The sequence below is a fragment of the Planococcus sp. TJ-307 genome (assembly GCF_058268435.1).
The window spans coordinates 115,344-173,014 of sequence record NZ_JBZDOJ010000002.1 but is presented as its reverse complement, the minus strand read 5'-3'; the positions used below and the strand labels follow the sequence as shown (position 1 = coordinate 173,014).

At 43.8% G+C, this 57,671-nt stretch carries 64 protein-coding genes and 1 riboswitch (2 of these 65 cut by a window edge); of the genes, 4 read left to right on the top strand and 60 right to left on the bottom strand.

What is annotated here, in order from left to right:
* Together AC4EHK_RS07065 and AC4EHK_RS07060 are read right to left on the bottom strand one after the other, a co-directional pair.
* On the bottom strand, positions 1–597 hold the 5' portion of the coding sequence (locus AC4EHK_RS07065; protein ID WP_490978091.1) for a DEAD/DEAH box helicase. The gene continues 1,674 nt to the left of window position 1, outside the view; 597 of the gene's 2,271 nt are visible here — the first part of the coding sequence; the start codon lies at positions 595–597; the stop codon falls past the left edge of the window.
* On the bottom strand, positions 590–958 hold the full coding sequence (locus AC4EHK_RS07060) for a YppE family protein (protein WP_490978090.1): 369 nt from the start codon (positions 956–958) through the stop codon (positions 590–592). The genes AC4EHK_RS07065 and AC4EHK_RS07060 overlap by 8 nt, the downstream gene beginning before the upstream one ends.
* Positions 959–1,291: 333 nt before the next feature.
* On the opposite strand from AC4EHK_RS07060, the gene recU reads away from it, so the two are divergent.
* A complete protein-coding gene (recU, locus tag AC4EHK_RS07055; protein ID WP_490978089.1) occupies positions 1,292–1,903 on the top strand; it encodes a Holliday junction resolvase RecU in 612 nt (203 codons plus the stop codon).
* A gap of 34 nt (positions 1,904–1,937) precedes the next feature.
* Positions 1,938–4,682 (top strand): PBP1A family penicillin-binding protein, encoded by a 2,745-nt coding sequence (locus AC4EHK_RS07050; protein ID WP_490978088.1) that lies wholly within the window; start codon positions 1,938–1,940, stop codon positions 4,680–4,682.
* Positions 4,683–4,728: 46 nt separating this feature from the next.
* Here the strand turns inward: AC4EHK_RS07050 and AC4EHK_RS07045 are convergent, their stop codons facing one another.
* The 16 genes from AC4EHK_RS07045 to AC4EHK_RS06970 form a co-directional block, all read right to left on the bottom strand.
* Positions 4,729–5,067 (bottom strand): YpoC family protein, encoded by a 339-nt coding sequence (locus AC4EHK_RS07045; RefSeq protein ID WP_490978087.1) that lies wholly within the window; start codon positions 5,065–5,067, stop codon positions 4,729–4,731.
* Positions 5,042–5,722 carry an endonuclease III gene (gene nth, locus AC4EHK_RS07040; protein WP_490978086.1) on the bottom strand — a complete coding sequence of 227 codons (681 nt, stop codon included), beginning with the start codon at positions 5,720–5,722 and terminating at the stop codon, positions 5,042–5,044. The genes AC4EHK_RS07045 and nth overlap by 26 nt, the downstream gene beginning before the upstream one ends.
* Before the next feature lie 12 nt (positions 5,723–5,734).
* A complete protein-coding gene (locus AC4EHK_RS07035; protein WP_490978085.1) occupies positions 5,735–6,436 on the bottom strand; it encodes a DnaD domain-containing protein in 702 nt (233 codons plus the stop codon).
* Between the two features lie 28 nt (positions 6,437–6,464).
* Positions 6,465–7,760 (bottom strand): asparagine--tRNA ligase, encoded by a 1,296-nt coding sequence (gene asnS, locus AC4EHK_RS07030; RefSeq protein WP_490978084.1) that lies wholly within the window; start codon positions 7,758–7,760, stop codon positions 6,465–6,467.
* A 31-nt stretch (positions 7,761–7,791) separates the two neighbouring features.
* Positions 7,792–8,982, bottom strand: coding sequence for a pyridoxal phosphate-dependent aminotransferase (locus AC4EHK_RS07025; protein WP_490978083.1), 1,191 nt, complete (start codon positions 8,980–8,982; stop codon positions 7,792–7,794).
* Positions 8,983–8,997: 15 nt separating this feature from the next.
* Positions 8,998–9,474 (bottom strand): cell wall elongation regulator TseB-like domain-containing protein, encoded by a 477-nt coding sequence (locus AC4EHK_RS07020; protein WP_490978082.1) that lies wholly within the window; start codon positions 9,472–9,474, stop codon positions 8,998–9,000.
* Between the two features lie 8 nt (positions 9,475–9,482).
* On the bottom strand, positions 9,483–9,653 hold the full coding sequence (locus AC4EHK_RS07015) for a YpmA family protein (RefSeq protein ID WP_490978081.1): 171 nt from the start codon (positions 9,651–9,653) through the stop codon (positions 9,483–9,485).
* A 24-nt stretch (positions 9,654–9,677) separates the two neighbouring features.
* Positions 9,678–12,440, bottom strand: a complete 2,763-nt coding sequence (gene dinG, locus AC4EHK_RS07010; protein WP_490978080.1) for an ATP-dependent DNA helicase DinG — start codon at positions 12,438–12,440, stop codon at positions 9,678–9,680.
* Between the two features lie 144 nt (positions 12,441–12,584).
* Complete coding sequence (gene panD / locus AC4EHK_RS07005) at positions 12,585–12,968, bottom strand: aspartate 1-decarboxylase (protein ID WP_142826434.1); 384 nt, start codon at positions 12,966–12,968, stop codon at positions 12,585–12,587.
* A complete protein-coding gene (panC, locus tag AC4EHK_RS07000; protein WP_490978079.1) occupies positions 12,961–13,809 on the bottom strand; it encodes a pantoate--beta-alanine ligase in 849 nt (282 codons plus the stop codon). The genes panD and panC overlap by 8 nt, the downstream gene beginning before the upstream one ends.
* A gap of 284 nt (positions 13,810–14,093) precedes the next feature.
* Positions 14,094–15,077 (bottom strand): biotin--[acetyl-CoA-carboxylase] ligase, encoded by a 984-nt coding sequence (locus AC4EHK_RS06995; RefSeq protein WP_490978078.1) that lies wholly within the window; start codon positions 15,075–15,077, stop codon positions 14,094–14,096.
* Positions 15,055–16,188, bottom strand: a complete 1,134-nt coding sequence (locus tag AC4EHK_RS06990) for a CCA tRNA nucleotidyltransferase (protein ID WP_490978077.1) — start codon at positions 16,186–16,188, stop codon at positions 15,055–15,057. Before AC4EHK_RS06990 ends, AC4EHK_RS06995 begins: the two co-directional genes overlap by 23 nt.
* Positions 16,185–17,327, bottom strand: coding sequence for an N-acetyl-alpha-D-glucosaminyl L-malate synthase BshA (bshA, locus tag AC4EHK_RS06985; RefSeq protein WP_490978076.1), 1,143 nt, complete (start codon positions 17,325–17,327; stop codon positions 16,185–16,187). The genes AC4EHK_RS06990 and bshA overlap by 4 nt, the downstream gene beginning before the upstream one ends.
* Before the next feature lie 11 nt (positions 17,328–17,338).
* Positions 17,339–17,743, bottom strand: coding sequence for a methylglyoxal synthase (mgsA, locus tag AC4EHK_RS06980; RefSeq protein ID WP_142826439.1), 405 nt, complete (start codon positions 17,741–17,743; stop codon positions 17,339–17,341).
* Between the two features lie 12 nt (positions 17,744–17,755).
* Complete coding sequence (gene dapB, locus AC4EHK_RS06975; protein ID WP_490978075.1) at positions 17,756–18,556, bottom strand: 4-hydroxy-tetrahydrodipicolinate reductase; 801 nt, start codon at positions 18,554–18,556, stop codon at positions 17,756–17,758.
* Positions 18,553–18,891: a nucleotide pyrophosphohydrolase gene (locus AC4EHK_RS06970; protein WP_490978074.1), complete on the bottom strand. Its 339-nt coding sequence runs from the start codon at positions 18,889–18,891 to the stop codon at positions 18,553–18,555. Before AC4EHK_RS06970 ends, dapB begins: the two co-directional genes overlap by 4 nt.
* Before the next feature lie 107 nt (positions 18,892–18,998).
* Between AC4EHK_RS06970 and AC4EHK_RS06965 the strand changes: the two genes are divergently transcribed.
* Entirely contained in the window at positions 18,999–19,865 is an 867-nt protein-coding gene (locus tag AC4EHK_RS06965) for a YitT family protein (RefSeq protein WP_490978073.1), read from the top strand.
* A 64-nt stretch (positions 19,866–19,929) separates the two neighbouring features.
* Here AC4EHK_RS06965 and AC4EHK_RS06960 read toward each other — a convergent pair whose 3' ends face one another.
* From AC4EHK_RS06960 to AC4EHK_RS06785, 36 genes are all read right to left on the bottom strand, one after another.
* Positions 19,930–20,613, bottom strand: coding sequence for a zinc metallopeptidase (locus AC4EHK_RS06960; RefSeq protein WP_490978072.1), 684 nt, complete (start codon positions 20,611–20,613; stop codon positions 19,930–19,932).
* 52 nt (positions 20,614–20,665) lie between these two features.
* A complete protein-coding gene (lhaT, locus tag AC4EHK_RS06955) occupies positions 20,666–21,277 on the bottom strand; it encodes a lipoprotein heptaprenylglyceryl N-acetyltransferase LhaT (protein ID WP_490978071.1) in 612 nt (203 codons plus the stop codon).
* A gap of 60 nt (positions 21,278–21,337) precedes the next feature.
* Entirely contained in the window at positions 21,338–22,132 is a 795-nt protein-coding gene (locus AC4EHK_RS06950; protein WP_490978070.1) for a c-type cytochrome, read from the bottom strand.
* A gap of 38 nt (positions 22,133–22,170) precedes the next feature.
* The gene (gene qcrB, locus AC4EHK_RS06945) at positions 22,171–22,845 is read right to left on the bottom strand and encodes a menaquinol-cytochrome c reductase cytochrome b subunit (RefSeq protein ID WP_142826446.1); all 675 of its coding nucleotides are present in this window, start codon (positions 22,843–22,845) and stop codon (positions 22,171–22,173) included.
* A gap of 21 nt (positions 22,846–22,866) precedes the next feature.
* A complete protein-coding gene (locus AC4EHK_RS06940; RefSeq protein WP_490978069.1) occupies positions 22,867–23,370 on the bottom strand; it encodes a Rieske (2Fe-2S) protein in 504 nt (167 codons plus the stop codon).
* 140 nt (positions 23,371–23,510) lie between these two features.
* Complete coding sequence (locus AC4EHK_RS06935; RefSeq protein WP_490978068.1) at positions 23,511–23,963, bottom strand: DUF2487 family protein; 453 nt, start codon at positions 23,961–23,963, stop codon at positions 23,511–23,513.
* A 5-nt stretch (positions 23,964–23,968) separates the two neighbouring features.
* On the bottom strand, positions 23,969–24,532 hold the full coding sequence (locus AC4EHK_RS06930) for a ReoY family proteolytic degradation factor (RefSeq protein ID WP_490978067.1): 564 nt from the start codon (positions 24,530–24,532) through the stop codon (positions 23,969–23,971).
* A gap of 14 nt (positions 24,533–24,546) precedes the next feature.
* The gene (locus AC4EHK_RS06925) at positions 24,547–25,800 is read right to left on the bottom strand and encodes a tetratricopeptide repeat protein (protein WP_490978066.1); all 1,254 of its coding nucleotides are present in this window, start codon (positions 25,798–25,800) and stop codon (positions 24,547–24,549) included.
* Positions 25,801–25,886: 86 nt separating this feature from the next.
* Entirely contained in the window at positions 25,887–27,170 is a 1,284-nt protein-coding gene (aroA, locus tag AC4EHK_RS06920; RefSeq protein ID WP_490978065.1) for a 3-phosphoshikimate 1-carboxyvinyltransferase, read from the bottom strand.
* 16 nt (positions 27,171–27,186) lie between these two features.
* Positions 27,187–28,275, bottom strand: coding sequence for a prephenate dehydrogenase (locus AC4EHK_RS06915; protein WP_490978064.1), 1,089 nt, complete (start codon positions 28,273–28,275; stop codon positions 27,187–27,189).
* Positions 28,272–28,655 carry a chorismate mutase gene (gene aroH, locus AC4EHK_RS06910; protein WP_490978937.1) on the bottom strand — a complete coding sequence of 128 codons (384 nt, stop codon included), beginning with the start codon at positions 28,653–28,655 and terminating at the stop codon, positions 28,272–28,274. Before aroH ends, AC4EHK_RS06915 begins: the two co-directional genes overlap by 4 nt.
* The gene (aroB, locus tag AC4EHK_RS06905) at positions 28,655–29,728 is read right to left on the bottom strand and encodes a 3-dehydroquinate synthase (protein WP_490978063.1); all 1,074 of its coding nucleotides are present in this window, start codon (positions 29,726–29,728) and stop codon (positions 28,655–28,657) included. Before aroB ends, aroH begins: the two co-directional genes overlap by 1 nt.
* A gap of 2 nt (positions 29,729–29,730) precedes the next feature.
* Positions 29,731–30,903 carry a chorismate synthase gene (aroC, locus tag AC4EHK_RS06900; RefSeq protein WP_490978062.1) on the bottom strand — a complete coding sequence of 391 codons (1,173 nt, stop codon included), beginning with the start codon at positions 30,901–30,903 and terminating at the stop codon, positions 29,731–29,733.
* A 187-nt stretch (positions 30,904–31,090) separates the two neighbouring features.
* Positions 31,091–31,537 carry a nucleoside-diphosphate kinase gene (ndk, locus tag AC4EHK_RS06895; protein WP_008431013.1) on the bottom strand — a complete coding sequence of 149 codons (447 nt, stop codon included), beginning with the start codon at positions 31,535–31,537 and terminating at the stop codon, positions 31,091–31,093.
* Positions 31,538–31,622: 85 nt separating this feature from the next.
* Positions 31,623–32,597 carry a heptaprenyl diphosphate synthase component II gene (gene hepT / locus AC4EHK_RS06890; protein WP_490978061.1) on the bottom strand — a complete coding sequence of 325 codons (975 nt, stop codon included), beginning with the start codon at positions 32,595–32,597 and terminating at the stop codon, positions 31,623–31,625.
* A gap of 17 nt (positions 32,598–32,614) precedes the next feature.
* On the bottom strand, positions 32,615–33,319 hold the full coding sequence (locus AC4EHK_RS06885) for a demethylmenaquinone methyltransferase (RefSeq protein ID WP_490978060.1): 705 nt from the start codon (positions 33,317–33,319) through the stop codon (positions 32,615–32,617).
* A 5-nt stretch (positions 33,320–33,324) separates the two neighbouring features.
* Positions 33,325–34,101: a heptaprenyl diphosphate synthase component 1 gene (locus AC4EHK_RS06880; RefSeq protein ID WP_490978059.1), complete on the bottom strand. Its 777-nt coding sequence runs from the start codon at positions 34,099–34,101 to the stop codon at positions 33,325–33,327.
* Positions 34,102–34,178: 77 nt separating this feature from the next.
* The gene (gene mtrB / locus AC4EHK_RS06875; protein ID WP_142826459.1) at positions 34,179–34,400 is read right to left on the bottom strand and encodes a trp RNA-binding attenuation protein MtrB; all 222 of its coding nucleotides are present in this window, start codon (positions 34,398–34,400) and stop codon (positions 34,179–34,181) included.
* A gap of 21 nt (positions 34,401–34,421) precedes the next feature.
* Positions 34,422–35,006 carry a GTP cyclohydrolase I FolE gene (gene folE / locus AC4EHK_RS06870; protein ID WP_490978058.1) on the bottom strand — a complete coding sequence of 195 codons (585 nt, stop codon included), beginning with the start codon at positions 35,004–35,006 and terminating at the stop codon, positions 34,422–34,424.
* Positions 35,007–35,405: 399 nt separating this feature from the next.
* Positions 35,406–35,678 carry an HU family DNA-binding protein gene (locus AC4EHK_RS06865; RefSeq protein ID WP_006829858.1) on the bottom strand — a complete coding sequence of 91 codons (273 nt, stop codon included), beginning with the start codon at positions 35,676–35,678 and terminating at the stop codon, positions 35,406–35,408.
* Between the two features lie 172 nt (positions 35,679–35,850).
* Positions 35,851–36,561: a YphF family lipoprotein gene (locus tag AC4EHK_RS06860; protein WP_490978057.1), complete on the bottom strand. Its 711-nt coding sequence runs from the start codon at positions 36,559–36,561 to the stop codon at positions 35,851–35,853.
* Positions 36,562–36,571: 10 nt separating this feature from the next.
* Entirely contained in the window at positions 36,572–36,775 is a 204-nt protein-coding gene (locus AC4EHK_RS06855) for a DUF2768 domain-containing protein (RefSeq protein WP_490978056.1), read from the bottom strand.
* A gap of 87 nt (positions 36,776–36,862) precedes the next feature.
* Entirely contained in the window at positions 36,863–37,882 is a 1,020-nt protein-coding gene (locus tag AC4EHK_RS06850) for an NAD(P)H-dependent glycerol-3-phosphate dehydrogenase (RefSeq protein WP_490978055.1), read from the bottom strand.
* Between the two features lie 21 nt (positions 37,883–37,903).
* A complete protein-coding gene (gene der, locus AC4EHK_RS06845) occupies positions 37,904–39,214 on the bottom strand; it encodes a ribosome biogenesis GTPase Der (protein ID WP_490978936.1) in 1,311 nt (436 codons plus the stop codon).
* Positions 39,215–39,308: 94 nt separating this feature from the next.
* Positions 39,309–40,343: a type 2 isopentenyl-diphosphate Delta-isomerase gene (gene fni / locus AC4EHK_RS06840; protein WP_490978054.1), complete on the bottom strand. Its 1,035-nt coding sequence runs from the start codon at positions 40,341–40,343 to the stop codon at positions 39,309–39,311.
* Positions 40,344–40,365: 22 nt separating this feature from the next.
* A complete protein-coding gene (gene rpsA / locus AC4EHK_RS06835; protein WP_490978053.1) occupies positions 40,366–41,511 on the bottom strand; it encodes a 30S ribosomal protein S1 in 1,146 nt (381 codons plus the stop codon).
* 68 nt (positions 41,512–41,579) lie between these two features.
* Positions 41,580–42,170: a lysophospholipid acyltransferase family protein gene (locus tag AC4EHK_RS06830; RefSeq protein ID WP_490978052.1), complete on the bottom strand. Its 591-nt coding sequence runs from the start codon at positions 42,168–42,170 to the stop codon at positions 41,580–41,582.
* A 1-nt stretch (position 42,171) separates the two neighbouring features.
* A complete protein-coding gene (cmk, locus tag AC4EHK_RS06825) occupies positions 42,172–42,846 on the bottom strand; it encodes a (d)CMP kinase (protein WP_490978051.1) in 675 nt (224 codons plus the stop codon).
* A gap of 153 nt (positions 42,847–42,999) precedes the next feature.
* Complete coding sequence (prsW, locus tag AC4EHK_RS06820) at positions 43,000–43,689, bottom strand: glutamic-type intramembrane protease PrsW (protein ID WP_490978050.1); 690 nt, start codon at positions 43,687–43,689, stop codon at positions 43,000–43,002.
* Positions 43,690–43,775: 86 nt separating this feature from the next.
* On the bottom strand, positions 43,776–44,744 hold the full coding sequence (locus AC4EHK_RS06815) for an asparaginase (protein WP_490978049.1): 969 nt from the start codon (positions 44,742–44,744) through the stop codon (positions 43,776–43,778).
* Positions 44,745–44,925: 181 nt separating this feature from the next.
* Positions 44,926–45,894 carry a YpdA family putative bacillithiol disulfide reductase gene (locus tag AC4EHK_RS06810; RefSeq protein WP_490978048.1) on the bottom strand — a complete coding sequence of 323 codons (969 nt, stop codon included), beginning with the start codon at positions 45,892–45,894 and terminating at the stop codon, positions 44,926–44,928.
* 66 nt (positions 45,895–45,960) lie between these two features.
* Entirely contained in the window at positions 45,961–46,722 is a 762-nt protein-coding gene (locus AC4EHK_RS06805) for a metallophosphoesterase (protein ID WP_490978047.1), read from the bottom strand.
* A gap of 69 nt (positions 46,723–46,791) precedes the next feature.
* A complete protein-coding gene (locus AC4EHK_RS06800; RefSeq protein WP_490978046.1) occupies positions 46,792–47,421 on the bottom strand; it encodes a CBS domain-containing protein in 630 nt (209 codons plus the stop codon).
* Between the two features lie 68 nt (positions 47,422–47,489).
* Positions 47,490–48,281 carry a LysM peptidoglycan-binding domain-containing protein gene (locus AC4EHK_RS06795; RefSeq protein ID WP_490978045.1) on the bottom strand — a complete coding sequence of 264 codons (792 nt, stop codon included), beginning with the start codon at positions 48,279–48,281 and terminating at the stop codon, positions 47,490–47,492.
* A 79-nt stretch (positions 48,282–48,360) separates the two neighbouring features.
* Positions 48,361–49,788: a RecQ family ATP-dependent DNA helicase gene (locus AC4EHK_RS06790; protein WP_490978044.1), complete on the bottom strand. Its 1,428-nt coding sequence runs from the start codon at positions 49,786–49,788 to the stop codon at positions 48,361–48,363.
* Positions 49,785–50,810, bottom strand: a complete 1,026-nt coding sequence (locus AC4EHK_RS06785; RefSeq protein ID WP_490978043.1) for a YpbB family protein — start codon at positions 50,808–50,810, stop codon at positions 49,785–49,787. The genes AC4EHK_RS06790 and AC4EHK_RS06785 overlap by 4 nt, the downstream gene beginning before the upstream one ends.
* Before the next feature lie 106 nt (positions 50,811–50,916).
* Here AC4EHK_RS06785 and AC4EHK_RS06780 point away from each other — a divergent pair, with 106 nt between their 5' ends.
* The gene (locus AC4EHK_RS06780; protein WP_038704175.1) at positions 50,917–51,168 is read left to right on the top strand and encodes a ferredoxin; all 252 of its coding nucleotides are present in this window, start codon (positions 50,917–50,919) and stop codon (positions 51,166–51,168) included.
* Between the two features lie 319 nt (positions 51,169–51,487).
* Here the strand turns inward: AC4EHK_RS06780 and AC4EHK_RS06775 are convergent, their stop codons facing one another.
* The 6 genes from AC4EHK_RS06775 to ccsB all read right to left on the bottom strand — a co-directional run.
* Positions 51,488–52,069 carry an ECF transporter S component gene (locus AC4EHK_RS06775; RefSeq protein WP_490978042.1) on the bottom strand — a complete coding sequence of 194 codons (582 nt, stop codon included), beginning with the start codon at positions 52,067–52,069 and terminating at the stop codon, positions 51,488–51,490.
* Positions 52,070–52,212: 143 nt separating this feature from the next.
* Positions 52,213–52,346: riboswitch (FMN riboswitch) on the bottom strand.
* Positions 52,347–52,421: 75 nt separating this feature from the next.
* Positions 52,422–53,606 (bottom strand): hypothetical protein, encoded by a 1,185-nt coding sequence (locus AC4EHK_RS06770; protein WP_490978041.1) that lies wholly within the window; start codon positions 53,604–53,606, stop codon positions 52,422–52,424.
* On the bottom strand, positions 53,596–54,129 hold the full coding sequence (gene sigX, locus AC4EHK_RS06765) for an RNA polymerase sigma factor SigX (RefSeq protein ID WP_490978040.1): 534 nt from the start codon (positions 54,127–54,129) through the stop codon (positions 53,596–53,598). Before sigX ends, AC4EHK_RS06770 begins: the two co-directional genes overlap by 11 nt.
* A 46-nt stretch (positions 54,130–54,175) precedes the next feature.
* On the bottom strand, positions 54,176–55,957 hold the full coding sequence (locus tag AC4EHK_RS06760; RefSeq protein WP_490978039.1) for an ATP-binding protein: 1,782 nt from the start codon (positions 55,955–55,957) through the stop codon (positions 54,176–54,178).
* Complete coding sequence (locus AC4EHK_RS06755) at positions 55,950–56,666, bottom strand: response regulator transcription factor (RefSeq protein WP_490978038.1); 717 nt, start codon at positions 56,664–56,666, stop codon at positions 55,950–55,952. Before AC4EHK_RS06755 ends, AC4EHK_RS06760 begins: the two co-directional genes overlap by 8 nt.
* Before the next feature lie 218 nt (positions 56,667–56,884).
* Positions 56,885–57,671: the 3' portion of a c-type cytochrome biogenesis protein CcsB gene (ccsB, locus tag AC4EHK_RS06750; RefSeq protein ID WP_490978037.1), read on the bottom strand. Its footprint extends 398 nt past the window's final position; the window shows 787 of its 1,185 coding nt (coding positions 399–1,185); its start codon lies beyond the right edge, outside the window; it ends in the stop codon at positions 56,885–56,887.

Here is a 57,671-nt window from a genome sequence, read left to right as displayed (position 1 = left end):
GAATATGCCTTTATAAGTATGCAGTTCATCGATTACTATATAATGAAGGTTTTCAAAAAGCGAAACCCATTTTGTGTGATGCGGCAAGATCGCTGAATGCAGCATGTCCGGGTTGGTCATAACGATTTGCCCTGCTTTGCGCACTTTGGTCCGGATTGCCGGAGAAGTGTCCCCGTCATACGTATAAGACAGAATCTCTTCTTCCGTTTTCTCAATCAAATCGTGCAAATCACTTTTTTGATCCTGTGCCAATGCTTTTGTGGGAAACAAGTACAAAGCACGTGCGCCCGGATCGTTTAGTATTTTGTGCAGCACCGGCAAATGATAGCAATAAGATTTGCCGGAAGCTGTCGGCGTAACTGCGGTAAACGAATTGCCGGAGATCGCCAAGTCAAATGCTTCGCGCTGATGCGTATACAATTGTTCAATGCCTTTTTTTCGCAAAGCTGCTTTTAGGCTGTCGTGCATCTCTGGAGGAAATTCGGCGTACCGTGCTGGTTTTTCCTGCCGTGTATGCCAATGGACAATCCGTTCCATCATATCAGGTTCTGTTTTCCATTCATTCATCAATTTAGGCAATTTCTTTCGCTTAATCATTCTCAGCACTCTTTTCATCGATGGCCAGCATAAATGTCTGCAGCGTGTATTGAGCCGCTTGAATGGTTTGAATAAAACGTTTCTTGCTGGTTTCCTTATAAAAACTTTGAACAAAAAACTGCGCCATGCCTTCTGCCGCGGTGTCGATTGTCGGCTTATGGACATACTTCGGCCGCTCTTGCTGAATATAGAAAAGGGATTCCCTTTGCCATTCATTTATTTTGCCGTGCCAGTAGTCAGCATATGGTTTAACATCTTTATAAAAGTCCGGGACCGCGTCCGTTTCACGCATTTCAAAAAAGCGGTCCTGGCATTTTCCGCATTCGTCATATAATGCAGAAGAGAGTTCTCTAACTGTCATTTTGCAACCCCTCCATTGCCATTAGTTTATCATATTCCCGAAAACGGCACGACTTTTATCGAACAGACATTCCTTCCATTTGGAACAAGTAAAGAAATCCGTTATTATTAAAGGATATACAAGTGATGGATTCGTAGACTCGTTTATAGGGAAGTATATATAGAATATGCATTTTGGCTATCTACAAAATTAAACTGACCCAGCGAACCGGAAGCAAATGTTTTTAAAGCAACAATCCAAACCGTCAATTCTCCGACTTAAATTGTTGAAACCTTTCATCATATCAGTCGTCTAAAAGCTTGTGATATGATAGAGTAAGCGAGGTGTGTCACAATGGCAATCAATTATCCTAATGGTAAAAAGTTTGTTCCGTCCAAAGAACAGCCAACCAAAGAACAAACGGCCAAGAAAAAGAAGAAAGACTTTTCCTTTAGCAACCGAGGCAAAACACTTGAGGACGAGTTGAACGAAACCAATGATTACTATTTACAGTTGGGGCTGGCAGTCATCCACAAAAAACCGGTTCCACTTCAAATTGTTAAAGTGGAATACCCTTCCAGAAGTGCTGCGGTTATTCGGGAAGCATATTTTCAGTCTCCTTCAACGACCGATTACAACGGTGTTTGGAACGGAAAGTATATCGACTTTGAGGCAAAAGAAACAGAGAGCAAAACGTCGTTTCCATTAAAAAACATTCATGACCATCAAGTTCATCATATGTCCCAAGTGGTCAAACAAAACGGAGTGGCATTTATGATTATCCGTTTTTCATCCTGGCAACGATATTTTATTATGCCTTATGGAGAACTCGAAGTGTTTTGGAACCGAATGATGACAGGCGGAAGAAAATCAGTTACTTTACAAGAAATTGAAGAAACTTCTTTTGAACTAACACCTGGAGCATTTCCCCGCATTAACTACTTGCCTCTTTTGAACAAGCTTTAAGCAACATCATGTATACGAAAGCGAGGAACAAAACTTGAGCGATAAGCAAATTTCGCGTGAAGAACGCCGAAAAGCAATTGAACGCCAAAAGAAAACGACCAATAAAAAGAAAAAGAAATCTCCCGCAGTGACCTGGATCAAACGCATCGTATTGGCACTGGTGGCTATTGGGATAGCAGGGTTTGTTTTTGGAGCCTCTCTGTTTGCTTACTATGCAAGCAGCGCACCGGAAATTGATGAGGAACTGCTTCGTGATCCAATCAGCCCAACGTTCTATGCTGCAGACGGTGAAACAGAAATACCTTATATCACAGCAGAAAATCGGGAATATGTAAATTACGACGATATTCCGAAAACGATTGAAGATGCTATTTTAGCAACTGAGGATAACCGTTTTTACGATCATTCTGGGATCGACGTTATCCGCTTGGGCGGTGCAGTCATCGCCAACATTACTGGCGGTTTTGGCTCACAAGGTGCCAGCACGATTACTCAGCAAGTGATCAAAAATTCATTTTTGACAAATGACAAAACCTTAAAACGAAAAGCACAAGAAGCTTACTTGGCATTTAAGTTGGAACAAGAATACGAAAAAGAAGAAATATTTGAAATGTATTTCAATAAAATTCTGATGTCTGGCAATATTTATGGATTCGGAACAGCTTCGGAATATTTCTATGGCAAGCCATTAAGCGAGCTGACGCTTTCTGAAACGGCATTGTTGGCAGGAATGCCTCAAAGCCCGAACGGCTATAACCCGTTTAAAAATCCAGAACGTGCAGAAGAACGCCGAAATGTCGTTTTAAGCCTGATGGATCAGCATGAAAAAATCAATACTGAAGAAAAAGAAGCGGCTCAGGCAGTGCCTGTAATCGATTCATTAGTTCCAGAAGGTGAACGCCAACAGCAAACACCAAATGCTGAATACACTGCATTCATGGAAATGGTCGAGGACGAACTTGAGACACTCGAAGGCGATTACTCATTGGATGAAGGCCTGACAATTTACACAACTTTAGAACCTTTTGTCCAAACTAAAGTTAACGAAGCGATGGCTTCTGATTTGTTTTTTGATGACACAGTCCAATCAGCTATGACCGTCGTAGACACGAAAACTGGCGGAATCAGCGCTGTTGGTGCAGCACGTGAATATACTGGCGATGTCCGCCATAACTATGCAACGGCAAAAGATCGCGCTGTTGGATCAACAATCAAACCTTTATTGGACTATGGACCTGCCATCGAATACTTGGATTGGTCTACTGGCCAAACGGTTGTGGATGAGCCGTATTCTTACGAAGACAACGACCAGGAAATCCGTAATGTCGATGGTCAATTTCTCGGAACAATGACCATTCGCGAAGCACTGTATCGCTCACGCAACATCCCTGCAGTTAAAACATTGCAGGAAGTCGGTACAGAAAATGCAGGGGAATTTATGAGCAACGTTGGACTGAATATGGAAAACATTTATGAATCCACTGCTTTAGGAGCTGCTAATTTTTCTACAGTTGAAATGGCAGGTGCTTATGCAGCATTTGGAAACCAAGGGGAATTTAACAAACCACATACGATCAAGAAAATCGTTTTTCGTGACGGTTCAACTGAACAAATCGTAGCACCAGAACCCGTACAAGCAATGAAAGACAGCACTGCGTACATGGTAACAGACATGCTTAGAGATGCTGTCGACTTGAATGTACCTGGTTCTACCGGTAAAGAAGTTGCCATCAATGGGTTGGATATGGCCGGGAAAACCGGTACAACCAATTACTCACTTGCCGATCTTCAGGATTATGGACTAGACTCCACTTCCGCTTTGGATGTGTGGTTTGCAGGTTATACAACCGATTATTCCATTTCCGTTTGGAGCGGTTACCCAAACAGAGGTACTCCAATTGATACAGCATCAAATGAACGTCTACTGTCACAGCGCCTGTTTAAAAATGTCATGTCGGAGATTTCATCTCCAGAAACCGCTCGTTTTGAACAGCCAGAATCAGTAACCGAACAAGTGGTTGAAGTGGGTTCTGAGCCTTTAAAATTGGCTAGTGCATTCACCCCATACGGCATGAGAAGCTCTGAACTGTTTGCCCGCGGAACTGAACCAAATTCAGTTTCACAGCGTTATGTGGTAGAAGATTTAGCCACACCAACCAGATTGCGTGCAAATGTTCAAGGCAATTCAGCTCAGTTGTCTTGGAACTTTAATGATAACGATGTGTCTTTTGAGGTATCGGTAGAAGTCGATGGTTCGAGTTCCGTGCTCACCACATCACCAAGCCAGTCTTATACCTTCAATGGACTTGAAGAAGGAAAAACCTATACATTCCGCGTGGTGGCAGTTAACAGCACTCAGCGAAGCGATCCCGCATCGACCGTGGTAGAACTTGCAGCTGCGCCAGAAGAACCGGTGGAAGAACCGGTTGTTGAAGAACCTGTTGAAGAAGAGCCCGTTGAAGAAGAACCGGTTGTAGAAGAGCCGGTCGAAGAAGAGCCCGTTGAAGAAGAGCCCGTTGAAGAACAACCAGCAGAAGAACAACCAGCAACAGAAGAACCGGTTGTTGAAGAACCTGCTGTAGAAGAGCCCGTTGATGTTCCGGAAGAACCTACTGAAGAAGAAGAAAGTGAAACACCTTCAGCAAATAGCAGTGGGAACCGAAACAATGATGAAGATAACGGCAATGGGAACGATAATGAAAACAGCAATGAAAATGATAATGGCAACCGAAATAACGACAACCAAGATACTGAAAATGACAGTGAAAACAATAATTAAACCTTCAAAAACCCCCGAATGCTTTTGCATTCGGGGGTTTGTCATTTTATTCATTTAAATGCTTGAATTCAATACGCTTTCTTGCAATTGCTTTCTTCAGTTCGGTAAACAACTCATCCAATTGGCGGTAAGCCGCATAACTACCTGGAGAAGCCTTAATAAATGATAAGCGCTCAGAGCCATTCAACGGCTCAAATTTGCTGTTTTGCAACGCGTTGCGGCAATGAGCCAATAAATGAATATACAGTTCAATACCTGTCTGTGTGGCTTCTTTTGAGCGTTTATCCCGCTGACTGTGCAGTTGGGATAACTCTGTGGAGATTTTTTGCCACTCCAAAAAATACGGATCAATCTGTTCTTTAGTTAACTTCTGTAACGATTTCATGTTTGATGAGTCCTTTTTTCTCACGTTTTTGCCCTTCACGGCATCGGTCGAATAATGGACAGATATGGCAGCCCGGATTTTGTGATTTGCAATGATAACGGCCAAAAAAGATAATCTGGTGATGGGTTTTTGACCAGTCATCTGCCGGTGTTTTTTTCATAATGGTTTCTTCCACTTGAAGCGGATTGTCTTTCCAGCGATTCAAACCGAGGCGTTTGGCCACACGTTCAACATGTGTATCTACTGCCAAGGCCGGAATTCCAAAAGCAACGGAAACGACTACATTGGCTGTTTTTCGTCCAACTCCTGGAAGCGTCATTAAGAGATCCCGATCGGCTGGCACGGTACTATTTTGTTCATCGATAAGGATCCGGCTGAGTGCCTGGATGTTTTTTGCTTTGTTGCGGAACAAACCGATTGAGCGGATGTCCTGCTGCAGTTCTTCCAGTGAAACCGACACATAATCCTCAGGCGTATGATATTTCTGGAATAAATCAGCCGTTACCCGGTTCACCAGTTTGTCTGTGCATTGTGCCGACAGGAGTGTCGCGATCAATAAATCAAACGGATTTCGGTGAACCAATTCACAATGGGCATCTGGAAACATAGCATCCATCTCTTCCAAGCAAACAAGCCATTCTTTTTTAGACATCATCTATATCACCTTCTAATTGCGGTCTTCCAGCCAATTGTAAAACTGTACTTTTTTCGCAACGTTCTCTGTCGGCTGAATCCGAATATTTTTCTCTCTGAAAGAACTTGCATGTTTCGTCACTTGTGTAGAGGTTTTTATGTTTTTCTTTTTCCATTCGAATAAGATCCGGTCTACATAGCGCAGGCTGATTTTTTGCGAAATAACCGCTTCTTTCAACGCCATTCGGATTACATCCGGTGTATGGCCATCCTGGTCCATCCACATGGAAATGGTCTCAATTTCCATCGGCGACAGGAATCGCCCAAACTCCTGCTCAAACAATTGGAAGATCTCTCCTTCCAATTCCTTTTGGGTGTTTTCTTTCGTTTCGTGCTGTTCTTTAAATACACAGTCCAGTAACCGATCCCATAAAGGCTGCAGGGAAATGATCTCTGTCAGCACATCATGTTCAGTCGTTTGGTCAATGGCCAAATATCCTTGTTGCATTAATTTTTGCAACATGGTCGTTACGCTTTTTTGCGAAGTCATCATGCGTGCACCAATTTCGTCAGGCGTCGGAAACTGGTTTCCGGTTTGTTGAAATGCCTGAATGTGCATAAGCAGCATGGCTTCTTCGTCTGTAATCTTCAGCTCTTTATAAAACTGAAAAAAAAGCTGGGAAATGTTAACATTCCCCTGCTCGATCCACGTTTGCAGCCGATTAGGTTGTTTCATATCCCAACCACCTTTCCATTCATTTATTTTATGGGTATAACCGGTTTAATAGACGCGGGAACGGAATTGATTCTCTGACGTGTTCAACACCGCTGATCCAAGCAACTGTTCGCTCAAGGCCAAGGCCAAATCCAGAATGCGGAACCGCTCCATATTTGCTGAGATCCAAATACCAGGCATAAGCGTCTTCATCCAAGCCATGTTCTTGAATCCGTTGTTTCATCAAGTCATAATCGTGGATGCGTTCAGATCCGCCAATGATTTCCCCGTAGCCTTCCGGTGCGATCATGTCTGCACACAACACAACATCGTCACGTTCCGGATGCGGCTGCATATAGAATGGCTTGATACCGATTGGGTAATTGGTGATGAAAATTGGCATATCATAGCTTTCTGCCAAAGCCGTTTCATGCGGCGCGCCAAAATCTTCTCCCCATTTGATGTCATCAAAGCCATTTTCATTGAGCCACTTGATGGCGTCATCATAAGAAACGCGCGGGAATGGCGCTTTTATTTTTTCAAGTTTCGATACATCTCTTTCCAGACGTTCCAATTCCAATTTGCAGTTGTTCAAGACGGACTGGACAATATGGGAAACATATTGCTCCTGCACTTCCAGGCTTTCCGCATGCTCCACAAATGCCATTTCGGGTTCAATCATCCAAAATTCGATTAGGTGGCGGCGTGTTTTGGATTTTTCTGCACGGAAAGTTGGACCAAACGAAAATACTTTTCCAAGTGCCATTGCAGCAGCTTCCATATAAAGTTGGCCAGACTGCGACAAATATGCATCTTCTTCAAAATATTTGGTTGCAAATAATTCGGATGTCCCTTCCGGAGATGAGCCCGTCAAAATTGGCGGATCTACTTTCACAAAGCCATTTTCATTAAAGAACTCGTACGTGGCACGAATAATTTCATTGCGGATTTTCATGACAGCGTGCTGTCTGCGTGAACGCAGCCACAAATGACGATTGTCCATCAGGAATTCCGTACCGTGCTCTTTTGGCGTAATGGGGAAATCCTTTGCTTCTTGAATCACTTCAATGCCCGTCACAGCCAGCTCGTAGCCGAATGCAGAACGTTCGTCTTCTTTAACTTCTCCTGTTACATAAAGGGACGTTTCTTGCGTCAACGCTTTAGCTGCTGCGAAGATTTCCTCGCCCACTTCCGCTTTTACAACAACGCCCTGGACAAATCCAGAACCGTCGCGCAGCTGAAGAAATGCAATTTTCCCGCTTGACCGCTTATTCGCGATCCAAGCTCCTAACTTTACTGTTTGTCCGTTATATTTAGCCATTTCGGCAATGGTAATTTTTTTCATCCAGCGATAGCCTCCAAAGAATAGTGTGGTCTTAGTCTTTCCATTTTGATGTTACAAATTGTTCGATTCGCTCTACAGCTTCCGTCAAAGTTTCAAGCGATGTGGCGTAAGACAAACGAATTGTTGAATGTGCGCCAAAACCAGAACCCGGAATAACCGCGACGTTCGCTTCTGTCAATAAAGCCGTCACAAAATCATCAACCGATGCATAGCCGGTTTTCGCTGCCGCTTCTGAAACATCCGGCAACAGGTAAAATGCGCCTTGTGGACGAAGAACCGTAAAGCCTGGAATAGCCTGCAGTTTCGGGAAAATTGCATCTAAGCGGCTTTCAAATGCCTGACGCATCTCTTCTACAGTGTCTTGTGGACCATTATATGCTTCAATTGCTGCATATTGTGAAGTGGTTGTTGGATTGGACGTGGAATGACTCGCCAAATCCGTCATTGCTTTAATCAATTCAGCGTCGCCTGCTGCGTAGCCAATGCGCCAGCCTGTCATCGAATGCGATTTGGAAACGCCATTGATGACAATGGTGCGATTTTTTGCATCGTCAGAAAGAGTTGCAATAGACGTATGTTCAACGTCTCCATAGATCAATTTTTCATAAATTTCATCTGAAACAATCAGGATATCGAACTCGCGGCAAACTTCTGCCAGTGCTTCCAACTCTTTTTTTGAATAAATCATGCCTGTCGGATTGCTTGGAGAATTGATGATGACGGCTTTTGTCCGGTCCGTCACCGCTTCTCTCAATTGCTGAGGAGTGACTTTGTACTCCTGGCTGGCTGTCGCTTCTATGTATACAGGAACGCCTTGCGCCAATTTCACTTGCTCTGGATAGCTGACCCAATAAGGAATTGGGATAATCACTTCATCGCCTTCATTCAGCAATACTTGGAATAGCGTATACAGGACATGTTTTGCACCAATGCCTACCATCACTTCAGACGGCTGGTAGCTCAGCCCTTGGTCTCTCTGTAATTTTTGGATAATGGCTTCTTTTAATGCCGGCAAGCCGCCAGCAGGAGTATATTTGGTTTTTCCTTCTTTCATCGACTGGTAGGCAGCTTCTAGAATGTTCGCAGGTGTATTGTAATCCGGTTCTCCCGCCCCAAGGCCAATAACGTCTACTCCCTGTGCTTTTAATTCATTCGCTTTTGCGGTGATTGCCAACGTTGTAGAAGGTGTTAAGGTTTGTACACGATGTGCTAAGTTAATCAAATTTTTTCCGCCCTTTCACAAATTCAATATGCGTTTCCACCAAGTACCATCGCTCGCAGACAGATAGACATAGTTCAAGCTATCTTCTTCACTCAGAAATGCGATTTCCCATACCGGACCGTCGCTTTCCATCCCCAATTTAGTATGAAGAATGTCTTTCACGTCCATCTCGGCAAGAGCCAGTTCACGCGCCTGTTGTGCAGTGATTTTGTCTTCCAGCGGAGTGGTCTTCATGTCGCCATCGCCTTCTGGCACAAAAACAGCCGTCAGCTCTCCATTGCTGTTTGTTCCAAGAACCGTGACAGAAGCCGATGTATTGGTATACACATAAGCCCGCTCCACTTCTTCGATCAATTGCTCGCTTTTTGCGCGGTCGATTGCTTGTTGTTCTGTTTCTGAATAGGGTTTATTGCCAACGTACAAAACCAGAATGATGATAGCGACTGCCAAGAACGATAAAAATCCGAGTATAAATGTAATCCATTGTCTCATGTCATCACCTATGTTTTATATATGGTAAAAATGGCTTTTTCAGCATCTTCTTTATCGAGTGCCAGACCAAACATTAAATTTTTGTCTTTTAAAGTACGGTTCAAGGCATCCACCACTTTATATAAATCGGTTTGATACGTTAGTTCAACTGTTGAGATGACTTCAATTTTTGATTCCATGTTTGCGCCCATCCTTTCGTTATATCATTGCTTATTATACCAAGCTTCAATATCGGTTACCATCTTTTCTAAAGACACCTTCGACACTTTGACTTTCGGCAACGCGCTTATAAATTCACTGCCGTAAGATTTGGTTTCGATTCTTCGGTCCAGCACGATAAACAATCCTTTGTCGTTTTTTGAACGGATCAGCCTGCCAAACCCCTGCCGTAAACGAAGCACTGCTTCTGGCAACGCATAATGCAGAAATGGATTAACGCCTTCACGCGAAATAATTTCAGAGCGTGCCTTGAAAATCGGTTCGTCCGGTGAAGTGAACGGCAACCGCACAACTACTACCGCTCTGAGGGCATCTCCCGGTACGTCAACGCCTTCCCAGAAACTATTCGTACCAAACAGCACTGATTTTTGGAAACGCTGAAACGATTTCAGCAACTTCATTCGACTGCCTGACGAAATGCCTTGTGCAAACAACATATAGTCTTCCAACAAGCCTGTATCCTGAATCAAATCGACGGTTTTCCGCAGCATGTCCTGTGACGTAAAGAGCACAAAACAACGCCCTTCGGTCACAATGACGGTTTGAATCACCGCATCAGCCACCGATTCGATGTATTCATGCTGCGATACCTGTTGAATGTCCGGCATATCTTCTACAATGTAGACATGTGCTCCTTGATAAAAATCTTTTGGCGGCTCAAATTTCAAAATGGGCACATGCTGTGGGATGCCGATTTGATTGACGATAAACCGGTCATTTGCTGGAACAGTCATTGTACCGGACAGCCAAATCACAGCTTTGTCCGCGCGTGCAGAGGCAACAACTTTATCCACCAGGGATGCTACTGCAAAAGGCCGCTTGTACAAGGACAAACTAGTAGGCAAACTTCTTAAATCCCCTTCGATCCAGCTCACTTCATCGGTCAGCGGGAACACGAAAATTTCACTGAACTCGACGGCCTTGACCATCATTTCCTCTGTCCAATAACGCCAGTCGGCAATCGTCAAGCGATCTTGAATGGTTTTTTCGGTTAGGCGTTCAGCTTTTTGCAAAATGAGCTGCGACAAATCAATCCATTCGTTCAAATAGCGCAGAAGTTCCAGAAAGCGGCTGTCTTCAAGTGCCAGTTCGCTCAGAAGAGACGCATTTTTTTTGTGGCGGCTTGCAGCAAACTTCTCGGCAAACTCAGCTGCCATTAAACTCGAAACTTCGTCAAACAACGATGTGAACTTTTGGAACAGCGACTCCAGCTTCAGCAGCTCTGGTATGTTCGAAAAACCGGTGCGATCAGCAGTCTCAACGAGTGACGCAAATAGCTGCCGCTCGGCCAAGCTGCCAAGTTGGCCGAATATATATTTCCACTGCGTATAAACAAAAGTTTTTTCATGCTGCGACACTGCCGCTTGCACAACTTGGTGGGCTTCGTCCCAAATATAAGCATCGACATTGGCCAAAATCGTTTTTTTACTCAAATGCTGGTTTAGCAAAAAGGCGTGATTGGTGACAATGATGTGGGCATGCTGCGCTTGTTTCAGCGCAAACTCATAAAAATCAGCTTGCTTTTCCTGTTTTGACAACTTGCGAATATGCGAGCGCCTAATTTTATCCAACACCAACTGACCGCCGCTCGATGCATTAATTTCATTCAAATCGCCGGTTTCTGTCGATGTCAACCAAACCAACACCTGCATGATGGTGAAGGTTTCGTCGTAAGACTCATCATCCCCTTGCAACAATTCGACAAAACGCGCCAAATCAATGTAATGCGATAAGCCTTTGATCAACGAAATCCGGACCGGCGAACCGATAAAGGATTCAACCATTCGTCCTTCTTTCAAGACGAGCTGATCCTGAAGATGCGTCGTATAGGTACTGATCAAGACTTGCTTTCCGCTGGCAAGGGCGTAATTTGCCGCCGGCAGCAAATAGGCAATGGTCTTGCCCATTCCCGTCGAAGCTTCAATAACCACTTCTTTTTTATGAGTCAATGCCTCTTCAATCGACGCCATCATGCTGTATTGGCTTGGCCGTCTTTCGAAATTCGGAAAAACTGTTTCCAGTCCTTCCCGCCAGTCGCGCGGCTGCGATTCGGACTGTCCGGGATTTGCTGCAAAGGAATTTCTTGGTTTTAGGGGGACTCCTTGAAATCGATCAAAAGAATCCATTTGGGCACTTCTTTTCCTTTGTGTCAGTTCAAAAAACAATCGCGATAAATCCGATTTAAGCTGGAAAGACCGTTTATGAAGAAAGGCCAATGTGTCGTATGGCAGCAATTCCAGATCTGCTTTAGCCCGCAAAAACAGCAGCGCTGTCGCCATGGCATCGTCGTCTGCACGGTGTGCACTTTCCAATGGAATTCCCAGCTCTGACGTGATGTCCTGCAATTTAAAGCTAAATGCCGTCGGATACATAAGCCGAACCAATTCGACTGTATCCATTGTGATTCCCTGCCAGTTTGGCAAGCCGCTTCGTTTAAGCTCGGCTTGCAGGAACGGCAAATCGAAATTAGTATTATGTGCTACAAAAATTGCATCCTGCATTTTTTCGTAGACGGTTTCTGCGTAAAACTCAAATGCTTTTGCCTCCGCCACATCTTTGTCCGTAATATTCGTCAAGTCCTGTATAAATAACGGGATATTTCGCCCTGGATTAATAAATTGCGTATATGTATCGGTAATGACTTCGTTTTCAATCGTCACCATTGCCAGTTGAATAATCCGGTCACCTTTTGCAGGGGAATGGCCCGTTGTTTCAATATCGACAACGACATACTTTTGCGTGTTCATCTTAGCCCCTCTTTCTTAGGTGATTGCCTAAAAAAATTGTAACATATCCTGTCGTTTTCCGCTTTCAAGACGAAAATTCAATCTTCTTCTCTAAGCTTTTGCGAAAAAGAAAAACAGCCCCGAAACTTTCTAGGGCTGCTCTGTTTACATAACGGTCGCTTCGGGCTCGTAATGGATAATTTCTTTGATTTGATTGTTGGCATCCATAATAGCAACGGTAGGTTTGTGGTCACGGGCATTTTCGTTCATCACATAAGCATAAGATAGAATAATGACGATATCCCCGCGCTGCACGAGACGCGCTGCCGCTCCGTTGACACAGATTACGCCACTGCCGCGCTCTCCTGCAATGATGTACGTTTCAAAACGGGCGCCATTGTTATTGTTGACAATATGCACTTTTTCGTTGGCCAGCATGCCAACTGCATCCAGCAGATCCTGATCGATTGTAATGCTTCCCACATAATTTAAATCGGCTTCTGTCACCGTGGCACGGTGAATTTTTGAATTGAGCATCATTCTAAGCATGGTTGAGTTCTCCTTTAGGTTGAAAAATAATATTGTCGATCAAACGGGCTTTCTCAAACTGTACGGCAAGTGCCAAAATAGCATCGTTTTGAACGTCCGCCACCAATGTTGGGTAATCCAGCAGCTCAATATAATCCACTTTTCCAGATGTGTGTTCATTCAAATACTGGGTCATCGGTTCTAGTGGATCCTGGCCTTGCAAAAATAAGGCTTTGCCCATTTCCAATGCTTTTCTCAAATAAGGTGCCTCTTCCCGTTCAGTTGGACTTAAATAAACATTGCGCGAGCTTTTCGCCAGTCCATCCATTTCCCGAATGGTCTCCCCTCTGCTGATCGTCAGCGGAAAATTAAAATCTGCCACGAACGATTCGATGATGGCAAGCTGCTGGGCATCTTTCTGGCCAAAATACGCCACGTCGGCTTGGGTTAAATGAAACAGTTTGGTGACCACTTTTAAGACTCCGTCAAAATGGCCGGGCCTCTTGGCGCCGCATAGTACATCAGCCAATTTGCCTGCACTTATGTTAATTTGGCTATCACGCGAATACATTTCTTCCACACTTGGCGCAAAAATAACGTCCGTTCCCGCCCCTTCAGCTAATTGCCGATCGCGCTCCAAGTTTCTTGGGTAACGATCGAAATCTTCATTCGGGCCAAATTGAGCCGGGTTGACGAAAATGCTCATGATCACCTGATCATTTTCCGCTTTGGCTTTTTCAACCAAAGACAAGTGGCCCTCGTGCAAAAAGCCCATCGTTGGCACAAGGCCAATGGTGTAGCCCGTTCTTTTGGTTTCTCGAACCCAGTTTTTCAGTTCGTCCACCGTTTGTAAAATCAACAATTTTTTCTCTCCTCTCGGGAAGAAAACCATATAAAAAGCCCTTCCGCCGAAAAAAAGACAGAAGGACAGTAAATGTGTGTTTGGTTTCCTCCGTCCCTGTCGTGTAAATGATCAAGGCAGATCTGTTTGTTATGAAATTTAAGGGTCTTGCGGTTGTTCGGTGCAGTTCGCAAGCGATACCGCCCGTTAAAACCACTATACCAGAATCTCAGAAAAAAACATATTCTATGCTTGGTGAATGAGGTGGATTCGAATGTGAAGACCTCTGTAAAAAATCATTTCTTCTAATCCGCCATTTCGATGTCAGCCGAATAAATGCCATGAAGCTTGCCATCCGCTGTCCGCAATTGCAGCACGCCATCATCGGTAATTCCTTCCGCAATGCCTTCAAGCGTCTGATTTGTCATTCTTGCCCGAACCAGATGGCCGATGGTCGTTGAATAACTTTCCCATAAAATTTTAAGCATACCGAAACCTTCTTCGATGTACACCTGTGTATAGATTTCCATATAGTACAGCAAAGACTGAACCAGTTTTTGGCGGCTTACCAGGCCTCCGCTTTCCATTTTCAGCGAAGTCGCAATATCCTGAACTTCCGGATCAAAATCCTCTTTGTCCTGATTGATATTCAACCCAATGCCAATAATCAACGCCTGTATGCCATCAGCATCTGACTGCAGCTCTGTCAGGATGCCTGTGCATTTTTTGCCGTTCAGCAAAATGTCATTTGGCCATTTGATTTTCGGCTGCAGCCCGGTTACTTCTTCGATGGCTCTGACGACCGCTACAGCAGCAACCAGCGTGAATTGCGGCGCTTTTTGAGGCACTACATCCGGTCGCAGGATAATACTCATCCAAACGCCCTTTCCGGCTGCCGAATCCCATTTCCGAGCCATTCTGCCGCGTCCGGCTGTTTGGGCTTCTGTCAGTACTACCGTACCGTCTGGAGTGCCTTCCTGTGCCAGCTGGTGCGCAATAATTTGAGTTGAAGAACAGCTTTCCACGTATTCGATTTTTTGGCCAATCCGTTTGGTTTTCAAACCTGTTTGAATGGCCAGTGGCTCCAATGTATCGGGAATGGAAACCAGACGGTAGCCTTTTTTCTTGATTGACTCGATAGCATAGCCTTTTTCTTCAAGTTCTTTAATGTGTTTCCAAATTGCGGTTCTGGAAATGCCGAACTCGTCTGCCAGTTGCTGGCCGGATATCGCTTCCCCGTTCGACTCGATCAAACGCTTGGCCAATTTATGTGTGACGGTGATATTCATGGAGAAACCAGTCCTTTATGAGTTCTTTGTCATTCTTTAGTTCACCGTAAACAATATGCTTTTCCATTTTTTCAATCCACTTTTTGAGCCACGGACCTGAACGATCTCCGCTCCATTGCATCAAATCCTGACCATTTGCTGCGAGATCAGATTTTGATTGGATAGGCAATTGTTTTTTTGCTACTGCAGCATCCAAGTTTTTGCCTGTTGCACGCGAAGCCATTTCTAGTTGGTCGATTGAATACTGATAAATTATCCAGTTGTCCCACAGTTCGATCCGCGCCAAAACCAAACTCTGCTCAATAAGACGCTTTTCCTCATTGGAAAACCGATAAGCCTTCACATCTGAAAATGGCCGGTTTTGTTTAGCCAACAAATAAAACCAACCATAAACAGATTTTTCGTTTGGCTTGTAAAGTGTCCAGTCCATTTCGAAAAGATGGCCTGCAGGCAAAACCTCTGTCAGTTTGGTTTTCTCCAAGTAGTTCATACTTTTTTCGGTATTCGGATTGATGAATACTTTATCTAATTCCGATTTCAGCCGTTCGACAGCAATTGATCCGATTAGTTTGGCATGGCGCTGGATCGATTGGAGGGTTTTTTCTTCAATTACAAAATCCAGCTGGCCGGAAAACCGCACCGCTCTCAGCATACGCAAAGCATCTTCTTGAAAGCGCTCATCCGGATCTCCCACCGATTGGATAAGTTTCTTCTGAAGATCATTTTTTCCGCCAAACGGATCAATGATGTCCAACTCTTCTGTCATTGCCATCGCGTTGATGGTAAAATCTCGTCGCTTTAAATCTTCTTCAAGTGACTGAACAAACTCGACTGCATCTGGACGGCGATTATCCGAATAGCTGCCTTCTGTGCGAAACGTCGTCACTTCGATGCCTTCCCCATCTAAAAGTACCAGAACAGTTCCGTGTTCAATTCCTGTATCGACCGTTCGTTTGAAATGTCTTTTCACCTGCTGGGGAGATGCTGAAGAGGCAATGTCAATATCGTGCGGTGTTTTGCCCAGTAGGAAATCACGCACGGCACCACCGACCATATAAGCTTCAAAGCCAGCACCTTTCAAAATCCCAATGATCTTGATGGCTGTTTTCATCGTTCTGCATCCTTGTTTAACAACCGTTCGTACAACTCTTCGTATTGCTCCAAAATTTTAGTGGAATGAAAACGCTCCGATACTGTCGACAATGCTCCTTGCTGCAAATGTTGCAGCAATACGTTATCACTAAGCATTTTTACAGCATAATCGGCAGCCTGCTGCGTATCGCCCAATTCAACCAAGTAACCATTGATACCCGGCTCAATAATTTCCGGCATGCCGCCAATATTCGCTCCAATCACTGGAACACCACACGCCATGGCTTCCAGCAGGACCAAACCAAATGCTTCTTTTTCTGAGAGCAGAAGTTTGATGTCGCTAATGTTGTAAAACTCAGCAACACCATCCCGCTTGCCAAGAAACAAGACATGTTCATTCAATCCAAGTTCCCGCACCTGCTGAATGATCCGGCCCATCTCGGGTCCATCACCCACCAATAGCAATTTGCAGTTTATGTGTTGGCGAGTCAGCGAGAACGTCTCCACAACATCCTGCACCCGCTTGACATTTCTGAAGTTTGAAACGTGAATCATCACTTTTTCGTCGGTATTTATTCCCAACTCTTCTTTAAGCTTTGCAGAATCTTTTTGGGAATATTCTCTTTCATCGACAAAATTATACACCGTTTCGATGGTTTTATCGGGCTTGATCAAATCATAAGTCTGGTCTCTCAGTGAATCCGAAACCGCTGTTACGATATCCGACTTTTCAATGCCATAGCGGATCGCTTCTTTTAATGAAGAGTCAGACCCTAGCACCGTAATATCCGTGCCGTGTAAGGTCGTCACGATGCCAATATTGGACCCGGCCATATCACGTCCGAGAATGGCGCATACGGCATGGGGAATCGCATAGTGGACATGCATCAAATCCAGTTCTTCGTTTTTGATTACTTCCGCAATTTTCGTGGCCAGTGCAATGTCATAAGGCGCATACTGAAACACCGAATACGTATTGACTTCCACCTGATGGCTAAAAATATTGGCATAGGTCTTATTTAACCGAAAAGGAGTACTGGATGTAATAAAATGCACTTCGTGCCCTTTTTCTGCCAGCATTTTTCCTAATTCCGTAGCAATCACCCCCGACCCTCCAACTGTTGGATAGCAAGTGATGCCGATTTTCATTTTCCGCACAGTGTTCTCTCCTATCCTCTTCGCTCTCCGATCAAACGCCAGTCGACAAATCCTTCTTCCAGCCCCTTTAACAGCACTTCAGCTGTTCCCATATTGGTCGCAAGTGGAATGCCGTAAACATCGCACAAACGAATCAATGCAGTCACATCAGGCTCATGTGGCTGTGCAGTCAACGGGTCTCGGAAGAAAATAACCATATCCATTTGATTTTGGGCGATCATCGCACCAATTTGCTGGTCGCCTCCGAGGGGACCAGATTGGAAGCGGATGACGGGCAAGCCGGTCCCATCAATGACGCGCTGCCCTGTTGTCCCTGTTGCGTAAAGTGTATGTTGGGCCAAAATTGGCTGATAGGCAGTCACAAATTGGATTAGGTCATCTTTTTTTCGGTCATGGGCAATCAAAGCGATTTTCATAGTCTCTCCCCTTTAAACGATAATATGTTCTAATCCATAAATAAGTTCTTCTTTTTCCATCACAGTTTCAATGGATAAAACGACGCCTGACATAAACGAGCCGCGGTTAAACGAGTCATGGCGCAGTGTTAGAAGCTGGCCATCTCCACCGAGCAGAACCTGCTGATGAGCTACGAGCCCAGGCAAACGCACGCTGTGGATACGCATGCCATCGTAATTGGCACCCCGCGCACCGGGAATGGTTTCTTTTTCACGGACATGTCCTTGTTCATGAATGGGACGTTCCTGGGAAATCAAATGAGCCGTTTTCATCGCTGTTCCGGACGGAGCATCCAACTTTTGGTCGTGATGCATTTCAATAATTTCAATATCCGGCAAATACTTGGCTGCCTGTTCTGCAAACTTCATCATCAAGACGGCACCTACTGCAAAATTCGGGGCAATGATGCAGCCTATTTTTGACTCTTTTGCGAGTGTAGTCAGTTCTTCCAACTGCTCATCTGAAAAGCCCGTCGTTCCAACAACTGGACGTATGTTTAATTCTAAGGCTTGTTTGGTGTGGTCGTATACAAATTCAGGTGTGGTCAAGTCAACCAGCACGTCCGGGTGGGTTTCCGAATAGAGTGCTTTCAGGTCTAAAAAGATTGGTGCTGTATAGTCAGACGGAAATAACTTTGTATCGGCTAAGGTCTTTCCAACTTCTTTATAATCCAGAACAGCTACCAATTCCATGTCCGGATTGTTCATTACGGTATGTACGGCTTCTTTGCCCATTTTTCCTCGTGCCCCTGCAATTGCTACGCGAATTGTCATTTGTCTCCATCCTTTCGTGTCCAACGGTCTTTGTCTCTGCTGTTGAATTTATCCATTACTCGGTCATGGGCCTGCGCCAAATCAATGTCCATCGAGTTTGCCATGCAAATCAAGACGAACAGGACATCGCCCATTTCTTCTTCAATGCTGTTTTCAGTTTCGGAACTTTTCTTTTTCTTAGGTCCGTATTCGTGCATGACTTCTCTGGAAAGTTCACCTAGTTCTTCTGTCATCCGGGCCATCATTTCCATCGGCTGAAAATAACCTTCTTTGAATTGTCCAATATACTCGTCAACATCTTGCTGCAACTGTTTCATGGATTTATCACTGTTCATGCCATCACACTCCTCAATCAATCGTAAAGAAAACTGGTGATGTTGTCAAAATACTAAAATTGAACGATAATACAAAAGGAATTATTTACGAAAGGAGCTTAGCTAAATTGAAAGAACTGAAAATAAAAAACATATTTTTTATCTTGTTAGGTGCGGCCATTTATAGTTTTGGCTTTGTTCACTTTAATATCCAAAATGAATTGGGTGAAGGCGGATTTGCCGGAATTACGTTGATTTTGTATTTTTTATTCCATTGGGATCCGGCATTGATGAACCTGCTCTTAAACATTCCGTTATTTTTCGTTGGCTGGAAACTGTTGGGCAGAAAAGTGTTTTTTTATACCATTATCGGAACAGTTGCGGTTTCTGTATTTCTGAAGATTTTTCTGGTCTATGAGATTCAAATTAACTTGCAGGACGATCTTTTTTTGGCAGCTTTATTTGCTGGCGTTTTTGTTGGAGTAGGCCTTGGCATTATTTTTCGTTTTGGCGGGACTACAGGTGGAGTTGATATTCTTGCGCGTCTGGCGCAAAAATACATTGGCTGGAGCATGGGAAAGACAATGTTTCTGTTTGATGCAGCCGTTATTATGCTGTCTTGGCTGACATTTCTCGACCACCGTTCCATGATGTATACACTAGTAGCCGTATTTGTGGGAGCTCGTGTCATTGATTTTGTTCAGGAAGGTGCTTATGCAGGACGCGGGGCATTGATCATTTCAAATTCACAAGAAGAAATCGCCAGCCGGATCGCTGTCGAAATGGATCGAGGCATTACCATTCTGCGCGGTTATGGACATTTCACAAAAGAAGAACGTGAAGTCCTGTACTGTGTGGTCGCGAGAAATGAAATTGTCCGATTGAAAAGCATCATCAATTCCGTTGATCCCCACGCCTTTGTTTCCTTAATGGAAGTCCATGACGTGATGGGCGAAGGATTTACTCTTGATGAAGAAAAAAGGCCGATTGGGTGATCTCGTACTGAAAAGCTTTCCAAATATGGACATAGAAAAAACGGCCCTTTTACGGGGCCGTTTTTTATGAACGGTTCATGCTTGTGTAAATCAAGATCAATCGTCCCAGTTCAAGAACTGCAACTGCAGTAGCTGCGACATACGTCATCGCGGCTGCACTTAATACTTTTTTAGCATGGCGTTCTTCATCGTTTCGAATGATGTTGTGCGACAGCAATTGATCCATTGCCCGGTTAGAAGCATTGAACTCCACTGGCAATGTGACCAATTGGAAAACCACACCGGCTGCCAACAGGATAATCCCGATCAACAGTGCCCCACTCCAAGCGGAAAAGAACCCAATCATGATAAATACCCATGACATATTCGATGAAATATTTACGATTGGCACCAAACGATGGCGAAGGCGCAAAAACGAATAGTCTTCCGCATCCTGTATCGCATGTCCAACTTCGTGAGCTGCGACTGCTGTTCCAGCAACAGAAGCTTCATGATAGTTATGGCTGCTGAGTGCCACAACTTTGGTCATCGGATTGTAGTGGTCGCTGAGCATACCGCGGCTCTCTACGACTTTAACATCCTGAAGATTGTTGGCATCCAAAATGGTGCGTGCTACTTGCGCCCCTGTGTGGCCGGAAGTAGAGCGAACTTTCGAGTACTTTTTGTATGTTCGTTTTAATTTAAATTGAGCCCAAATCGGGATGATCAGCAACAAGATAAAATATATGATATAGCCACCAAAACCCATGTGTAAATCAACACCTCTCCTTTGCTTTATACTCTTATTTTACTTGGCTTAGTCAATTATGGTCAACCGAAACGGATTGCGATCGGTTCAGATGAGCCACAAAAAAGGCGAAACTGACACAGATTATGGACAGCCAGAATGTAAAGTAGCCGATTTGGCTGCTGTACTCACTTAAGGTACTGTAAATTGGCATTTGCCCAAAGACATAATCGATGACATCATTGTGCAAAGTCCAGACGGCAGTTAAGGCTACCGAAATCCAACCAAAGCGATAATGTTCTATATAGAGAACCGCTTGAAGTGCCATAGCGAAATGAGAACCAATCAACATCCAGCCAATCAAACCAATCGAACCGGTTTCCCAAAGCGTCAGCAAGTTCATTACAACTGCCCACAAACCATATTTGATCAAAGTCACAAAAGCCAAAGCTTCAATTAATCGATTCCGTTTGCCAAAAATCCACAACCCTAGAACGATGGTGAAAAACAGACTTGCGGTTGGGCTGTCGGGAACAAAGATTAAAAAGATCGGCTCCGTTATTGCCAATTGCCAGCCATACCATATGTATCCATATATTGTTCCACCCAAGTTGACAAAAAACAATAAAATTAAAAATGGCCGGTACATCAGCCAGGCGGAAATTTTAATTGCGAAAGATTGCATGATGATCTTCCTTTCAGGGTAGAAAAAAAGAGCCGGTTTCCCGGCTCTTTATACTTTTTATTATTCAGCTTCAAGGCCTGAAATAAATTCAGCTAGAACTTGCAGATCTTCTTCTGATCCGTCAACACCGACTTCAAATGAAGGAGGCATGGTTTGCGCTCCATCTGCTTCGATACCGTTGACAGCAATTTCAGCGATCTCTTCTGGTGACAAGCCAGTGCCAACAAGCGTTGGACCAACTGCCCCTTCAAGGTTATCACCGTGACAACTGATACATGCTGAAGCAGAGTAAATTTCATATCCAGGATCAGTTGTATCAATTTCAACTTCTTCCGTAATTTGTCCTTGCGCTTCAGCAGCTTCCCAGTCATGATTTGCTACCGATTCCCATGTAAGGAATATGATAGAAGCCACAGCAAGAAGCATAAATCCTGTCGGCAATGGACGTTTCGAAGGACGTCTTTCCGGTCCGCGGTCTAAGAATGGAGCCAACATCAGTGCACCGAAAGCTAGACCCGGCATAATGATGGCACCCACGACGTTAAATGGTCCGGAAGCAAATTCATATTTCAGTAATTGGTATAAGAACAAGAAATACCAGTCAGGCAAAGGAATATATGCTGTATCAGTCGGATCAGCCTGGCCTTCAAGAGGCGACGGATGAGCAACAGTCAAAAGCAAATATCCAATCAAGAAGACTGAACCAATCATCCATTCTTTCAAAAGGAAGTTTGGCCAGAAAGCTTCTGTTTTACCAGGGTATTCGGAGTAATCTTTAGGAACATTCGGCTTACGGAATTCCATACCTGGAACACGCGAATCTCCTACAAATTTCATCCCTTTTCCGCGATGCATAGTGTTCCCTCCTTAATAAATCCGTGTTGCGGACTAAATTATAGCGGTCCTGAAATACCTTGTCTTCTGATCATGATAAAGTGAGCAGCTAGCAACCCAAGCAAAGCTGCAGGCAAGAAGAAGACGTGGATAGCAAAGAATCGTGTCAAAGTCTGTGCACCTAGAATTGTTGAATCCCCGGCAAGCAGAATTTTGATTGTTTCCCCTATCACTGGTACAGATGCTGCAATTTCAATCCCAACTTTTGTAGCAAATAGGGCTTTCATATCCCATGGCAACAAGTAGCCTGTGAAACTTAATCCAAGGATAACGCCGAATAGCAAAACGCCAACGACCCAGTTCAGTTCACGAGGTTTCTTGTAAGAACCCGTAAAGAATACTCGCAGTGTATGAAGGAAAATCATAACAACTACAAGAGAAGCTCCCCAGTGGTGCATCCCACGCACAATTTCTCCAAAAGCAACTTCGTTTTGAAGATAATAAACCGACTGCCAAGCATTTTCAATATCTGGTACATAATACATTGTTAAGAACATACCGGATAAGATCTGAATCACTGTAATGAAAAATGTAAGTCCTCCAAAACAATAAACAAATGCTGAAAAGTGGTGTGCGGGGTTTACGTGCTCAGGTACTTCATGGTCAGCAATGTCACGCCAGATAGGCGTGATGTCTAATCGCTCATCAACCCAATCATATAACTTGTTTAGCACTGGTGTCGTACCCCCTAACTATTAAACTAATGTGTTTTCTCTTACTGCACCGATAGCAACAAAGCCATCCTGGTCTCGTACTTCGTACTCATCCAGTGGCCCAAGCGGTGGTGTTCCTGGAATATTCTGTCCGTTTTTTTCATAACGGCCTGCGTGGCATGGACAGAAGAATTGTGTCGGATTTTCTGGATCTCCGGCCCAGTTCACTGTACATCCTAAATGTTTGCACACAGGTGAAAGCGCGATTAACTTATCGCCTTCTTTATACACCCAAGCTGAATTTGTCACTTCAGATACGTACCATGCATCCGTTTGTTCGTATGAAAAGTCAACACGTACTGGTTCTTCAGTGATATCAGCTACAGCTTGATCAGTTAAAACGAAATCTCCGCCTTCATGTTGCTGAAGTATCGGGTCTACCGCAAAACGAACCATAGGCATCAACATTCCTGCTGCCATAAAGCCGCCTACACCTGTTAATGTGTAGCCTAAAAATTGACGTCGTGATACACGATTATTACTCATCCTTTTCCCCCCTCTAACATTCAAGGTCAGTCCAATGGACATACTCATTCAAATATAATTACTAGGACAACCTAATGATATATCAATCAAATCTTTAGGTCAATATCGCAATCAGCGTATTCACAGAGTTTGTGAACATTTCATGAATGATGTGACCATTCTTTCGTAAATCGCGGCAATACTTGTCTCAACTGATCTTCCATGACCGATTTCTTAAAGGATTGGTCCATATCTTCGATGGGAATTGCAGGTAGCCATAAAACATTTTTCAGGCTGTCAATGGTTCGCCATTCAGAATCGGTCGTCAAATAAAACACATGCTTGAACTCTGTCTGTTGCAGTTCTTCTGATAGTTCATCCGCAATTCGCTGCCGATTCGCTATTTTGGCATAAGAAACGGGCGGAAGCAAAAGTATCCGCCCTTTAAATTGCTTTTCCAATAATGCAGTTAAAGTTTGCAAGTATTCCGAAGCCCCAGCACTTGGTTTCATTCCGTTGGCACTTAAATCCAACTGAAGCAACGGCACTACTGCTGTATCCACATAATCCTGCTGCTTTATATACTGATCCATCTCTTTTCCAACAAAGTACATAAGATTTACTCACTCTCCGTTTTTTTGAAAGTTTTAAACGCTTGAAGCATCGCGGACAGTTCGAAAAACCGTTCACGATCATTGGCGTCCAATGCCTCATCAATTTGCTTGTAAATTGTTTCTTCTTGGAAGGTCAACATGCTTTCTTCAAGAATTTTCTCAGCAATTAAGCGATCCTGTTCGTTGACTGAAGCATTTTTAGGCATATACGGGTTTTCTTCCAACACTGATAAGTAGAGCGCTGGCGGCGGAATGCTCGGAAAGTTCAATTGAACATACAAATCGTCGTCGGGGTTCAGCCGCAAATCGTGAAACGACTTTTCTGCATCTGCTGTCATTAAATTTCCTTTATAAAATCGAAAAGGTATTTCTTTCGACTCGGTAGAGGACATGACCATGGCACGCGGACAATAATGTGCTTCTTCAACAAAATGGGTTTTTTCAAGCAGGTCTTCGTTGCTCAACATGTAATTAAGAATCCAAATGCATTCACGTCTTTTCATCTTGTACGATTGCAGAAACCAACGGACAAATTGCTTTTTTTCACCAATAGAAACTGAAGCGGTCATGAGTTTTCCTCCTCTCATTCAAACGATTGCTGCCAGTCAAACCACTCAGGATTTTCAGGCTCTAATGCCTGCAACTCTTTAATAATTTCGAGGGCAGCTGCTCGTTTTCCTTCTTCAATTAAAAATAAGGCGTATTTTTTAAGAAATGCGGAGTCATCTTTAAAAGATGGATAAGCTTTTTCGTAATAGGCAGTAGCTTGTTGATAATTTTCAGATCGTTCGTAGGCTTCTGCAATCATTGGGTATAGACCAGCCCAATCATCCCCGCTTTCAATTACCATTGCAGCAAGTTCCAACACGTCTTCATCCTGTTCTTCTGCATGGAAATACGATACCAGCGTATAAATGGCCTCCATGTATTCCGGGTCCAATGCGATGGCCTGGCGTAAATGGCCTACACCCTCTTGTGCTTTGCCAAGTTTCATGGCCAGTTTGCCAGCGAACAAGTATAATTCTTTATCAAATTCGTCTCTAGCGATACCTTCGCTTATTGCTTGATAAGCGGCTTCATAGTCTTCCGACATGTTCAGGCTTTGCGCCTTCAATAGGTAAGCAGAAAAATAATCCGCATCGACCCGAATCAATTCATCCAACCGGCGGACAGCCATTTCGTATTGGCGTGTCTGGAAAGCGGCAAAAGCGGCCCCAAACAGGACATCTGGCGTAGCGGAATCTTCCAAGGCTTTTTCGTAATAAGGCAATGCTTCTTCATATGCAGCTCCAGCACTGTAAACCTCTGCAAGCCGTTCAGAAATGTTGACACCTTCGATGACAACCTGTTGGGCTTCAAGCTCTTGATAGATCTTTGCCGATTCCAAATAACGGCCCGAATCCAGCAACAATTCTGCTTTCGCTTGCTGCAGCAGCGGTTCATCCGGCATCAGTTCAATCGCTTCGTTCAAGCGGTTCTCAGCTGCTTCAAGCAAACCTTGCAGCTGAAACAAGTCCGCTAGTGTGACAAGTGCCTGTGCATATAATTCATCATCTTTGGGCACTTCCATTAATGCATTCAAAGCGTCGTCTTCCCGATCGGCATCGATCAGCAAATTGGCCCGGTCAATAATCAGCTGTGCTTCTTCCGGAAAAATGTATTGCAAATGTTCCAGCACTTTAATAGCCTCTTCTACAAAGCCAATTTCTGCGAGCCATTCCGACAACCCATATTGTTCATCGGGATCCCCCTGCAGCAAATAGCTCTCCAACAATGTATTTAGGAGATTTGGATCTCCTTGCTCCACCGCTTTTTGTATCTCTTGTAAGTTAGCCATTCTATCACCTTTTCCTTCACGTTCTTACTCTCATCCTACACCAAAGAATGTGTTTATCATAATAAAAAAACTCTCCATTAGGAGAGTCAATTTGTCAGTAAATTCAGTTGTTCAAAGAAGTTCGGATAAGAAATTGATATACATTCCGGATCGTCAATCACAATTTCCCCAGAAGCTGCCAATGCCCCAATGGCCGCCATCATGCCAAGACGGTGATCCCCGTAAGAAGTCATTGCAGCACCTGTCAATGGTGTTGGCCCGTGAATGATCATGCCATCTTCTGTCGCTTCGATGTTTGCGCCCATTTTCGACAATTCCTTGACCACTGCAGCAATGCGGTCGGTTTCCTTGACCCGAAGTTCTTCAGCGTCTTTAATCACAGTTGTGCCTACTGCCTGTGTCGCGATGAGAGCGATTAATGGAATTTCATCGATCAATCGTGGAATTAAATCTCCGCCGATTTCGATTCCTTTTAACGCACTTGAAGTGACAGTCAAATCAGCTGAACGTTCTCCTTGCGTATCAATCTCTTCTATTTCAACAATGCCGCCCATTTGTTCGACTACATCCAAAATACCAGTCCGCGTCGGATTGATGCCAACATTTTTTAATGTTACTTTGCTGTCATCTGTAATCAAAGCTGCCCCAATCATAAACGCAGCAGAAGAAATATCACCAGGAACTTGTACATGCGCGGCCGTCAACTTTTGGCCACCTTCCAGTTTAATCACGTGATCTTCTCGTGTAATCGTCGCCCCGAAATGTTCCAACATGATTTCTGTATGGTCGCGCGAAGCAATCGGCTCATGAATGATCGTTTTGCCATTTGCTTTTAACGCAGCTAACAAAATTGCAGATTTTACTTGTGCACTAGCTACTGGCAAAGTATAATCAATCGCTTTTAGCGCAGTTCCTTGAACTGCTAATGGTGTATATTGTCCGTCCATGCGCCCACGGATATCTGCACCCATTTCACGCAGTGGATTGATGATGCGCTTCATTGGACGTTTGGCTATTGATTCGTCACCCGCCATTACAGAATGAAAACCTGTTCCAGCCAATAAGCCGAGCATTAGGCGAGTCGTCGTTCCCGAGTTGCCAGTATCCAATACTTCTGACGGCTCCAGCCAAGAATCTTCACCTTCGCTTTGGATGGTCACCAACTGGTCTGTAATATCGATTTTAACACCTAGTTTTCTAAAGCAGGAAATGGTGCTTAAACAGTCATCTCCCATTAAAAAGCCTTCTACAGTCGTCGTACCTGTTGCCATTGACCCGAACATGATGGCTCTATGGGATATTGATTTGTCACCTGGCACTTGAATGCTGCCTTTTAGGGTCGGTTTTTTATAAGTTAGCGATAATGCCATCGGCTTATCCGTCCTTTCAGGAAATATACGAATCGTAAACTGTCCGTGCGGAAATGCATTTTTGTGCACGGTCACGGTCTTCTGCTGTTTGGAAACTGATAACGAGAATACCGAAAACATCTTCTCGCGTTTCCAGTATACGAATGTTGACAATGCTGATCTCTTCTTCTGCCAAATAGCCCGTCAGTTCCGAAATGCTTCCGGGAACATCCGGTATATCAATGTAAAGATCAAAAACAGAAAACATTGCACCATGCCCCGCAATTGGAAGTTCGTCCCGCACCATTTTTGCATGCGAAAAAAACTGTTGAATCGGTTCTGGATCATTTTTCACAAGCATATCTTTTAGTTGATCCATCTGCTCCATCCAGTTGCTAAGTTGCTGAACGATCATAGCGTTGTTCTGCGTTGTGATATCCCGCCACATTTCCGGATTGGCTGAAGCAATGCGCGTTGTATCGCGGAATCCACCAGCAGCCAATTGCCGGGCAAACGGAAATTTATCTTCTTGGTCAAGTTGGTGGACAAGTGAAGCCGCAATCAGATGTGGAAAGTGACTGACGATAGCAGTCATGTGGTCATGCTCTTCAGCAGCGAGCACTTCCACTTTTGCTTTTGTAACAACTAACAAATCCTTCAAAAACTGAAGGCGTTTTTCGTCCGTGTTGTCTCCAGGCGTTAAAATATAAAAGGCATTTTCAAATAAGACCTCTTTCGCAGCCTCGACACCGCTCTTATGCGAACCGGCCATTGGATGCCCGCCAATAAACAAGTGATTGAGTCCTTTTGCCGCTTCCATAATCTGCAATTTCGTGCTGCCTGTATCCGTCAAGATGACGTCGTCTTTCAGACTCCAGTATTTGCTTTGTTCCATCAGCTTAATTGTAGCACCAACTGGCGTAGCAAAGACGATGATATTTGCTTCGGATGCGGCTTGTTCAAGTGATGGCGGAGAACTATGTATAATGCCCATTTTAAACGCTTTTCTGGCAGTTGATGGATCGGCATCATACCCTGCCACATGAACATCCGGATTGCGTTGAAGAGCTTTTGCTAATGAACCGCCAATCAAGCCCAATCCAATGATTAAAATATGGGTCGTCACTTCGAACTCACCTGGCTTTTAGCGGCCAAATCGGGACGCAATTTTATGGCTTCATTCAAATAAATGTGATGAATTTCTTTCTGGCCAAGTTCTGTATTGACGTGCATCATGACACGGATGCACAACGGCATGCCGCCAGGAACGTCCATTTCATGCGTACACATAACCGGGACATAGGTCCATTCCTCAATAGTTCGAACCGCTTTTGCAGGAAATGCTGACGAAATGTCTGTCGTCGTTGAGATGATGACAGAAGCAACTTGGTCCGGCTCAATGTTATTTTCCTTGGCCATTTCTAAAACTAGCCGGGCTGTTTCTTTTAGTACTTCTTCTGGCTGATCGGCAGAAACTGTAATGGCACCTCTGACTCCACGTATCATCAAATCACCTCTCCTATCTGTAAGACGAGTTTTTCATAAGCTGCTTGTGCACGCTGCTCTTCTATTTTTTCAACAAACGGCATGCCTGTCTTTTCAAGCAGCACAAAGTTCAACACACCTCTGGAAGATTTTTTGTCTTTTTTCATATAGGGCAACAAATCTTCAAATTGGATTTCCCGCAGCAAATGGAGGGGGTAACCGTTGACACCTGACCACTCTATAAATTTGTTCAGTTTAGCATGATCCGATAACAGCAAGGCGTATGCCATACCCAAAACAACAGCTTCTCCATGCGTAAGTTTGCCATAGCCAAGATGGCCTTCCAGCGCATGTGCCAATGTATGTCCAAAGTTTAAGTACTTTCGAACACCGCCTTCAAACTCATCTTCTTCAACGATCGCTGCTTTTACAGCAATGCCTTTTTCCAAATGCCGGTTCAAATCCTCTTCTGTCATGTCATTGAAATCACGAATGGCTAGCAATTCCTCCAACCATTCTTCGTTGGAAATAAACGCATGTTTGATCACTTCAGCCATACCAGAACGAACTTCTCCCGGCGGCAAAGTGGCAAGCAGCTTGCTGTCATATAAAACTGCTTCTGGTTGGTAAAAAGTACCGATCATATTTTTGCCCAACTCGTGGTTGATGGCTGTTTTGCCTCCAACTGCACTGTCGTGGGCTAAAATCGTAGTTGGCAACTGAATAAATGGAATCCCCCGCATAAAAGTTGAAGCAACAAACCCTGCGACGTCTCCAGTAGCCCCACCCCCAAAAGCCAATAGTAGAGAATCTCTAGAGCAGTTTTCGGATAGCAAAAAGCTGTGGCAAGCCATATAGGTCTCCACAGATTTTGCGCTTTCTCCGGCAGGAACCGTCCATACACGGACGTCCCATTCTGTTAAAAATTCCAATAAGTATGGCAAGTGAAGTTGTGCTACTTGCTCATCTGCAATAACGACAATGCGGTCTGCTTTCTCCAGCAAAGGGCGGTACTCATCAGCAAACAAAGCAAACGCACCCACACCGATATGAACTGAATAAGGACGATCAGCTTCGACTCGCAATTGTTTCATGCTTAAAACTCCTTCGTGTAGTTCTTGTAGTTCTTCAAGTTTTCTGCTAAGCGCGGCATTTGGTCTGCTTCAAATTGGTCAAGCAAAGCATTCGCCACTTCCCACGCCACTACATGCTCAGCCACAATCGACGCAGCTGGAACCGCACAGCTGTCAGAACGCTCGATGCTTGCCTGGAACGCCTCTTTCGTTTCGATATCAATACTTTGTAGCGGCTTGTACAAGGTAGGAATCGGCTTCATAACACCTCTGACGATAATCGGCATCCCAGTCGTCATACCACCTTCAAATCCACCCAAGTTATTGCTTTTGCGTGTATAGCCATTTTCTTCGTCCCACAGAATTTCATCATGAACCTCACTGCCGGGTTTTCTAGCCATTTCAAATCCTAAACCAAATTCCACACCTTTAAAGGCATTGATGCTCATAATCGCCGCTGCCAGTTTGGCGTCCAGTTTCCGGTCGTAATGGACATAGCTGCCAATTCCTGCTGGCATGCCTTCTACAATCACTTCCACTGTCCCACCGATAGAATCACCATTTTTCTTAGTTTGGTCGATTAAATCCGTCATCTGCTTGGTAACGGAAGGATCTGCGCAATAAACCGCATCGTTTTCTACAATTTCACGGATCTCGTCTGCGGTTTTCCCAAGGTAGCTCTCTGGGTTTACTTTAATTCCGCCAATTTCGGTCACATGTGAAACAATTTTAATGCCGAGTTCTGCAAGCAATTGCTTGGCCACTGCGCCAACGGCCACACGCACTGTTGTTTCGCGCGCTGAAGACCGCTCTAAGACGTTTCTCAGATCCCGGTGACCATATTTCATGCCACCGTTTAAGTCGGCATGTCCAGGTCGTGGACGCGAAATTTGGCGTTTCACCTCTTCTGTATCTTCGATCGGTTCAATTCCCATAATAGAAGTCCAGTGTTTCCAATCGTCATTTGTGACGACCAAAGCGACAGGAGAACCTAATGTCTTGCCATGCCGAACGCCAGAAACGATCTCTACCGTATCTTTTTCAATCTGCATCCGTCTTCCACGGCCATGTCCGCCTTGGCGTCTTTTTAGTTCTTTATTAACCAGGTCTGCCGTCAAAGGCAACTGTGCCGGCAACCCCTCTATGATGGCAGTTAATTGTGGACCGTGTGATTCTCCTGCTGTTAAATAACGCATTTACACTTTCTCCCTTCAACGTGCTAAAGTATTTATGTACCACTATACCATAAGGCATTTCTTCAATTCTATAAGAAAGTGACATAAAGTGAAACTTCAATCAATTGAAAATGAGCCTGCTTTTAAAGTTTTTGCTTCCAATAAAAAAACCGCCCCAAATTTGGGACGGTTTTTTCGATAACAGGGATTAGTTAACCCAGCTGTTCATTGTTTTTTCGTATGATACCAATTCTTCTTCTTTAAAGAAAAGGCCGATTTCGCGTTCTGCACTTTCAGCAGAATCCGAACCGTGAATCATGTTTTTGCCGACAGTAACGGCGAAGTCGCCGCGGATCGTTCCTGGAGCTGCATCTTTAGGGTTTGTAGCGCCCATCATTTGACGTGCAGTCAAAATAACGTTTTCGCCTTCCCAAACCATTGCGAATACAGGACCTGAAGTGATGAATTCAACCAATTCACCGAAGAATGGGCGCTCTTTGTGCTCGCCGTAATGCTCTTCAGCCAATTCAGTAGGAATCTGCATCAATTTAGCACCTGCTAAATGATATCCTTTTTTTTCAAAACGTGCGACGATTTCTCCAATTACGTTGCGTTGAACGCCATCTGGCTTAACCATTAAAAATGTTTTTTCCAATGTAAACACTCCTCTATTAAAAGCTCGGGCTTTTTGCCCACACTAAAAAATACTATCATTGTCGAACCATTTGTCAACCGCCAACTTAAAAATTGCGCTTGCCAATAAAGAATGCAATTTTGCGCATTGTTTTCACGGCTTGTCCTTTCGGCAAGAAAGAAAGTTCTCGCAAAGCTTTTTCCAAGTAGCGCTCACTCATCGCTTTCGCTTCTTCAATAGCCGAACTGTTTCGTATGGTCCGAACAACGCGCAATCGCTCTTCATTGGACAAATCTCTATTCAAATTTGCTTGCAGCATAGCGTAGATTTCAGGATCTTTCCGTGCACATAGAATGGGTAAGGTAATATTTCCCTGAATAAAATCGCTGCCTGCAGGTTTCCCTAACTCTTCATCTGTAGAAGTGAAATCAAGGATGTCATCGATAATTTGAAAAGACATGCCGATGAAATAGCCAAAACGGCGCAAATGTGCAGCTGTCTTTTCATCCGTACCGGAAACAAGTGCACCTAGTTCACAGCTTGAAGAAATCAACAACGCTGTCTTCCGTTTGATGCGCCGGAAATAATCGCGCAAGTTTTGGTCGAGCTTGTATTTGTCTTTGATTTGAATAATTTCACCGCGACAAACTTCAATCAATGTTTTTGACAGGATCTCGTGAACCCGTGGAGATTCAATTTCAGTAATTTGCTCCAATGCACGCGCTAAAATAAAATCACCAGTGTACATTGCCACGCTGTTGTTCCATTGCGCTTTGACAGTTGGCTGGCCTCTTCGGATTTCCGAATCGTCAATTACATCATCGTGGACCAATGAAGCCATATGAATCAGCTCAAGCGGCACAGCCACACGTTTCATGACATCGATATTGTAATCGCCAAACTTCCCTGCAAGCAAAACAAAAACAGGTCGGATTCGTTTCCCTCCGGCCTGCAATAAATGAAGAGACGCATCATTTAAAAGCAGAGATTCGGAATCCACTGCCTGTTCCAATTCCTTCTCGATCATTTCCAGTTCCGGTCTAAGGTCGGAATAGAGCAATTTCAACTTCATCTTTTCCACTTTAAATCCTTCTCCCGCTAGTTTACTTTTTTGATTCCTAGGTGGAGGGCTGCGGCGCCTCCTGTGTAGGGCTTGTATTTCACTTTTTCAAAACCGACTTCTGTGAACAGCTTCGCCAATTGTTTCATGCCGGGGAAAGATTTAGCCGATTCCTGCAGCCATGAATACTCTTTGTAGCTTTTAGCGAATAGTTTACCGAATACCGGCATAATGAATCGAAAATATAGTCTAAAAAATGGCTTGAAAACAATATTTTCAGGTTGTGACGTTTCGAGGCAAGCGATCATCCCACCTGGCTTAAGGACACGGTGCATCTCAGAAAGCGCTTGGCGGTAATCCGGTACGTTGCGTAATCCAAAACCGATTGTCGCAAAGTCGAAAGAATTATCGGGATAAGGCAAAGCCATGGCATTTCCTCGGATTAGCTCAATTTGCGGTATATCTTTGGTTTTTTCATGTCCAACGTTTAGCATGTTCTGGCTAAAATCAAGCCCGACAACCCGGCCTGTTTCCCCAACGGCTTCACCGAGTGCGATGGTCCAGTCGGCAGTTCCGCAACAAACGTCGATAGCCGCTGCCCCTTTTGGAACCTGCATTTTATACATCGTATCTTCACGCCATTTGTTGTGCTGCTGGAAACTAATGACCGAATTCATTTGGTCGTAGTTCTCAGAAATTTTTTCAAATACTTCGTGGACCTTTTGTTCTTTCGTTTTAGGCATATCAGTCATCCTTCTCGGGTCAGCTGCTCAGCTCTATGCTGGTGCGGGGTTATTTGATGGAGCAAAAATTGTGTCAATTCGTAATCAAGTGAACAGTCGGCTATAGCCGTTAAAATTTGCCCATGCAGGCTATCCAGTTTTTCCAGCAACCAATGTTCTGTGTAAATTTCGTGAACAAGATTGCCATTCAGTTCACGCAAAAAATGTGTATACTTTTTTGACTGCAGTAGCTTCAGCTCTTCAGCGTAACGTAAATAAAGCAATGTCTGTTTTGCAAGCTGCGTATATTCAGAAAAATTATAAAATCTATAAAATGTTAATAAAAGTTCAGTTTCAATGACCGTTATGGCTTCTTCGATCTCGTTCTCGGAGCGCATTGTTTTTTCAAAAAAAGAAGTTTTCTTTTCGCTCACTTGGATAATAGCAGATGCCAATTGCTGGACCATGGAAATGTTTTTAGAGTTGACTAACATCTGATAGTAAATTCCGCTGTAGAGGTCCCCTGCTAGCACCGTCAGCTGTTGCTCTTTGATGATGGGAACGTCTTCTCTGACTTGGTCATGGGCATGCAAAGCAGCATAGACAATGGACACCGTTTTTGCAGAAGATTCAATTTCAGCTGACCAATTTTTCCCGTCGAAAAAAGGCAATAGCAAAAAAAACAAACGAGACTCTTTGACGGACGGGCCTTCTGTAAATTGATCGAGAGTCCGCTGCTGTACAGCAGTCAATATCTCGACTTCCAAAGCATTAATTTTTGATTGTATTTGATGTCCCTTCATACTGCTTGCTCCATTCATGATTTAGCCATACTACTATAGTATATCACAGGCAAAGCCTTGCCTTCATCCAATATCGTTTATTTTTTAGCGTCGCTTTCAACGATACCGTGGGCAGAATGAATTTCCGCTTTCCCGCGAATTTTCATAGCTGAAGTGTGCTCCGTAAACTGAGCAATCATCACTTCGCCTTTGTCTAATTTTTCAGTATGGTGAAATTTTGTGTCGTTTCCTCGTGTTAATCCAATTACGTTCACGCCGTCTTCTTGTGCACGGATTACAATATATTCTGTCTGAGCCATTTTCCCACCTGCTTTTCCGTATTAGTTCATATTGATATATGTGATGACTTCCGAACGTTTGATATCGTCTGTTTCAAGAATTCCACGGGAAACAGCTGTCACTGTTTTGGAACCAGGTTTCTTGATTCCTCTCATTGTCATGCACATATGCTCCGCTTCAATCATTACATAAACTCCATGCGGATTTAAGGTCTCCATAAGTGAATCTGCAATTGTTGAAGTAATCCGCTCCTGAAGCTGCGGACGTTTTGCGACCGTTTCAACAGCACGTGCCAACTTGCTTAGCCCGGTTACGATCCCGTCACGCGGAATATAGGCGATATGCGCCTTGCCGAAAAATGGAACGAGGTGATGTTCACACATCGAGTAGAAAGGAATATCTTTGACGAGCACCAATTCTTCGTGTCCTTCATGAAAAACGGTTTTGAAATATTCTTTGGGATCTTCTTTCAATCCGGAAAATACTTCTGCATACATCTTAGCTACCCTTTTAGGCGTATCCTTCAGTCCTTCTCGGTTTACGTCTTCCCCAACCGCCTCTAAAATCATCGAGACAGCTTTTTCAATTTTATCCAGGTCTACTTTTTGCGCTTTTACATCTATCATTCTGTTTCCTCCTGTTGAAGACGAATCGGTTATTTTTTTGGCAGCAGGATGGCTGCCGGTAATTTTCATTTTACATTTTATGTAATGCACGTAGATTTTCAGTCACACTGCTTCGCCAAAACGTCTTATGCCTGTCGGAGCAGAACGGCCGCCTCCGCTTTTCTCACTGTCTAGCTCCGGGAGCCAGACCCTCGGGTCATAAGTCAACCCAGCTGTGCGGCAAAGAACGCCACCCTGCTGGTCTGCCTTATGCCTGTCGGGTCTAAACGGCTCCCTCCGCTTTTCTCACATGAATCGTAGCATACGCACAGGTGTTTCGCAAAATTGTTGACTCAAAAAAAGAATGACTTTTGCAAGATTGTGTCTCGCAAAAGTCATCCTATGTACAGAGGCTAAAGCTTACTTCACTGCGTCTTTAAGCGCTTTACCTGGCTTAAATGCAGGAACTTTGCTTGCAGCGATCTCAATTTCAGCGCCAGTTTGTGGGTTACGTCCTTTGCGGGCCGCGCGTTCGCGTACTTCAAAGTTACCGAAACCGATCAACTGTACTTTTTCACCTTTAGTTAGAGCGTCTTGAATCGTCTCAAATGCAGCGTCAACTGCTTTGGCAGCGTCTTTACGAGAAAGTTCAGCTGCTTCAGCAACAGAGTTCACTAATTCTGTTTTGTTCATGCTATTCACCTCCTCTCAAAGGGGATGCAACCATCAATCCTGTAAAAAGAGTATCACAACGAAAATCGCATAGCAACAACAAACAGCCCGCTTTTTCAATAAAACCACCAAATACTAACAAAATTTTCTAAAAAGGGGACATTTCTATTAAAAACGCGCTATCTCAATGTTTTTACTCTGCTAAAAAGATCGGTTCGTTTTCTTCATTTATTGTGTACGGCAGTGAATATGCTGGGACGACAGGATGATCTTCGTAAAGAATAAATCGAATATCCTGTCCAGCTTCTAACTCACCTTCATACTCCTGTAGAGCTGAATAAAGGTCCATAGCATAATCGATATAGACATCTCCACTGCCCGTAATCACCATTGGCAAATTCCGACCACTATAGGGACTGACAACTGTTGGCTCTTCAGAAAACCCCATTGCTTCGTGGTTAAATTTGTAAACGTTATCTGCTAGGATTTCAGAAATTGGCGCCTGCCCTCCGTTTGCACTTTTGCGGACATTGACAGATCTGATGGCTTCTGCTGCTTGCAGATCGACCAGTTTTACAGTAGGGCTTTCCTCAACGTCCATTAAGACATATTGAAAAATACCGCCTGTCTCAAATGCATTGGTAGGCACTTCTGCGGTGTAAGTAGGAACAATTAGCGAAAAATCAATTGGATACTTGATGTATTGATCAACTTCCATATCCCTTGTCTTTATCGGCAATAACCCACCAGTTGCACCTCTGTACTGATTGACCGCATTTTGGACAGTAATCAATTGATCTTCGTAGGGAACTTGATTTTCGGCTCTCTCACTTTGTGGATATCCGCATGAAGCCAAAAATCCCACAACGAGGAGAAGCAATGCAGCTAATGTTGTTTTTTTCATTTTTCTCACCTCATGCGCCGCCGGTAGGGCCGCTGAATACTGTGAATACCATGATAAAGAATCCAAGAATCAGCAAAATATATGCAACTAACGCAAAAAGAAATTTAAGGATGCCATTGTTCAGTTTGTATCTGCTTAAGTAGATAAAGCCCATTGAAATCATCAAAAAAGCAATTCCAGCAAATGATACCCACATTTTATCTAAAGCACTCATAATTGCCCGCCTTTCATAGTGTTTCAGTCAATAGTATAGCATAAAAAAAGAAGAGGCAGCTTGTAGCACCCTCTTCTTTTGTGACAATTAAAGTAAGTTAATCAAATCTTCCATCTCATTCTTTTTCATGCGTCCCATCAGCTTTTCAACTGCTTCGTCGGTGGATACCTCATCGAATAGAACCGAATAAAGTGCAGCTGTTATTGGCATAGGAACATTGTATGCATGCGATAACTGATAAGCCGCTTTTGTAGTTCGGATGCCTTCGACAACCATGCCCATTTCTTCCAGTACTTCGTCCAGAGACTTTCCTTTGCCGAGCATGTTTCCTGCACGCCAATTGCGCGAATGAACGCTCGTACAAGTGACGATTAAATCGCCCACTCCGGTCAACCCAGAGAAAGTTAAAGGAGTCGCTCCCATCTTCACACCGAGCCGTGCAATTTCTGCCAGGCCGCGCGTCATGATAGCAGCTTTGGCATTATCTCCAAACCCTAAACCATCCGTTATCCCAACTGCCAACGCAATAATATTTTTCAAAGCGCCGCCAATTTCAACACCAATCACATCCGTGTTCGTGTAAACACGGAAATAGTGGTTCATGAACAAATCTTGGATCCGGTTAGCCGCTGCGGTATTCTCACAAGCTGCTGTAACAGTCGTAGGGTGCTCTTGCACCACTTCTTCCGCATGGCTTGGCCCTGACAACACAACAACGTCTTCAATCCATTGTTCTGGTATCTCTTCACGAATCATTTCACTGATTCGCTTTAAAGAGTCCGGTTCAATGCCTTTTGAAACATGGACAAACAAAATTTTTCGATTCAGAATTTTTTTGATGTCCTGACAAACTTCACGGATGGCTTTTGTTGGAACTGCCAATACAAAAATGTCTCCGTGATGAACTGCCTGAGCCAAATCGCCGGTTGCTTTCAGGCTTTCTGGCAGCCGGGTATCTTTCAAATAGCGCTTGTTTGTATGTTGATTGATTTCATCCGCCTGTTCCTGGCGATGTGTCCAAAGCAATAAATCGTGACCATTTTGAGCGAGGACATAGCTCAATGCTGTTCCCCAGCTCCCTGCTCCAAAAACAGATACTTTTTCCATAAGCTGAAACCACCTTTTACCTTAAGTACGAGCTCTTGTAATCAAACGAAGAGGAGTTCCTTCGAAATCGAAGCTTTCACGAATCCGATTTTGCAAGAAACGTTCGTAGCTAAAGTGCATCAAGTCCGGTTCATTGACAAAGACCACAAATGTCGGAGGCTTGATTGCCACCTGCGTTGCATAATAAAGGCGCAAACGGCGGCCTTTATCAGACGGCGCAGGATTCATAGCAACTGCATCTTCAATGACTTCGTTCAGGGTACTTGATTGGATGCGTCTTGAATGGTTGTCGTTCACTTTATTGACAATTTCTAAAATGCTGTGGACTCGTTTGCCGCTGATCGCGGAAACAAACATAATCGGTGCATAATCCAAAAATAAGAAATGCTCACGAATTTTTCGCGTCATAACATTCATTGTTTTTTCATCTTTTTCGATGGCGTCCCATTTATTGACGATAATGATGACTGCTTTTCCAGCTTCATGAGCATAGCCGGCGATTTTTTTGTCTTGTTCCTGGATGCCTTCTTCTGCATTCAAGACCACTAAAACAACATCCGAGCGTTCAATCGCACGCAATGCACGCAAAACACTGTACTTCTCAGTTGTTTCATAGACTTTCCCTTTTTTACGCATACCGGCCGTATCAATAATGACATAAGGCTGTTCGTTGTATTCATATTGAGTATCTATAGCGTCGCGTGTTGTTCCGGCCACTTCACTAACAATAACTCTTTCTTCACCGAGAAATGAGTTGACCAAAGAAGATTTACCGACATTCGGGCGGCCAATCAATGAGAACTTGATCACATCATCTGGGTATTCTTCTTCGTCATCTTTCGGGAAGTTTTTGGCTACTTCATCCAATAGATCCCCTAATCCTAGACCATGTGATCCTGAAAGTGGGAAAGGTTCGCCCATTCCAAGTGTATAAAAATCATAAATCATGTGGCGCATATCGGGATTATCGATTTTGTTGACGGCTAAAATAACCGGTTTTTTTGCGCGATACAAGATCTTCGCTACTTGTTCATCTTGCGCTGTGACACCATCACGTCCGTTCACAAGGAATATGATGACATCCGCTTCGTCCATAGCAATTTCTGCTTGCTGGCGAATTTGTTCGAGGAATGGCTCGTCTCGAAGATCGATGCCTCCTGTATCAATAATGTTAAATTCATGTGTCAGCCAATCTGCAGAACTGTAAATACGGTCACGAGTCACTCCTGGAATATCTTCCACTATAGAAACCCGTTCTCCTACCACGCGATTGAATATCGTGGACTTACCAACGTTCGGCCGGCCAACTATTGCTACTACCGGTTTTGACATAGTTAAATTCATCCTTCCACTTCTGATATGCCTATTATACACGAAAAAGGCGATGGCATCTGTTAAATGTCCATCCCCCTAAAATGTGCAATATTCAGTTTTTCTTAAGATTTGCGTAAGATGCCGGATTGTAGCCTCTTGCAGTAAGATATTGCGCCAACTCTCCGGAAATGACCGCAGGACATTTCTGTAGATCTGCTAAATTTTTAGCTCCTAACGCAGTCATCATCATCGCAAGATCTTCATAAAGCCCATTAATATCAGTGATTAGCTGTTTTTCGCCATCCTGCATCGCTGTTTTCAAAAACGATCCAGCCAGGCCAACTGCATCAGCACCCAATAAAAATGCTTTGATCATATCCTGGGCATCCTGGATGCCGCCTGAAGCGAGAACCGTTTTGCCAAAAACACTCTTCACTTCCACAATTGCAGCTGCTGTCGGAATGCCCCAATCTTCAAAATACGCCAGCTTGCGTCTGCGGCGTTCATTTTCAATTAAGGCAAAATTCGTCCCGCCAAAGCCACTGACATCTATTGCAGAAATTCCGGTACGGCTTAGTTTCCCTGCAGCTTCACGCGACACGCCAAAACCCGTTTCTTTAATGATCACAGGCACTGTAAGCTCTTCTGCAATCGCCTGTATGCGGTCCAGTGCTCCACGAAAATCACGATCACCTTCAGGCATAGTCAACTCCTGCACCACGTTCAAGTGGATTTGCAGCGCATTGGCTTCGATCATCTCGACCGCCTCCTGAGCCTGCTGGATTGTTGCCTCACTGCCAAGATTGGCCAGCAAAATGCCATTGGGGTTTTCTTTTCTGACAATCGCGTAAGATTGTCGCTCATTGCGGTCTTTCAGCGCGGCCATCTGCGACCCGACGGCCATTGCCGCTCCCGTCTCTTTCGCAACCCGTGCTAACAATCCATTTAATTGCTCGGTGTCTCGGCCGCCGCCGCCGGTCATGGCATTAATAAAAACAGGTGATTTCAAGTTCAAATCACCTGTTTTTGGTTTTATGCTGATGTCGGAAACTGCAGAATCCGGCAAGGCCTGATGGACCAACCGAATATCATCAAACATGTTCTTTCTGCTCTGTCCTGTCGATAAAGCAAATTGTATATGATCCATTTTACGTTCAGCTCTCGACATCTTATTCGGACTTAAACCCTTTTAGTTTATCGCCAATTACATCACTGATCGAGAATCCAGTAGACTCTTCAGGCATATCGTATTTCGAGAAATCCTGATCGCCTTCTTTTTCCTGCAGCTCTTTGATGCTAAGTGACAGACGCTTATCGGTTTTATTGACTTCAAGAACTTTTACTTGAACTTCTTCGCCTTCAGTCAATACTTCATTTGGGGTTCCGATATGCTTATGCGCAATTTGAGAAATATGGACGAGTCCTTCCACTCCCGGCAAGACTTCCACAAATGCACCGTAGCTGACCAGACGCTTGACCGTTCCTGTATGAACAGAACCTTTTGGCGCCTTCTCATCTATAGAGTCCCATGGTCCAGGAAGTGTGTCTTTAATGGATAAGGAAATCCGTTCGGAATCCCGGTCAACAGACAGTACTTTCACTGTCACTTCTTGGCCTTCCGTTACAACGTCAGAGACCTTTTCTACGTGTTCATGCGACAGCTGAGAAATGTGGACCAAACCATCCACACCACCGATATCAACAAAAGCTCCGAAAGACGCAATGCGTTGTACTTTGCCTTTCATCTCGTCTCCAGCATGAATTTTTTCCATGACTTGAACTTTTTGAGATTCTTTTTCTTTTTCAATAACCGCTCGATGAGAAAGAATCAAGCGATTATTTTCTTTTTCCATTTCAACAATTTTAAATGTTAGCGTTTTTCCTTTGTAATCTTCGAATGATTCTACAAAATAATCTTCCACTAAAGAAGCCGGAACAAATCCGCGGACGCCTAAATCGACGACTAATCCGCCTTTTACGACATCTTTAACTTCTGCTTCGATAATCTCGCCTGACTCGAATTTTTTCTCTAATTCATCCCAAGCTTGCTCGGCATCCACTTTGCGTTTGGATAAAACGAAATTTTCATCTTCTACTTTCGTGATGATCAGATGCAATTCATCTCCGACTTCAACCGAATCTGATGCCTTTTCGATATGCAGGCTTGATAACTCACTGATGGGAATAATGCCATCAAAAGGCGCCCCTTCAATTGTTACGGTTACTGCTTTTTCTTCTATTTTGGCAACTATCCCTATTACGCGATCTCCTGTTTGGAAGTCACGGTTTTCCATCATATTCGTTTCCTCTGACATAAGTAGCCCTCCTTCACAAACTATCCACTTTCTATTTTATTCGAATTCTCTAATAAAAACAAAAATTATCACTTATTAACCGCATAGTCATCAAGAATTTTCTGGATACTGGACATAATGGCTTCTGTCACTTCATCTACTGACGCTTTTCGCTCGCGAAATGGCTCCATTCGGATGGGTTCACCATAAACAACTTTAACTTTGCGAAACGTCTTATAAGGACCAATGATGGCGCAAGGCATTACATCTGCATTGCCCCGCAGCGCAAAGAATCCTGCGCCACTGAGCCCTTTTTTCAAGACACCATCTGTAGACCGCGTCCCTTCAGGAAACAGCCCTACAACTTCTCCGCTTTTTAATATCTTCAATGCAGTACGAAGAGCTTCGCGGTCACTCATTCCCCGCTTTACAGGAAAAGCATTTACTTTCGGCAAGAGCGGCCCAAGAATTGGCGCCTTGAACAATTCTTCTTTTGCCATGAAATGGACGGTTCTTGGGGCTGTCATTCCGACTACCGGTGGATCAAGTGCGTGTATGTGATTGGAACACAGCAGAATGCCGCCTTCTTTCGGAAAATTTTCAGCGCCGATTATTTCAAAGCGGTATAAAGGGCTTAATACTGTTTTCACTAGTCCTTTTCCAAACGCGTATAAATTCACTTTACAGCAACCTCTCTTCAGCCAGTTTTAATATGCTCTTCGCAGCTTCATCAATCGTTAAGTCGGTTGTATCAAGATAAATCGCATCTTCTGCCTGGCGCAGCGGAGAAACAACACGCTCACTGTCCATTTTGTCCCGCTCGGAAATTTCAGCCTGAAGTTCTTCAAGAGGCGTTCGGATATCTCTTTTTTTATTTTCTTCGAACCGTCTTCTTGCACGTTCTTCGACTGATGCGGACATAAATACTTTTAGTGCAGCATCCGGCAGGACGTCAGTTCCAATATCCCGGCCATCCATAACCACTCCGCGTCCTTCAGCGAGTTGCTGCTGCAGCTCAACCATCCGGATCCGAACCAGTTCATGCGCCGCCATTTCTGAAACAGCTTTGGTAACATGCTGAGAACGGATCGCTTCTGTCACATTTTCTTTATCAAGGAAAACCAGCTGGCCATTTTCAGACGGCTGCAGGTCGATTTCTGTTTTCGATAGCAACTGGCCCGCTTCTTCATTGCTGGCCATGTTTATTCCTTCAGCTAAAGCTTTTAATGTAATCGCTCGGTACATAGCACCGGTATCGATGTATACATAGCCCAGTTTTTCTGCAACGATCTTCGCTATTGTGCTTTTGCCCGCAGCCGCTGGCCCATCGATCGCTATTTGTATCGGTTTCGTCAAAATAGTCACCTCATCATATGTATTCATCATATTTTAACATAAGAAAAGCGGGAGTGTCTTTGAAGACTCGACTCCGTCAGAAAATCTAATAGGTTATATTTTTTTAAACAAAAAAAGTCTTAATGTATAAGACTTTTTCTCAGGGTATTTGTTTTATTCACCTGATTGCGCCGACGAATTGTGGTCATGGTAATGTGACAGCGAAAGTTGATGGGCCTGCTTTACTTTCCGTAGGCCGAACCACCAAAGAAATAACATAAATGGAATAGCTCCATACATAATATTATCGTAAACATAAAGACTTGAGTTGTAAGCAAGATGGAGAATCACTGAGCTGGCAAATGCCCAGCCAATCAACCGCCAGCGTTTACTGCTTTTGGAAAACTTCGCCTTGCCAAAATAATAGCCCATTACAACGCCAAATAAGGCATGGCTGGATACTGGCAAGAATGCACGTATGAAAGCGGTTTGCATGCCAAACTCCAACAAATACAATATATTTTCGACTGTGGCGAAACCCAAAGACACGCTTGCCCCATAAAGGATGCCATCGTAAGGATCTTCAAAGTCAACATGGCGATAAACGGCAATTAGCAGAACCAGCCATTTAAAAAACTCTTCCACAAAGCTGGAAAATAATATATTCTGTGCAAAGCTATTGGTAAAGACGCCCTCTGCATCAAAAACATATTGAACAAAGAGAATAGGGAATGTTAAAGCTGCACCATACAAAAAGCTTTGAAATAGCAATTTAGATGGCTCGCTGGAAAACTGGTCACGCAAATACAAATAACTAAACAACGCTAAACTCGGGGCTATTGCTACAGTTAATAGAATAATCATCGGCCTACCCCTTTGTTTGGATTACCGTTATTGTATCATGTTTATCAGCATGATTTTCAGCTTTTCCAAGCAGTCTGCAAGGGCTTTTATCTTTCAAAAGCATCCGCTTGGATAGGCTCACCGGTGGACAATAAAACCGAAAGTTTGATGCGTGCTTTTTTGCTGTCATAGTCACTTCCGAGCACAACACCGCGAGTCAGCAGGTCATGTGCGCTTCCTGGGTAGCTGTAGGCAGGGTACGCGTTGCCTTCTTCAGCACTTGTTGTCAGGATGACCGGAATTCCTTTTCTGACAGCATGATCAAGTGCATCAACCATGTGTGGAGAAACCTGCCCCCTGCCTGCCGCTTCCAGTACGATGCCTTTGGAAGGACCCGACACCAGCATATCGACCAAATAGCCATCTTGACCAGAATGACATTTTATGATATCCACTCGCGGCAATGGGCCTTTAACTGTATGTACTTCATGTAATACAGGTTTTTGGTAAACCCGTACCGTGTCATTGTCGATAATACCAAGATAGCCATGCCCGAACGAATCAAAGCCTTGCAAGTTGCTGGAATGGACTTTCTTGACGTATTTGGCACTGTAAATCCGTTCGTTAAAGACTACAACTGCCCCTATTCCTCTCAAACTATGGTCTACTGCTACGTAAATTGAATTGCGCAGATTGGAATAAACATCGGTTCCAACTTCTTCAGGAGAACGCTGTGAGCCTGTGATGACCATTGTACGGTCGTCATCAATTGTCAGGTCCAAAAAATAAGCTGTTTCTTCTAACGTATCGGTACCGTGAGTCACAACAACCCCCTCAACTTCCGGATCCTGCAATTCCTGAAGAATCGCTTCTCTAACCGTCAGCATTTGCTCGAAGCCGATGTGCATACTCGGCAATTGGAAAACATCAATCACTTTTACTTCAATTTCTTCTGGCAACTGGCAAAGTTCAGCCAGTTCCTTTCCGGAAATGGCACCTGATTTCAGTAAGCCATTGGAAATTTCTCTACTGGCGATAGTTCCACCCGTGGTAATCAACGATACTTTCTTTTTCATTTTCTAACTCCCTTTCACGGTTTCACAATAGATTCAAAACTACAAAAAGAAAGCACAATCAATATGTGCTGTGCTTGTAGACAAAAAATAGTTAATTATAAGACTCAAAGAATAAACTCTCATTTAGCGCGTTTATACAGAATCCTTTGCTCTAGGTGGGAGCAGCGAAGCTTTAGCACACTCAATATGTGCTTTCTTTTTTTGCAATAGCTTCCGCAATTTGCTGTCCATGAAAGCGACCATTTTCAATAAAGATTTCATTCGCATTATTGCCTGCTGCAATCACTCCAGCAACGTACAAATTTTCTACATCAGTTTCCATCGATTCTTCATCAAAAGAGGGGCGTCCAGAAATGGGGTCAATGGAAATACCCATCGACTGCAAAAATGAATGGTCCGGATGATAGCCGATCATCGCAAAAACAAATTGGTTTGGAATCGTTTCTTTTTGATCGTTGACTGTTAGTTCCACGGCATGGTCCGTAATTTTGTCGACCATCGAATCAAACAGCATCGAGATTTCCCCTTTTCTCACCAACCCGTCAAACTCTGGCAAAATCCATGGCTTGATGCTCTTGGAATAGCTTGTGCCATGATAGGACACCGTTACACGGCTCCCGGCCTTATGCAAAGCGAGAGCAGCATCCACTGCCGAGTTCTTGCCGCCAATCACTAGAACGTCCTGGTCGAAATAAGGATGTCCTTCTTTGAAATAATGCATCACTTTGGGCAGTCCGGCACCTTCGACTTCCAGTTTGTTGGGCTGGTCATAATAACCGGTCGCTGCCACGACGTACTTGGCCTGGTATTGTCCTTTGGACGTAGTCACGGTAAATTGACTGTCCTTTTCTACCCGTTGAACCGTTTCAAACGGACGCACTTGAATGCCGCTCCGCTTGACGACTTCACGGTAGTAAACCAATGCCTGGTTTCGCTTTGGTTTACTCCCCTCTATGATAAATGGCACATCGCCAATCGATAATTTTTCACTAGTGCTGAAAAAAGTTTGGTGCGTAGGATAATTAAAAATCGCATTGACGATATTGCCTTTCTCGATCACCACCGGATATAGGCCGCGTTTTTTGAGCTCAATCGCTGCGGATAAGCCGCATGGACCGCCGCCAATAATTACTGCATCTACATTTTCCATTTTAAAACATCTCCTGTACGTAATCCTATTCTAACCATACTCGATTTATCTGCAGGGATACAAATATTATTTTTCTGCTTTGATTTTAGGAAATATAGTCAGCACATGGTATTCCGCCTGGGTGCCAAGCCGCAAGTGCAAACCTGTCGTACCAAAGCCATTGCTGATGAGTTCGATTCGATCTTTTTTTACTTTGATTGAGCCTTTTCTAAATAAACCGAAAGGTCCAATGCGAATTTGTCCTCCGTGTGTATGTCCAGCAAGCAATAAGTCTGCAGCATACCGCCCTTTTACTTTCCAAAAATCAAATGGGGTGTGAGAAACAAATATAACCGTATCTTGTTCCCCTACATCTTGAAACGCCGTTTCGAAACCATTTGGCTTGTATGCAAAACGGTCAAACCCAACCAATTTTAACTGTTCATTGCCAAAAAGAGACACTGACCGATCGTCTAACACAATTACACCATGCTTGTCAAAAATTCCCCTAAGTGAAGCTTCGTCAACTTCTCGGTCATTATTGCCCCACACAAAATAAACCGGTGCAAGTGCCGTCAAGTTTCCAATGTTTTTGTCGACCCGTTCTAGCGGTACACCCCTTTCAACCAAGTCGCCTCCGATCACGATTACATCAACAGGGAAATCAAGCAAATCAGCCTGTACGACTCTGCGGTGGATATCGGCCATGAACAGTAATTTAAACGGTTTGAATGGTAGAGTTGTCGGCAATTCCACGGTTTCCTCTACGAGTTTTTCCGAAAAAGCATTCCGGACCATAAAAAGAAGCAGCGCCGTAGCTGCAAAAACAACACCAAGTATCTTTTTCATTATAAAAGTTCCTTCCAAAAAGAAGAAAAAACATAAGCGAGGCTTATGCTTTTTCTTCTTATTCTGCTATTAATCTTCTGCGATGTCTAATACACGGAAACCGGATTTTTCCAGTTCTTTCACAAATCGATCGACATTGTCTTTCTTTTTAATCTTCAAGACAATGCGGCGAACCATTTTATTGGTTTCATCAAATGTAACGAGCGAAACTACGGATTCCTTATACTTTTCGATAATTTCTCCGAGACGACCAATACGTCCTTCGGATTCTACCGAAGTAAACGTGATGCGATAGCCCGGTTTGTTCATCCCAAAGGCACTTTGCAATTGGTTGACGATATCAAAGCGGGTAACGATTCCCAAAAATTGGTGGTCTTCAACAACAGCAATAATCGGGAAATCATTGAGTTCAACCAACGCTTTTTCGTACACATCGTCAATTCCCAAGTAAACTCTCTCGTTCACCATGACGTCGCTGATCTTAGTCGAGTTAACAAAATCCTCATTCGATTTTCCAGAATAGAAAAACGCACGGTATGCATGGTACCAAGTAAAAATCCCTTTGTACTCCGTCCCATTCACAACCGGAATCGCATCAATTGAATACTTTTCCAGCAGGTCAAAACCTACCTTAACCGTATCTTCCATTTTAACTGTGATGCATTTCTCTCTTTTGACCATCGCACTTTTAACAAACATCTAATCGCCTACTTTCTAATCTGTCACTTGTATTCCCTATCCAACTGCCCGCTAATCAATGTAGCAGGTTATGGCAAAACTAAGGTTTGTCCTGGACTAATACTGTTTGAGCTCAAGCCATTCGCCTGTTTGATTTTTTCTACAGCTGCTGCTGCCCCAGCCGCTCCGTAATTATTCACAGCAATGCGGTAAAGCGTTTCACTTGATTGAACCACATAGGTTTTTCCGGAAGCGCTAGGTTCTTCCTGCTGTTCCTCAGCGTCGGCATCTGCTGCTTCTTCAGCATCCTTTTCGGCTTGTGCCTGTGCTGCCGCCTGTGCCTCTGCTTCGGCTTTTGCTTGAGCATCGGCTTCTGCTTGGGCTCGTTCTTCGGCCGCAGCTTGTTCTTGAGCTTTAGCCGCCGCTGCTTCTCTTTCGGCTTGCGCTGCTTCTTCAGCTTTCGCTTCTGCGTCGGCCTTAGCTGCAGCATCCGCTTCTGCTTTTTCAGCCGCTTCTTTCTCAGCTGCCGCTGCTTCTTTTTCTGCTTGTTCTTGTTGTTCTTGTTGCTCATCCTCATCATCGTCGGCCGCAGCGACAGAAGTCTCAGATGGTTGGGAATTCATCTCAAAACTCACTTCATTTTCTGCGGGTGTAGCTGTCAGTGAATCATCGGGTTCAAATAAAAAAGCTACATAAATCAGTAAAGAAACCGGTATTAATATAAAGATAAAAAATAACGCAGGCATCAAAAGGCTTTTGCTTTTTTTGGCTTTAGGCTTTTGTGCCTGTCGCTGAGCTGCTCTCGACAAGGCCGAGTTTTTGTCCACCGATATTTCCTGTCGATTTTTCTCAATCGACTCATGATAACTTTGATTTCCCATAGATGACTACCCCTATCTGTACTAATATATCTATTATGACGAAATAAGGCTCATTTGTAAATGACAGTTAACGAGTTTCTTATATAGGTAATATTACACTTAAACGATCCTGCCATTCAAGTGGCAACTGCTTTTTTTTAGGAAGTGAAAAACTTTCAAAGACATGATAATCGATCCCATCGTTGACACAACAATTGTTTGGCTTGTCTTTAAGGTGTTGATCAAAACATTGAATAATATAGCTGCGCAAGCATCCATCAAGTTCGATCAGTTGTTGAATTTTTTGTACTTGCTGCCTCTTCCCGCTCCTTAAAAGCTCTATCTGCTGGATGACGCCTTCGACAGGCAAATGGGTCATCCAGTAGGAAACGACTCGGAATGCGGTTTCTCTGACAACTCCCTGGTCAATCAGATGCACTGCACCAACTCCGTCGCGGAAAACTGCTTCGATTTCATGCTGTGTGGGCAAGTCATCCATCACCAGGCTCTCGAGCAGCCCTTCATCTCCTTGCGCATATAACAAAGTAGCTAAAGAAGGTTGGCCATCCCGCCCCGCTCTTCCGACTTCCTGGACATAGCCCTCAATCGACGTGGGCAACTGAAAATGAATGACGTGCCGGATATTCGGAATATGGACGCCCATACCAAAAGCATTTGTTGAACAGATCCATTGCAGCTCTCCATTTTGAAATTGCTGCTGCACAAACATGCGATCCTGATGCTCCATTCCCCCATGATAAAATGCGGCTGAAATTCCTTGTTCTGTTAAAAGCATAGATAGTTCTTGGGACTTTTTCCTAGTTCCAGCATAGATAATACCTGGACCATTAAATTTCTGGACAAATTCTTTGATGAAATCGATTTTGTCTCGTCCTTCTTCAAACTTTTTAATGTCGTAAACAATATTTTTCCGGTCCATCGGATGGCGATATACGTAAGGATCTTTAAGCGCTAAATATTTTTTAATTTCTTCCGTTACTTTATCAGTCGCAGTCGCTGTCAATGCAAGCACTTGTGGAAAATTTAAAGACGGCAGAATTTCAGAAATCCGAAGATAGTCTGGCCTAAAGTCAAATCCCCATTGGGAAATGCAATGGGCTTCATCTGCCACCAGCAATGAAATCCGAATTTGCTGCAGCTTTTGTTTAACAAAAGGCTGGACAAGCATTTCCGGTGAAATAAAAATAAATTTATAGGAACTAAGCGTACTCCAAATTCTTTCTCTATCTTCCGGCTTTAAAAATGAGTTTATGGCGACTACTGATTTCTCGCCCATTTTTTTTAGTTGTGCCACTTGATCCTGCATTAACGACAATAGGGGGGAAACAATCAAAACGCTATCCGGCAACACTTTTGCCGGTAGCTGGTAGCAAATTGACTTTCCCATCCCGGTTGGCAACAGCGCAATGACATCCTTGCCAGCCAAGACACGTTCGATAATTTCTCGCTGCCCCGGGCGAAATGATGAAAAACCATAAGCGGAATGCAGTAACTGATCTAAATTCATTCTTGATCCTCCCTAATTGCCAGTGCAAGACGAATTTGAAAATAACTGGCTTCCGGCAGATGTTCTTTGATTTCACGCAATCTCTTGGTTTCCCTGTGCCGACTTTCTGCCACAATCGCCTCATAAAGGGCCTGATTTACAAACGGTGTGTAATTAAAAAAAGGATCGTTCATCGCCAATTCCACAAAATGATCCTCGATCGTACTGGTTTTCAGTTGGCGCAGTGAAGCAATTTGTTCCAGCGAAAACCCTTTGTCGAATAATTTTTCTGTTCGCTGCGCAGTTTCTGTTAATGAAGATTGCTGTATGATGCCTTCCATTAATCCTCGCAAAAGCACTGGTTTGGTCTGTTCGATGACGGACATCCACCCATGAAGCGTTTCTACAGCCATTAACTGAACATCCATAAGAGACAAGTTTTTGGAATCGGCAATTTGCTGCCAAGTCAATCCGCTTAAGCCAGCTCCAGTTAATCGTTCCATGACAATCATTTTATGTGTTTCAGAAACCTCTGCAGCGGTTAATGTAGTAAAAAGTTCTTCTTTAAATGCTTGAGCCACTGCTAAATCACGAAAATGGATTCGTCTCAAATAGTTTTTCACCCACTGCTGTACTTCTTCATTGCTGACAATAGGGTCAAAAGTTTTCTCCTGCTGGCTAATATGGGAGAAAGTTTGAACAATTAGTGACAGCCGGCTGAAGAAAAGATTTTCCTTGCCTCGGTATTTCCAACCGTTGAGCGGGGAAGCTGCAATCGCCACTTCTTTTGCTTTTTGAGACAAATCAATTACCTGTTCATTATCCAGTAAATACCCTTCTGTAAATAACAGCTGAACCGTTTGATCATAGGCTTTCTTATCCAGTTTTGGCAGCACGCCAAAATAAGGATACAAGCCAAAATAGCCAATATCCTGTATCGTTTGACCAGACTTCTTTCCTTTGATCAAATGATAAGGCGAAGAGATGGTCCGCTGCCGGTTGACAGCCTTCATAATGGCAAGAATAAGTTCCGTAAATAACAAGCTTGCGCCCCCTAGCGGTTTTTGGTTGAAAAACTACTCAAACACCTTTAGAATAAAAACGATAGTATAACTGAACTTGTTCGGAGATAAAGGAGAGGAAAACAATATGGCTAAGTATACCATTGTCGACAAGGATACTTGTATCGCTTGTGGTGCTTGTGGTGCTGCAGCACCTGACGTTTATGATTATGATGACGAAGGAATCGCTTTTGTTATTTTAGATAATAACATGGGGACAGAACAAGTTCCAGACGAACTCGAGGAAGATATGGAAGATGCATTTGAAGGCTGTCCAACAGATTCCATCAAAGTCGCGGATTCATCTTTCGAAGGCGACCCTTTAAAATACGAAGACTGATCCAAATAGAAAAGGCGTTCGGCAGTGAATAACTGCCAAACGCCTTCTTTTTTTATGCAAAGCCTTTTTACATTTTTACTTCAAACTCCAGCGCCCAGATTATTGAGTCATAAGTCAACCCAGCCGCGTGACAAAGCACGCCATACTGCTGGGTTGTCTATGCCCGTCGAATCTACACGGGCGCTTGTGCTTTTCTATGTCCAGACTTCAGCGCCCAGCTCCTTGGGTCATAAGCCACACCGGCTGTGCGGCAAAAAGCGCCGCTTCGCCGGCTTGTCTTATGCCCGGCAGAGCTACATGGGCGCTTCCGCTTTTCTATCTATGATAAATAATAGGAACGCTGCTTTTCAATCCAAGTATGCATACTGCTGAACATCAACAGCACGACTGCAGTTAAAAGCAAGCCTTTGATTAAGTTAAACGGTAAGATCCCCAGAACGATTGTTCCGAACAGCACATTGCCTGTTTCTGCAGGCATGTTGAGGAAATAAGTGTACATCGGCAGAAACACTAAATAATTTAAAATACTCATGCCGATTGCCATTGATAATGTACCGGCAGCCAAGCCAAAGGCCATTCCTTTTTTAGTTGCTACTTTGTGGTAGATAAAATAAACCGGCAAAATAAACAATAAGCTTGTAACAAAATTAGCCATGTGGCCAACAGGAACTCCAGTTGGACTTCCTGCAAACAACCAATCCAACACATTTTTGAAAAATGCGACTAAAATTCCTGCGACCGGCCCCATTGTAACTGCTGCGATCAATGCTGGCACATCACTGAAATCCACTTTCAAAAAAGCAGGTAATGCAGGTAATGGAAAGTTGAAAAGCATCAAAATAAACGAAATACTGCTCAACATTCCGATAACGATCATCGTTTGCAACTTTTTGTTCTTCATATTCCTCTCTCCTTGTAGTGATTCACCAGAAGAAAAGCTTGGACCGTGCATGTACATACAAAATCCCTTAAGCAACACGCTTAAGGGAGAAAAGGCACACTTAACAAGCGTTCCGTTTATACATAAACGACACACGTCCGCACCTTCACCTTCTCCCATCCAGACTATACTGTCGGCTTTGGAATCTCACCAAATCCTGCGTTTTACGGCTCGCGGGCTTATGAACAGAAGTTCAATTACCGCCGGTAGGGAATTGCACCCTGCCCCGAAGATGAATCGATATTTTGTTATGTCCTAATCTTAGTATATAGAAAGAGCATTGTAAACAAATATGTTTACAATGCTCTTTTTCTTATTGTATTGGCCATTCTAACAGGTTTGCTGCTGCCGGAACTGGTAATGGCTGGCTAAAGTCAAAGTCATTCCAGACTTCCGACTGCAGCCCTTCCACTTGAACGTTTTTTCCAAACGCATCAGCGGTCAATGCAAAGCTCTCCATCATACGAACCACTACGACAGGATCCAGCGAATTCAGATCAACTTCCCCTTCGATTTCCACTTGCACTTGATCTTCTGTTTCTGACACTTGAATCTCAATGCTTGGTGGAACTGTAGCCTCATAAAAATCGTTCGGACTTTCTGTAAGGGCCTCAATCGCTTCCCCCGCAGCAGTAAATGGCATATCATACCCTGGCACCAGATATACTTTACCACTTGACGATTCAAAAGAATAATAGGCAATGTTTTTCTCCGCTGGGACAACCGGCTCTACAGGGCCAATTTCTGAAAACTCTGCAGCCGAACCGTCTTCGTTCGCCACTTCAATTTCTTCGACATCCTTAAATGTCTCCGAAAGTGTATTAAAGTAAATTCCCATACTGGCAGAAGCTAGGTCGTACTGGTGGTCCTGCGGCAATATATGGCGAATGCCGTCCGCTGTTTGTTCCAAAGTTCCTGCATATGGATGATACTCATCAAATCCAAGTAACTCTTCGTCAATGTCATCAGCATATTCTTGATACAGTTCATAAGATGTCGGACTTTCATCTCCGAATGCTGCTTCTATTTGTTCACGGGGAATCAGAAAGGAGACGGGTACGACAAATGCATTTTCAGTCAAGCCAAGGGTCATCAATGTCTGGTCTCCAATGGCTTCTTCGTAGACGGCCGAGCGCAGCGGTATGTCTGTTTGCGCTATTGAAAACTGATCAGACTCTCCAGTTCCCGACTCTTCAGTTTCAGGAACTGAAGAGTCTTGTTCGGATTGTTCAGTCGTCGCTGAGTCTTCAGTTGACTCTTGAGAATTTTGAGCCGTATCAATCCCATTTTGGCTGATAATAGTGGCGACTAATATCCCTATTGTAATAAATCCCAGCGCTGCAACCAGTAATGGAAGCCATTTTTTTGGACGTTTTGGGATCTTTTCTTTCTGGGCCAACCGATTGTATACTTCTTCTTTTGTTCGGTTATCTTTGATTGCGGGGAAATCCTTTAACAAATCTTCGATGGATTCATCGGTCCATTTGTTATTCGGCATTTTCATCTCCCCCTTCCCTCGCTATTAATTTTTCACGCAATGCTTTGATTGCGCGGTGCTGAGTGGTTTTTACTTTTCCTTCTGTCCAACCTAAAATATCCGCGGTTTCTGCTATTGATAAGTCTTGGAAAAAGCGCATGATGATCACCACTTTTTGGTCTCCGGTGCACGTATCTAAAGTTTTGTACAACAGTACTTTATCTTCATTCAATGATGAAACTTCCTCCGGAATCCGCTCCGACGAAACCAATTGCTGTGTTTCCCAATCAAAGTATTCCATTGAGTGCTTTTTGCGCACGGCCATTTTTCGAAAATGATCGATCGCCACGTTTTTTGCAATGGAAAACAGCCATGTTTTTTCTGAGCTTTTTCCTTCAAATCGGTCATAAGCCCGAAAAGCCCGAATATAGACTTCGTGCATCAAATCTTCTGACAAGTGCCTGTTTTTCACCAAATAAATTAAAAACTGAAAAACATCCTGGTGATACTCTTCGTAAAGCCGATGGAAAACGGAGTCATTCAATATACTCCCCCCGTTCTTAGGATTAGTCGTCTCTGTCTTTGTAAAGTTACATATTTTTTAAGGGCAGCAAAAAGACAAATGAAGTCCCTTCCCCTACAGCACTCTCGGCATAAATTTTGCCTTCGTGCACTTTGATGATGTTGCTTGCAATCGCCAGACCAAGACCGGTTCCGCCTTTGCCCAATGTTCTTGCCTTATCGGCTTTATAAAAACGTTCAAATACAAATTCCAAATCTTTTTCTGAAATGCCCACGCCATTGTCGTTAATCGAAATTTTCGCGTACTCCTGTTGTTGTTCGACACGTACAATGACTTGCCCTTCTTCAGGAGTATGGCGAATTGCATTATCGATTAAATTGGTCATGACCTGCTCAATCCGATCCTCATCCATTTCACTGGCTGCCCAGTCATCGAGTGTTGTTTCAAAAGAAAGTTGAACACCGCTGTCTTTGGCAATCTGTGAAAACTTAAGGGTCATGCGTTCAATAGCACTGTTCAGTTGGACAATTTCCTTATAAATCCGCATGTGTCCAGATTCCATTCGCGCCAGGTTTAATAAGTCCGTGACCAACCGGCCCATCCGCTGCGATTCTTCATAAATGATTTTGGTCATCTCACGGCGCTCTTCTTCTGTTGCGCCAACATCATCCAGCATTGCCTCGCTGTATCCTTGTAGCATTGCAATAGGTGTCCGCAGTTCGTGCGAAACATTGGCAATAAAGTCCTCGCGAAGCTTCTCTAGCCGGTGCTGCTCGGTCATATTATGCAAAACGGCAACAGCGCCCCGAATCGACTCACCGCTGTACAAGGGGCTGAAATTAATGGCATAGTAAGCTCCTTCAATTTCCAACTCTTCTTCAATTTCTTCTTCAAAAACGAGCACATGGTCCAGCATATGAAGCATCTCGGCTGGCAACGGCTGGGCTTCGGTAGAGCCGTTTTTAAAAATCCATTGCTGCAATAATCTCTCAGCTGGCGGATTGCTCAGCAGCACCGTTTTATCTTGATTGAAGGTAATAACCGCATCTGCCATCGACGTCAATATGCTAGATAGTTGCTCTTTCTCTTGATTGATTACTTCTACATGGTGTTTTAGTTGGCGGCCCATTTGATTAAAGGCTGTCGCCAACTGGCCAATTTCATCGCTGGAAGTTGCTCTAACTTTTGTATCGAAATTGCCTTTTGCCAGTTCAAATGCACCTTCCCGCATTTTTCGGAGTGGAGAGGTGATTCGGGATGATAAAAAGAAGGCAAAAAAAGTAGTTAGCAGAAGGGCAATAAACGCGGACAGGAAGACGATGTTAGTAGTTCGCTCAGCAGTTCGGTCCATCACTTCCAACGATTGGTAGATGAATACAACCCCGTGCTGCTCTTCTCCTGTCTGCAATGGACTGGCTAACACGATATAAGACTCCAGCCGGTTTTGTTCTGTCAACGAAGGCAGAAGCATTTCTTTCATCACGGTCTCATCCGATTCGAATACTTGTTGAAAAGATGGCTCGTTCAGGATTTTTTCACGGGTTTCCGAGCCGTTCAACCCGTCGTGAATGTAATAGCTGTCATCAAAGGGCTCTTCAGCGATGACGGCATTGGTTTCTGTTCCGATGACATCTTCGATAATTTCCAGCGAGCTTGCTACTTCAGCATGGTCGTTGAAAATATTGGCAATCATGTTCGCTTCACTATTCAAAGTTTCTTCCACCGTTTCGCTATGATAGTTTCCAAGAAACTCCAAAAGCAGAACCGTCACAATAAAAAGGACAAAGGAAACGAGAAGCAGGATCGTAATCCAAAGCTTCCCGACGACACTATTCCATATTCTATTCATTGCCAACCTCGAACTTATACCCTACGCCCCAAACAGTGACAATCATTTTCGCTGCAGATTCTGAAACGCGGTTCAGTTTTTCACGCAGGCGCTTGACATGTGTATCAACCGTACGCAAATCACCGAAAAAGTCATAATGCCAAACTTCTTTCAGCAAATGCTCGCGATCAAAAACTTTGTCTGGTGCTTTTGCTAAAAAGTACAATAATTCATATTCTTTCGGTGTTAAATTCACTTCTACGCCATCAGCAGTAACGCGGTGCGCATCGTGATCAATTGTTAAATGAGGGAATACAACCAAGTCTTTCGAGACGGTTGAATTGGAAATTGGAGAATAAGCTGATGATCGACGCAAAATTGCTTTCACACGCAGCACTACTTCTCTCGGACTAAACGGCTTGACGATGTAATCATCCGCACCAGATTCAAAGCCTTCCACCCGATTGGCTTCTTCACCTTTTGCAGTCAGCATGATGATTGGCGTCATTTTTGTTTCACGCAATTCGGTAGCCACTTCTACACCATTTTTCTCAGGCATCATTAAATCTAGCAGGATGCAGTGATAATCTTTTTCCATTGCCATGTCCAATGCCTGAACACCGTCTTCTGCCTCTTCTACCAAATAGCCTTCACGCTCCAGATACATTTTCAGCAATCGTCGAATCCGTTCTTCGTCATCCACTACCAATACCGTAATCTCTTCAGACATGATAACCCCTCCAACTTTCTTCTGTTATGTTTCATTGTACCGATAACTCTGTCAAAAATAAAGAAAAGCGTAGACCCACAAGCAGATTCTACTTTCCCAATAGGTACAGGTGAAGCGTTATTGTTCATACCTCCATAGTGAGAAATAATTAAAATTTTACATCCTCGAGAAAGGATAAAAGAAAGGGCCTTTTCCGTTACCGGAAAAGGCCCGTCTCTTTATGCGTAAGAATGCAATCCGGCGATTATTAAATTGACAGCAACCAGATTAAACATAATGATTGCAAAGCCGACAACTGCCAGCCATGCAGATTTTTCACCTTGCCATCCTTTGCCCAAACGCAAATGCAGGTACGCGGCATAGAACAACCAAGTGATTAATGCCCATACTTCTTTCGGGTCCCAGCCCCAGAAACGGGACCAAGCAATTTGTGCCCAAATCATGGCAAAAACCAACGCACCCAATGTAAAGATTGGGAATCCAATAATAATGGCCCGATAGCCAATTTCATCCATCAGCTGCAAATTAACATTTTTAACAAATGGCTTCAATAGCGCCGAAATGCGTTTTCTGAAAATCAAACGAATCAACCAATATATGATAGTTCCGACAATGACTGACCAAACTACAGTAGTCAATTTGCCAGCATGGACGAGCGCAGGCGTTTCAATTAGAGGCGTCATGGCATCCTCTGTTAACGCGACATACTCATTCATCCCAAAAATAGGGGGCATAGCATAAGTAATGGCTGTTTCCTGATCTTCTTTGTCCACATAAGTAAACTCTGCTTCGTAGCCGGTCAAAGAAAAGAATGAACTTACTACAACAAATCCCACTACAAGAACTAGCGAGTACATCATCGCTTCCAACCAGAAACGCTGCTTGGATTTTTTGTTTGGATCTACAACTTTCAGCAAATAGATCAAACCGGCTGCAGCGCTGATGGCGAGAATACCTTCTGCAATAACAACTGTGCTTACGTGAATCGCTAACCAGCTTGTTTGC

Coding starts and splice junctions, on each gene's coding strand:
- AC4EHK_RS06800 (WP_490978046.1), bottom strand. CDS start 47,421: ATGTTTGTTAAAAGTGCGATGGTCAAAAGAGAGAAATGCATCACAGTT.
- aroB (WP_490978063.1), bottom strand. CDS start 29,728: ATGAAACAATTGCGAGTCGAAGCTGATCGTCCTTATTCAGTTCATATC.
- dinG (WP_490978080.1), bottom strand. CDS start 12,440: ATGAACACGCAAAAGTATGTCGTTGTCGATATTGAAACAACGGGCCAT.
- aroC (WP_490978062.1), bottom strand. CDS start 30,903: ATGCGTTATTTAACAGCAGGAGAATCACACGGTCCACAATTAACTGCC.
- aroH (WP_490978937.1), bottom strand. CDS start 28,655: ATGATACGTGGAGTCAGAGGTGCCATTACAGTTTCTGCCGATCAGCCA.
- AC4EHK_RS06850 (WP_490978055.1), bottom strand. CDS start 37,882: ATGGAAAAAGTATCTGTTTTTGGAGCAGGGAGCTGGGGAACAGCATTG.
- AC4EHK_RS06930 (WP_490978067.1), bottom strand. CDS start 24,532: ATGACCGCTTCAGTTTCTATTGGTGAAAAAAAGCAATTTGTCCGTTGG.
- AC4EHK_RS06960 (WP_490978072.1), bottom strand. CDS start 20,613: ATGGGTTTTGGTGGCTATATCATATATTTTATCTTGTTGCTGATCATC.
- AC4EHK_RS07015 (WP_490978081.1), bottom strand. CDS start 9,653: ATGGAATCAAAAATTGAAGTCATCTCAACAGTTGAACTAACGTATCAA.
- recU (WP_490978089.1), top strand. CDS start 1,292: ATGGCAATCAATTATCCTAATGGTAAAAAGTTTGTTCCGTCCAAAGAA.
- aroA (WP_490978065.1), bottom strand. CDS start 27,170: ATGGCATTATCGCTAACTTATAAAAAACCGACCCTAAAAGGCAGCATT.
- folE (WP_490978058.1), bottom strand. CDS start 35,006: ATGATAGATGTAAAAGCGCAAAAAGTAGACCTGGATAAAATTGAAAAA.
- AC4EHK_RS07020 (WP_490978082.1), bottom strand. CDS start 9,474: ATGAGACAATGGATTACATTTATACTCGGATTTTTATCGTTCTTGGCA.
- AC4EHK_RS07035 (WP_490978085.1), bottom strand. CDS start 6,436: ATGAAACAACCTAATCGGCTGCAAACGTGGATCGAGCAGGGGAATGTT.
- AC4EHK_RS06855 (WP_490978056.1), bottom strand. CDS start 36,775: ATGAGTGCTTTAGATAAAATGTGGGTATCATTTGCTGGAATTGCTTTT.
- AC4EHK_RS06860 (WP_490978057.1), bottom strand. CDS start 36,561: ATGAAAAAAACAACATTAGCTGCATTGCTTCTCCTCGTTGTGGGATTT.
- mgsA (WP_142826439.1), bottom strand. CDS start 17,743: ATGAAAATCGCTTTGATTGCCCATGACCGAAAAAAAGATGACCTAATC.
- AC4EHK_RS06780 (WP_038704175.1), top strand. CDS start 50,917: ATGGCTAAGTATACCATTGTCGACAAGGATACTTGTATCGCTTGTGGT.
- AC4EHK_RS07045 (WP_490978087.1), bottom strand. CDS start 5,067: ATGAAATCGTTACAGAAGTTAACTAAAGAACAGATTGATCCGTATTTT.
- AC4EHK_RS06815 (WP_490978049.1), bottom strand. CDS start 44,744: ATGAAAAAGAAAGTATCGTTGATTACCACGGGTGGAACTATCGCCAGT.
- AC4EHK_RS06775 (WP_490978042.1), bottom strand. CDS start 52,069: ATGAAGAACAAAAAGTTGCAAACGATGATCGTTATCGGAATGTTGAGC.
- nth (WP_490978086.1), bottom strand. CDS start 5,722: ATGATGTCTAAAAAAGAATGGCTTGTTTGCTTGGAAGAGATGGATGCT.
- mtrB (WP_142826459.1), bottom strand. CDS start 34,400: ATGGCTCAGACAGAATATATTGTAATCCGTGCACAAGAAGACGGCGTG.
- AC4EHK_RS06995 (WP_490978078.1), bottom strand. CDS start 15,077: ATGAATATCACCGTCACACATAAATTGGCCAAGCGTTTGATCGAGTCG.
- AC4EHK_RS06940 (WP_490978069.1), bottom strand. CDS start 23,370: ATGAGTAATAATCGTGTATCACGACGTCAATTTTTAGGCTACACATTA.
- AC4EHK_RS06970 (WP_490978074.1), bottom strand. CDS start 18,891: ATGAACAGTGATAAATCCATGAAACAGTTGCAGCAAGATGTTGACGAG.
- AC4EHK_RS07060 (WP_490978090.1), bottom strand. CDS start 958: ATGACAGTTAGAGAACTCTCTTCTGCATTATATGACGAATGCGGAAAA.
- fni (WP_490978054.1), bottom strand. CDS start 40,343: ATGGATCATATACAATTTGCTTTATCGACAGGACAGAGCAGAAAGAAC.
- lhaT (WP_490978071.1), bottom strand. CDS start 21,277: ATGCAATCTTTCGCAATTAAAATTTCCGCCTGGCTGATGTACCGGCCA.
- AC4EHK_RS06950 (WP_490978070.1), bottom strand. CDS start 22,132: ATGCATCGCGGAAAAGGGATGAAATTTGTAGGAGATTCGCGTGTTCCA.
- panD (WP_142826434.1), bottom strand. CDS start 12,968: ATGCTTAGAATGATGCTCAATTCAAAAATTCACCGTGCCACGGTGACA.
- AC4EHK_RS06805 (WP_490978047.1), bottom strand. CDS start 46,722: ATGAAAAAGATACTTGGTGTTGTTTTTGCAGCTACGGCGCTGCTTCTT.
- AC4EHK_RS06810 (WP_490978048.1), bottom strand. CDS start 45,894: ATGGAAAATGTAGATGCAGTAATTATTGGCGGCGGTCCATGCGGCTTA.
- AC4EHK_RS06990 (WP_490978077.1), bottom strand. CDS start 16,188: ATGAAAACAGCCATCAAGATCATTGGGATTTTGAAAGGTGCTGGCTTT.
- AC4EHK_RS06795 (WP_490978045.1), bottom strand. CDS start 48,281: ATGGGAAATCAAAGTTATCATGAGTCGATTGAGAAAAATCGACAGGAA.
- der (WP_490978936.1), bottom strand. CDS start 39,214: ATGTCAAAACCGGTAGTAGCAATAGTTGGCCGGCCGAACGTTGGTAAG.
- dapB (WP_490978075.1), bottom strand. CDS start 18,556: ATGACAATTCGCGTAGCAATTGCAGGGGCACGAGGAAAAATGGGCAAA.
- AC4EHK_RS06790 (WP_490978044.1), bottom strand. CDS start 49,788: ATGAATTTAGATCAGTTACTGCATTCCGCTTATGGTTTTTCATCATTT.
- AC4EHK_RS06885 (WP_490978060.1), bottom strand. CDS start 33,319: ATGCCTAAAACGAAAGAACAAAAGGTCCACGAAGTATTTGAAAAAATT.
- AC4EHK_RS06865 (WP_006829858.1), bottom strand. CDS start 35,678: ATGAACAAAACAGAATTAGTGAACTCTGTTGCTGAAGCAGCTGAACTT.
- AC4EHK_RS06770 (WP_490978041.1), bottom strand. CDS start 53,606: ATGCCGAATAACAAATGGACCGATGAATCCATCGAAGATTTGTTAAAG.
- AC4EHK_RS06925 (WP_490978066.1), bottom strand. CDS start 25,800: ATGGCTAACTTACAAGAGATACAAAAAGCGGTGGAGCAAGGAGATCCA.
- AC4EHK_RS06760 (WP_490978039.1), bottom strand. CDS start 55,957: ATGAATAGAATATGGAATAGTGTCGTCGGGAAGCTTTGGATTACGATC.
- asnS (WP_490978084.1), bottom strand. CDS start 7,760: ATGAAAAAAATTACCATTGCCGAAATGGCTAAATATAACGGACAAACA.
- prsW (WP_490978050.1), bottom strand. CDS start 43,689: ATGATTATTCTATTAACTGTAGCAATAGCCCCGAGTTTAGCGTTGTTT.
- AC4EHK_RS06755 (WP_490978038.1), bottom strand. CDS start 56,666: ATGTCTGAAGAGATTACGGTATTGGTAGTGGATGACGAAGAACGGATT.
- AC4EHK_RS06880 (WP_490978059.1), bottom strand. CDS start 34,101: ATGAAGGGACATCAAATACAATCAAAAATTAATGCTTTGGAAGTCGAG.
- AC4EHK_RS06935 (WP_490978068.1), bottom strand. CDS start 23,963: ATGTACTTTGTTGGAAAAGAGATGGATCAGTATATAAAGCAGCAGGAT.
- rpsA (WP_490978053.1), bottom strand. CDS start 41,511: ATGTCAGAGGAAACGAATATGATGGAAAACCGTGACTTCCAAACAGGA.